The following is a 52779-nucleotide window of genomic DNA, read 5'->3' as shown; positions in this document are numbered from 1 at the left end:
AGCTCGTCAAGGTGCTGGGCTCCGGTGAGGTCTCCGTGGCGCTCCAGGTGACGGTCGACGCCGTCTCCGGCTCCGCCAAGGAGAAGATCACCGCTGCCGGCGGCACTGTCACCGAGCTCGTCTGAGCAACGTGCGAAACTGGCCGGGGATGCCCCAGATTCGGGGCATCCCCGGTTGGTCGTTCCTAGGGGGGCCAGGGCGCCGGTAAGGTGGCGTGCGTTGTTACCTTCCGCGCGGTACGTCTCCGTGCGGGTCCTGGCTGATAAGTATTCGTCGATCCTCAAGACCGTCACCTCTCGCGCAACGAACCGCGGGGGGCGCAGGAGGCACCGTGCTCACCGCGTTCGCCCGGGCGTTCAAGACGCCCGACCTGCGCAAGAAGCTGCTGTTCACGCTGGGCATCATTGTGCTGTTCCGGCTCGGGCAACATGTCCCGATCCCGGGCATCGACTACAAGAACGTCCAGACGTGCATGGACTTGGCCAAGGGCCAGCAGGGGCTGTTCGGCCTGGTCAACATGTTCAGTGGTGGCGCACTGCTCCAGATCACCATCTTCGCGCTCGGGATCATGCCGTACATCACGGCGAGCATCATCCTGCAGCTGCTGACCGTGGTGATTCCGCGTCTGGAGGCCCTCAAGAAAGAGGGCCAGACCGGGCAGGCGAAGATCACGCAGTACACCCGTTACCTGACCGTCGCGCTCGCGATCCTCCAGGGCACCGGCCTGGTCGCCACCGCGCGCAGCGGTTCGCTGTTCCAGAGCTGCCCGGTCGGCGGTCAGATCGTCCGGGACGATTCGATCTTCACCACCGCCGTGATGGTCATCACGATGACCGCCGGCACCGCGCTGATCATGTGGCTCGGTGAGCTGGTCACCGACCGCGGCATCGGCAACGGCATGTCGATCCTGATGTTCGTCTCGATCGCCGCCGGTTTCCCCAGCGCCATGTGGAGCATCAAGCAGCAGGGCAAGATCATGGACGGCTGGCTGGAGTTCGGCCTGGTGATCGTCTGTGGTCTGGCCATGGTCGGCCTGGTGGTCTTCGTCGAGCAGGCGCAGCGCCGCATCCCGGTGCAGTACGCCAAGCGGATGATCGGCCGTCGCAGCTACGGCGGCACGTCCACCTACATCCCGATGAAGGTGAACCAGGCGGGTGTGATCCCCGTGATCTTCGCCTCGTCCCTGCTCTACATTCCGGCGCTGATCGTTCAGTTCAGCCAGTCCAAGGCGGGCTGGGCGAACTGGATCTCGCAGAACCTGGTCAAGGGCGACCACCCGATCTACATCACCGCGTACTTCTTGCTGATCGTCTTCTTCGCGTTCTTCTACGTCGCCATCAGCTTCAACCCCGAAGAAGTTGCCGACAACATGAAGAAGTATGGTGGGTTCATCCCGGGTATTCGGGCTGGTCGTCCCACTGCTGAGTATCTGAGCTACGTGCTGAACCGCATCACGTGGCCGGGTGCGCTCTATCTGGGTCTGATCGCCCTGGTGCCCACGGTGGCGCTGGTGACGCTCAATGCCAATCAGAACTTCCCGTTCGGCGGCACGAGCATCCTGATCATCGTGGGTGTCGGCCTGGAGACCGTGAAGCAGATCGAGAGCCAGCTTCAGCAGCGACACTACGAAGGGTTCCTCCGCTGATGCGAATCGTCCTCGTCGGGCCTCCTGGAGCGGGCAAGGGTACGCAGGCCGCGTATCTGGCCAAAAACCTGTCGATCCCGCACATCTCCACGGGCGACCTGTTCCGCGCGAACATCAGCCAGGGCACACCGCTCGGCAAGCAGGCGCAGGAGTACATGCGGGCCGGCCAGCTGGTACCGGACGAGGTCACCGTCGGCATGGCCGAGGACCGGATGGGTCAGCCGGACGCGTCGGGCGGCTTCCTGCTCGACGGCTTCCCGCGCAACCTGGCCCAGGCCGAGGCGCTGGACGCCTTCCTGCGGGCCAACGAGCTGACGCTGGACGCGGTCCTGGACCTGGAGGTCCCGGAGGACGAGGTGGTCAAGCGCATCGCCGGCCGCCGTACCTGCCGCAACGACAGCGCGCACACCTTCCACGTGGAGTACAAGAAGCCCGAGACCGAGGGCGTGTGCGACGTGTGCGGCGGTGAGCTGTACCAGCGCGAGGACGACAGCGAGGAAACCGTCCGCAAGCGCCTCGAGGTCTACCACCGCGAGACCGAGCCGATCATCGACTACTACAGGGCCAAGGGCCAGGTCGTGACGATCCCGGCGCTCGGCGCGGTGCCCGAGGTCACGCAGCGCGCGATGGGCGCCCTGGCGGCCAAGGCGGCCTGACGGCCGCGAGGACCAGAACAGTACGGCCGCGGCGCCCGTTGGGCACCGCGGCCGTACTGTTGAGCAGATAAGCCAAGACGACGGAATCCCGGAAGGCACCCATGGTGGAGATCAAGACGGCCGAGCAGATCGCGAAGATGCGTGAGGCGGGGCTGGTCGTCGCCGCCATCCACGAGGCGACGCGTGCGGCCGCCGTGCCCGGCGCCTCCACCAAGGACCTGGACGACGTCGCCCGCAAGGTGATCGCCGACCACGGCGCCAAGTCGAACTTCCTGGGCTACGGCGGCTTCCCCGCGACCATCTGCACGTCGGTGAACGACGTCGTCGTGCACGGCATCCCGGACCGCGAGACCGTCCTCGCGGACGGCGACATCATCTCCATCGACGCGGGCGCGATCATCGACGGCTGGCACGGGGACGCCGCCTTCACCGTCTTCGTCGGCGAGGGCCACGCCCCGGAGCTGCACGAGCTGAGCCGGGTCACCGAGGAGTCGATGTGGGCCGGGATCGCCGCGGTCCGCAAGGGCAACCGGCTGCTCGACATCTCCAAGGCGATCGAGGGCTACATCCGGCGCCAGCCGCGTCCCGCCTCCGGCAAGTACGGGATCATCGAGGACTACGGCGGCCACGGCATCGGCAGCCAGATGCACATGGACCCGCATCTGCTGAACTACGTCTCCCGCAAGCGCGGCAAGGGCCCGAAGCTGGTGCCCGGCTTCTGCATCGCGATCGAGCCGATGGTGAGCCTCGGCACCGCGAAGACGCACGTCCTGGCCGACGACTGGACCGTCAAGACGGACGACGGCACCTGGTCCAGCCACTGGGAGCACTCGGTCGCGCTGACCGAGGAGGGCCCGCTGGTGCTGACCGCGGTGGACGGCGGCAAGGCGAAGCTGGCCGAGCTGGGCGTGGAGACCGCGCCGGACCCGCTGGCCTGAACCGTCCCGGCCCCGTCGCCCTGCGTGATCTTCTTTGGCATAAACACCGTGGAATCCGGGCATGCTGCCCCGGATTCGTGTTTCGGGATGCCCTGACGTAGACTGACACGTCGGCTCACGCATGCCCTCCCGCATGTGGCGAGCCGATCAAGGTAGCCGATCCCGAAAGCAGGACATGGCCAAGAAGCAAGGCGCCATCGAAATCGAGGGCACCGTGATCGAGTCTCTGCCGAACGCGATGTTCAAGGTGGAGCTTCAGAACGGTCACAAGGTCCTCGCGCACATCAGCGGCAAGATGCGTATGCACTACATCCGCATCCTGCCGGATGACCGGGTTGTCGTGGAGCTGTCTCCGTACGACCTCACGCGCGGACGGATCGTCTACCGCTACAAGTAGATCTCACGACCCGGAGAACCTCACACCATGAAGGTCAAGCCGAGCGTCAAGAAGATCTGCGACAAGTGCAAGGTGATCCGCCGCCACGGCCGGGTCATGGTCATCTGCGACAACCTGCGCCACAAGCAGCGCCAGGGCTGACGCACGCCGGCCGATAGACCTGCACTTCTCGCAGCAATCTTCGCGCGACGCATAACTGTACGTACATACGCAGTCACCCGTTCCCGTCACCGTTGTCATGACATCGGGGACGACACCCCCGGTCGGAGGCCGGGGACCCGGCCCGACCGGCTGGGAGTGGTGCTGTGGAAGACCTCCGACAACCACCTGGAGCCAGATTCATGGCACGCCTTGCAGGCGTTGATCTCCCGCGCGAAAAGCGCGTCGAGGTCGCCCTCACCTACGTCTTCGGCATCGGTCGCACCCTTGCCCAGCAGACGCTCGCCAACACCGGTGTGAACCCGGACACCCGCGTTCGCGACCTGGCCGAAGAGGACCTGGTCAAGATCCGCGAGTACGTGGACAGCAACATCAAGACCGAGGGTGACCTCCGTCGTGAGATTCAGGCCGACATCCGCCGCAAGGTGGAGATCGGCTGCTACCAGGGCCTGCGTCACCGCCGCGGCCTGCCGGTCCACGGCCAGCGCACCAGCACCAACGCCCGCACCCGCAAGGGCCCGCGTCGCGCGATCGCCGGTAAGAAGAAGCCGGGCAAGAAGTAGTCCGCACCGGACGCTGCCAAGCGGTCCGAGCTGTAGGACCGACCACCTCCACGGGAGAATTCAGGAATGCCTCCGAAGAGCAGGACGGCCGGCGCCAAGAAGGTGCGCCGCAAGGAGAAGAAGAACGTCGCCCACGGGCACGCTCACATCAAGAGCACGTTCAACAACACCATCGTTTCGATCACGGACCCGACCGGGAACGTGATTTCTTGGGCCTCGGCCGGCCACGTCGGCTTCAAGGGCTCGCGCAAGTCCACTCCGTTCGCCGCGCAGATGGCCGCCGAGTCGGCCGCCCGCCGCGCGCAGGAGCACGGCATGCGCAAGGTCGACGTGTTCGTCAAGGGTCCGGGCTCCGGCCGTGAGACCGCGATCCGCTCGCTCCAGGCCACCGGCCTGGAGGTGGGTTCGATCCAGGACGTCACTCCGACTCCGCACAACGGATGCCGCCCGCCCAAGCGCCGGCGCGTCTGACCGGCTGAAGTAGGAGACAACTAGAAAATGGCGCGTTACACCGGGGCCGACTGCAAGCGTTGCCGTCGGGAAAAGCAGAAGCTCTTCCTCAAGGGGAGCAAGTGCGAGAGCGCAAAGTGCCCGATCGAGATCCGTCCTTACCCCCCGGGTGAGCACGGTCGCGGGCGCACCAAGGACAGCGAGTACCTGCTGCAGCTCCGAGAGAAGCAGAAGGCGACCCGCATCTACGGGGTCCTTGAGAAGCAGTTCCGTGGCTACTACGCGGAGGCGAACAAGAAGTCCGGCAAGACCGGTGAGAACCTTCTTCGCATCCTCGAGACGCGGCTGGACAACGTGGTCTACCGGGCGGGCTTCGCCAAGTCCCGGGACCACGCCCGTCAGCTGGTGCGTCACGGCCACTTCACCGTGAACGGCGTCAAGACCGACATCCCGTCGGCCCGCGTCGCCGTGAACGACATCATCGAGGTGCGTGCGAAGTCCCGGACCATGACCCCCTTCCAGGTGGCCGTGGCCGAGGCGGGCGAGCGCACGGTGCCGGCGTGGCTGGAGGCCATTCCGTCGCAGCTGCGCATCCTCGTGCACTCGATGCCCGAGCGCCAGGTGATCGACACCCAGGTGCAGGAGCAGCTGATCGTCGAGCTCTACTCGAAGTAGTAGAGCGGGACGATACGGGCGGTACGGCGCCGTTTGGCACGTACCGCCCGTACCATTGAAGGGTTCGGCGTCAAATAGCGGGCGCCGGAGACTGGAGGAAACCCCATGCTGATCGCTCAGCGTCCCTCGTTGACCGAAGAGGTCGTCGACGAGTTCCGCTCCCGGTTCGTGATCGAGCCGCTGGAGCCGGGCTTCGGCTACACCCTCGGAAACTCCCTGCGTCGTACGCTCCTCTCCTCGATCCCCGGTGCGGCGGTCACGTCCATCCGGATCGACGGGGTCCTGCACGAGTTCACCACCGTGCCGGGCGTCAAGGAGGACGTCACCGACCTGATCCTCAACATCAAGCAGCTGGTCGTCTCCTCGGAGCACGACGAGCCGGTCGTGATGTACCTGCGCAAGCAGGGCCCGGGTCTGGTCACCGCCGCCGACATCGCACCGCCGGCCGGTGTCGAGGTGCACAACCCGGACCTGGTCCTGGCCACGCTGAACGGCAAGGGCAAGCTGGAGATGGAGCTGACCGTCGAGCGCGGTCGCGGCTATGTCTCCGCCGTCCAGAACAAGCAGGTCGGCCAGGAGATCGGCCGGATTCCGGTCGACTCGATCTACTCGCCGGTGCTCAAGGTCACCTACAAGGTCGAGGCGACCCGTGTCGAGCAGCGCACCGACTTCGACAAGCTGATCGTCGACGTCGAGACCAAGCAGGCCATGCGCCCGCGCGACGCCATGGCGTCGGCCGGTAAGACCCTGGTCGAGCTGTTCGGCCTGGCCCGCGAGCTGAACGTGGACGCCGAGGGCATCGACATGGGCCCGTCCCCGACGGACGCCGCCCTGGCCGCGGATCTGGCGCTGCCGATCGAGGAGCTGGAGCTCACGGTCCGGTCGTACAACTGCCTCAAGCGCGAGGGCATCCACTCCGTGGGTGAGCTGGTCGCGCGGTCCGAGGCGGACCTGCTCGACATCCGCAACTTCGGCGCCAAGTCGATCGACGAGGTCAAGGCGAAGCTGGCCGGTATGGGCCTCGCGCTCAAGGACAGCCCGCCCGGATTCGACCCGACCGCCGCCGCCGACGCCTTCGGCGCGGACGACGACGCGGACGCCGGGTTCGTCGAGACCGAGCAGTACTGATACTTCCGGCGGGCGTTCGCTCGTCGGTAACTGACACCGGTACCTGATACGGCCGGTGCAGACATCTAGGAGATACACAATGCCGAAGCCCACCAAGGGCGCCCGTCTGGGCGGCAGCGCTGCGCACGAGCGGCTTCTGCTGGCGAACCTCGCCACCGCGCTGTTCGAGCACGGCCGGATCACCACCACCGAGGCGAAGGCCCGCCGCCTGCGCCCGGTCGCGGAGAAGCTGGTCACCAAGGCGAAGAAGGGCGACCTTCACAACCGCCGTCTGGTGCTCCAGTCCATCCGTGACAAGAGCGTCGTGCACACTCTCTTCACCGAGATCGCGCCGCGCTACGAGAACCGGCCGGGTGGCTACACCCGCATCACCAAGATCGGCAACCGTCGTGGCGACAACGCCCCGATGGCGGTCATCGAGCTGGTCGAGGCCCTGACCGTGCAGCAGGAGGCGGTCGGCGAGGCCGAGGCCGCCACCAAGCGCACCGCGAAGGACGCCGCCGGCGACCAGGCCGTCGCGGACCTCAAGAAGGACGAGGCCCCCGAGGCCGAGGCCACCGAGGCTCCGGCGGAGGAGTCCAAGGACGCCTGACGTCCGAGGCTTGTCGTACGGGCGGGCCCGCTCCCAGATTCTGGGTGCGGGCCCGTTCCGCGTTGCGAGGTGTGGAGAGGAACGGTTGGGTGAGTGACGAGGCGGCACCCGGTTTCGTACGGATCCGGCTGGATCTGAGTTACGACGGCAAGGACTTCTCGGGCTGGGCCAAGCAGCGCGAGCGGCGCACCGTCCAGGGCGAGCTGGAGAGCGCCCTGCGCACGGTGACCCGGTCGTCGGACACCTACGAGCTGACGGTGGCGGGCCGCACCGACGCCGGGGTGCACGCCCGGGGGCAGGTCGCGCACGTCGATCTGCCGGAGCCGGTGTGGGCCGAGCACCGGGACAAGCTGCTGCGCCGCCTGGCGGGGCGGCTGCCGCACGACGTACGGGTGTGGCGGGTCGCCGAGGCGCCGCCCGGTTTCAACGCGCGCTTCTCGGCGGTCTGGCGGCGGTACGCCTACCGGGTGGTGGACCATCCGGGCGGGGTCGATCCGCTGCTGCGCGGCCATGTGCTGTGGCACGACTGGCCGCTGGACGTGGACGCCATGAACGCGGCCTCGGCGCCGCTGCTCGGCGAGCACGACTTCGCCGCGTACTGCAAGCGGCGGGACGGCGCCACCACCATCCGCACCCTCCAGCGGCTGAGCTGGGAGCGCGGCGAGGACGGTGTGATCACGGCGACGGTGCGGGCCGACGCCTTCTGCCACAACATGGTCCGCTCGCTGGTCGGCGCGCTGCTGTTCGTCGGCGACGGCCACCGCCCGGTGGACTGGCCGGGGAAGGTGCTGGCGGCGGGGGTGCGGGATTCGGCGGTCCATGTCGTACGCCCCCACGGCCTGACCCTCGAAGAGGTGGGCTACCCGGCCGACGAACTGCTCGCGGCCCGGAACAAAGAGGCGCGTAACAAGCGTTCGCTGCCGGCCGCGGGATGCTGCTGACCTGCGACGGGTGTGTGATCGTGACCGGCGGGTACACGATTTCGCGCATCTGTGTCTGGAGCCGGAGCACAGGAGATCGATAACATTTGCGCCGCAGAGTCCGGGTGGCCGACCGGGAAGGGACCGATCGCGTGAGTACCAGTGAGGCCGCCGTACGTGAACAGCTGACGAGGGCTCTGCAGGAGCGGGACGAGGAGATCGCCGACCGCTGGGTCGCGCTGCAGCTGGAGCAGGCACTGCTCGGCACCGACATCAGCGAGGCCGAACTCCGCGAGGAGGCCGACTCGTTGATCGACGCCCTGGTGCCGGGCCTGGAGAGCGACGTCCCGGTGGAACGGGTCGTCACCTCCCACCCGGGACTGCACCAGGCGGTCATCGGACTGTCCATGCGCCGGGCCCGGGCGGGGGCGACGCCGACCGCGACCTCGCTCGCGGTGCTGGCGCTCAAGGAGGCGCTGCTGAAGGCCGTGCAGCGGGAGACCCGGGACGCCGAGGAGCTGTTCGCCACGGCGGTCTTCATCAACCGGCTGCTCGATGTGGCCGGGGCGCTGTCCTTCGAGACGTATGTGGAGGGCCGCGAGGAGATCATCCGGCGGCAGAGCCAGCAGCTGATGGAGCTGTCCACGCCGGTGGTGCGGCTGTGGAAGCAGGTGCTGGCGGTGCCGCTGATCGGCACGCTGGACACCGCGCGGACCCAGATCGTCATGGAGAACCTGCTCCAGGCGATACAGGACCATGAGGCGCTGGTCGCGATCATCGACATCACGGGCGTCTCGACGGTGGACACCGCCGTCGCCCAGCACCTCATGCAGACCGTCAACGCGGTGCGGCTCATGGGCGCGGACTGTGTGATCAGCGGCATCCGGCCGTCCATCGCGCAGACCATCGCCCAGCTCGGCATCGACCTGTCCACCATCCTCACGCGGGCGACGCTGGCCGACGCGCTGGCCGCCGCGATCAAGCTGATCGACGGCCCCGGACCGGACGGGGAAGAGGGGGAGAGCCGGTGACCGAACACCGCCCGGCGGGCGTTCCGATTCTGCGGCTGGGCGATGTCCTGGTCACCGGACTGCTCAACGAGCTGGACGACCGGGCCGCCATCGCCTTCACCGAGGAGCTGACGGCCCGCATCTCCGCCGAGGGGGCGCGGGGGGTGCTCATCGACATCTCCCGGCTGGAGATCATCGACTCCTTCGTGGCCCGCACCCTGATGGAACTGACCACGGTGTCCCGGCTGCTGGGCGCCCGGGTGATCGTGGCGGGCATGCGGCCGCCGGTGGCGATCACCCTGGTGGAGCTGGGCATCGAACTGGTCGGTGTGGAGACCGCACTCAACCCGGAACAGGGCCTGGCCGCATTGGGGTGGCGCCAGGCCCAGGAACCCCTGGGAGGGTCCCGACGTGGCGCTGCCCGGTGAGTCCACCGTCGCTTCCCGGCCGACCCCGGCGCCCCGCGCGGGCGACGGCGAGGCGGGCGCGCCCGTGACCCATCAGGTCCGTACCGAGGAGGATCTGCTGGCGGTGCGGCACGCGGTGCGCGCGGCCACCGTCGAGGCCGGGTTCGGGATCGTCGACCAGACCCGGGTGGTCACGGCGGCGAGCGAGCTGGCCCGTAACGCCTTTGTGCACGGCGGAGGCGGCACCCTGACGATCGAACAGGTGCGCGGATCCGCCGGGCGCGGGCTGCGGCTGACCGTCAAGGACGACGGGCCGGGCATCGCGGACCTGGACACGGCGCTCACCGACGGCTTCACCACCGGCTCGGGGCTCGGCCACGGGCTGGGCGGCGCCCGCCGGCTGATGGACGAGTTCACGGTGCACACCGGCGCCGGACAGGGCACGGTCGTGGTCGCCACCCGGTGGACGGTCCGGTGACCCGTACGACGGTGCCCCCCACCGCCCAGGTACGGATCGACCACCACAGCGCGGTCCACCTGGCGGCCGAGACGGCACGGCGCGTGGCGCGGGCGTGCGGACTGCCCGGCGCGCTGCCCGACCAGGCGGCCGTCATCGCCTCGGAGCTGGCCACCAACCTCGACAAGCACGCCAGCGACGGCACCCTCTACATCCAGCCCGTGCCGCTCGGCGAGGGCGTGGAGATCCTGGCCGCCGACCGCGGCCCGGGCATGGCCGAGCTGGAGCGCTGCCTCGCGGACGGCTACACCACCGCCGGAACCCTCGGGGTGGGCCTCGGCGCCGTGAGCAGGCTCGCCACCCACTTCCTCATCCGCACCGGTACGTGGCGGGACACCGAGGTCGGGACCTGGGCCTGCGCCCGGCTCACCCCGCCCGGCGACCGGGCGGCCGCGTCGCAGGGCGTGGGTTCGGTGTGCCTGGCCGTCGAGGGGGAGGAGGACTGCGGCGACGCCTGTGCCGTCGCCGACACCGGCGACACCCGCACCGCCGTCGTCCTCGACGGGCTGGGCCACGGGACGCAGGCCGCCGAGGCGGCCGGTATCGCGCTGCGCACCTTCCACGCCGACCCCGGGCGGCCGCTGGGCGAGCTGCTGACCGGCATGCACCGCGCGCTGCGGCACACCCGCGGGGCCGCGGCCGGGCTGGTGCGGCTCCACGCGGACCACGCCGAGTACTGCGGCATCGGCAACGTCCGCGTGCTCGCCCTGTCCCACCAGGGCGTGCAGTCCCGGCTCACCGGACAGCCCGGCGTCGTCGGCTGGTCGATGCCCGCCCCGCACGTCCACCGCTTCCCGCTGCCGCAGGGCGCCACCGCGGTGCTCCACAGCGACGGCATCGACGCCGGATGGGCGCGCGATCCGTCACCGTTCCTGCTCCGACTCCCGCCACCCCTGTTGTCCGCCGCACTCGCCCATGGCCATCGCCGCAACCGCGACGATGCCTCGGTTCTCACGGCCAGGCCCCCACAGAGGCACCCATGACCACCCGGACCATCGGCTGCGACACGGCGGACGGACTCAGCCGGGCGGTGCGCCGCGTGGCCCGCGACCACGCCCTGGATCCGGGCTTGCGCGGACGGCTCGTACTGTCCGTCGCGGCCGTCGCGGAACCGGCCCTGCGTACGGCCGGACACACCTCGCTGAGCTGGACGTTCCAGTGCGAGGACGACGACCGGTCCGGGCTGCTCACCCTGGCGCTCGGTTTAGACGGCCCCACGGCCCTGCCGTCCGCCGAGACCGCCGCCGCGCTCCCGCTGCCCGCCGACGCGGTGACGGACCGGGAGGTGGTGTGGCGGCTGCAGGCCGCCCCGGCAGCGGACGCCCCGGACGACGGGACGGCACCGGACTCCTCGGCCGGCGACGCGGCGCTGGTGGAGGAGGAGCTGCGCGCCGTGGTGGCCCGCACCGACGAGCTCACCGCCGAACACCGCCGCCTCAAGGACGAACTCGCCGAGACCAACAGCGGTGTGCTCGCCCTCTACGTCCAGCTCGACGAGCGCGACGAGCGGCTGCGCAAGGCCCACGGCCAGACCCTGCGCGAGCTGGAGGACGCGCTGCGCCCGGCGCCCCTGGAGGTCGACGGCCTCGAACTCGCCGTCCACTACGCGCCCGCGGGCACCGACGCGCCCACCGGCGGCGACCTGTACGACTGGTTCGTGCTGCCCGACGGCACCGTGCACATCACGATCGTGGACGCGCTCGGGCACGGGGTGACCAGTACCCGTAGCGCCCTCAACGTCACCCACGCGGTGCGCACCCTCGCCCTGGAGGGCCATCACCTCCAGTCGATCGTCGCCCGCACCGACGAGATCCTGCTGCCGTTCGACCGCAACGTGATGGCCACCGTCCTGCTGGCCCGGATCAACCCGGCCACCGGTGAGCTGCGGGTGGCCAACGGCAGCCATCCGCCCGCGCTGCTGACCCGCGCCAACGGAACGGCGCGCTATCTGGAGGCCCGGGGGCGCGGGATCGGCTTCCCGATGCCCGGAAGCGACCGGCTGCTGACCGAGAAGATGGCGCCGGGGGATCTCCTGCTGCTCTACACCGACGGGCTCACCGAGAGCCGACGGGACCCCGTGGAGGGCGAGAAGCGGTTGATCGAGGCCGCGTACGAGCATCTGCACGCCCCGATCGAGGAGATCCCCGGCGCCATCGCGGACGATATGCACACCGTGATCCTTCACCCGGACGACACCCTCGCGCTGGCCGTCCGGGTCCGGTCCTGACGGTCCCTAGGAGGACCGCAGGCCGTGGGAGGAGCGCAGGACCGCGGGCCGGTGGCGCCGCTGCCGCCTTCGCCACAGCGCCCGGTCGTGCGGCTGCGCCCGGACCAGCTCCTCGAACAGCGGGTAGGCGCCGAGCAGCGCCTCCCGCAGCTGGTGGTCCGTACGGGCATGGCCCGCGCGGGCCCGCTCCGCCTCGGTGTGCAGCTGCCGGTAGCCGTCGACCGCCTGGGCGTGCCGGACGGACAGTGCCTCCAGCAGCTGCTCCGGGGACTCGGCCGGATACCCGCGCTCGGCCGCCAGCGCGCCGAGCAGCCGGTCGGCCTCCCGCACGGCGAGCGCGGGCGACTCGACGAACCGCTCCTGCAGGCCGGACCAGCGGGCCGCGTACTGCTCCCGGGACTCCGGCGTCAGCGCCCGTATCGACAGTTCGCCGTAGCGTCGCAGCCGCTCGCTCAGCTCCCACTGCGCCGCCTTCGCGTCGCCGTGGTGCCGCGCGACGGCCCGGTCGTATTCGGGGCCGAACCGGCTCATGAGGCCGTCGCGGCTGCTCTGCCGCACCGGCCGCGCGAACACCAGCGCCACCATGGCCACCAGTGCCGCTACCAGAATGATGAGCGTGACTGACATCGGATTGCCTTCCGCAGAGAATTCCTCGCTCGAGGCTTGTCATCACCGAGTGTTACCGCCGTGGCCAGGGCCAAACGCGGCGCACTCGTCGGCTCACGCACTCAATTTTCCTGCGGTGCACAGCTGATGGCGAGGTCCTCGGCCTTGCCCAGGTAGGGGCGTACACCGTGGGTGACCGGGTGGAGGTCCGTCGTGTGCCGGTCGAGGATGTCCCCGACGACCCGGCCTATGCGGATCGCGGTGGTGGCGTCGGAGGTCTTACGGAGGGTCAGGTCCCAGTGGGCGGTGCCCTTCCCGTCGCCGCGCGCCGCGTGGATCCGCTCGTACGGGATGGTGAAGCGGAACCGGGTCGCGTCCAGCGCGGTGACGCCCGTGGTGAACGGCAGGGCCGCGCCGCGCGGGGTGGCGACCGCGCTCGGGGTCGCGTCGGGGCCGAAGCGGGCGCCGTGCAGGGTGCCCTCGACGGTGAGCCCGTCGGCCTCGGCGCGGATCACCCGGGCCTCGGCGTGCGCCGGGCGGCGCCAGGCGCGCAGCGCGAGATAGCCGTCGACGGTGGAGTACGGGATCCACCAGGAGAACGGGGAGCCGGGCAGCGGCTCGAGCCCCACCAGCCCGCGCCCCTCGGCGAACCGGCACATCACCCGGCGGCGCACCCCGTCCGAGGAGCGCACCACATGCGCGTCCCAGCGGCCCTCGGCCAGGTCGATCGCGCCGCGGTCCAGCGTCGCGGTCCACGGCGCGCCCGCGGCGACCGGCGGCCGCAGCGGCACCCGCACCGGGGCGCCCCCGCCGCGGCGGTGGGTGAGGGTCAGCGCGAGGCCGGTGCCGTGGACGTCGGCGGGCTCGACCAGCACCGTCATGATGCCGTCGGCGTCGATCCGGCAGGAGGCGACCGGGCGCAGCGGCTTGCGGATCAACTGCTTGACAATGCTTTTGAAGGCCTTTCGGGGCGCTCGGTCGGCAGGTGGGCCGAAGGGGCGCGCCGGTACCGAAAGGGACAGCGCGCGCAGGGGACGGGGGACGAAGGACCGGGGACGGCCGGGCGCCGGCACGGGCTGCGGCGCCCCGGCGGCGACCCGGGCCGTGAACAGGGTGTCGAACAGCTTCTCGTACGCGGCGGCCATCCGCGGCGGTGCGTACCGCTGCGCCGCGACCCGCGCCGCCTCGCCCATGGAGCGGCGCAGCGGCTCGTCCTCGATCAGGGTGAGCAGCCCCTTGGCGATGGCGTCGGCGTCGCCGACGGGGACCAGCAGCCCGTCCCGGCCGGCTGTGATGATCTCGCCGGGCCCGTGCGGGCAGTCGGTGGCGACGACGGGCACGCCGCAGTGCATCGCCTCGACGATCGTCATGCCGAACGACTCCTCGCGGGAGGTGACGGCGGCGATCGAGCCCTTGGCCCATTCGGTCTCGATGGGGGAGTGGGCGCCCATCATCGTGATGTGCCCGGCGAGCCCGAGTTCGTCGATCTGGCGGCGCAGCGTGGGCGCCTGGGGGCCGCGGCCGTAGATCCGCAGATGCCAGTCGGGGTGTTTGGCGGCGACCGTGGCCCAGGCGGCGACCAGCAGGTCGTAGCGCTTGACCGGGATGAGCCGGCCGGCGGCCACGACCAGTTTGGCGTTGCCGTCGGAGGGCTCGATGCCGGTGGCGGGCACGCAGTTGGGCAGTCCGGTCAGCAGGGTGGGGATGCCGGGCAGCCGGTCGCGGTGGGTCCGCGCGTCCGCCTCGGAGACGGAGGTGTTGGCGTCGAGCCGGGCGAGGGCGGCGTCGCAGGCGGTGCGGATCTCGGCGCGGTGGGTCTCGTACAGCCGGTGCTCCTGGCCGATCCGCAGATAGCGGCCCTCCCGGCCGAGGGCGGCGAGGCAGATCACCAGACCGGGGCGGGTGGCGATGACGACATCGGCGTCGGTGTCGGCCAGATAGGCGGCGAGGCGCTGGTCGGTGAGCGCGTTGAAGTTGACGGTGCCTTTGGACTCCGCGGCCGGTACGTGGGCGCTGGGCTGCTTCAGCAGCGGGTTGCCGAGGTCGCTCGACTCGCGCGGGGCGCCCGGGCGTTGGTCGATCAGGGGGCTGAGCCGCACGGCCGCGGGGAGGGGCAGGCCCGGGGTGTCGATGGTGCGGATCAGGGAGACGATCTCCACCCGGTGGCGGGCGGCCAGCGCCCCGGCCAGATTGAAGGTCGACCGGATGGTGCCGCCGATCCCATAGGCGTTGTGCAGCAGAAAAGCGATCTTCATGGTGATGTACGCGCGGCGCCGTCGATCCGCCGCGACGCGCCCTCCCCTCCGGGTGTGCCGCCGGTGTGATGCCGATATGGAGTGAACTGAGGAACGATCGGTCGGTAAGACAGCGTGGAGACGGAAAAGTTGCTTATGCATGCGGTGATATGGGATGCACCACATTCAGTGTGAGCTGTACAACCTTCGGCCGCATGGTGAGTCCGCGCCCGGCCTGGAGGGGTAAGGGGCCGGCGACGTGACGGAGGGTGAGGTGGGCGGCGGCGAGGACGGCCCGCGGAAGGCGGTATCCGCCTGCCGGGGGCGCCCCGAACGCCGTCCGGGCCCGGACGGCGGCGTCCGGGCCCGGAGGTGGTGTGGGTGGTTGTGTCAGCCGGTGGTGCCGGCGGCGGCCGACGCCTGCGCGTTGCCGCGGGCCAGGATGCGCAGGAAGGTGTAGTCGGCCAGGTCGCGCCCGGCCTGCAGCGCCTGGGTGTCCGCCGTCGTGACCTTCTTCCCCGAGGTGTAGCCGGAGATCGTGAAGTACGCGTACCGCCCGATGGCGTTGGCCGAGGTGCGGCACGCGGTCTGGCGGCAGAACGACGGAACCCCGCCGCCCGGCAGGGACGCCACGTTCGGCTTGTACCCGTTCTTCGCCTTCTCCGCGCCCGCCCGGCCGTCGAAGACGGCGACGCCGACGGTGACCGCCACGCCGTCCCGGGCGAAGGTGGCGCGCAGCAGTTTGCGGCACCCGTTGCCGCTGAGCACCGACCCCAGGGCACCCTGGGTGCCCGCCGCGCAGCTGGAGGTGGAGGCGGTCGCCCCCTTCGTGTACGAGCGGCCCTCCTTCGCGGCCTCCTCGTCGGGGAAGAGCGTCCTGGCGCTCAGCGGCGCCTTGTCCCGCTTCACGTCGGAGATGATGTCCAGCGGCTTGGGCGGCGCCGGCGGCGCGACATCGGAGAACGACGGCTCGGGCGTCTCCGACTCGCGCGGCAGCGTCGGCTGCGAGGGCAGGTGGTTCGCCGAGTCGTCCGGGGAGTCGCCCTTGTCGTTGCTGCTGACCACCGCCGTGGCGACCATGGCCCCGACGGCCGCCGTCGCGAGCGCGGCGCCCCCGATGAAGAGCCATCGGCGGCGACGGCCGCGCGCGGCGGTGTGATCCGCCATCGCGGCCCAGTCCGGCGTCGACGACTGGGACGGCCGAGACGACTGAGGTGGCCGAGACCCCCCGGGCCCGTACGGCCCCCCTTGCCCAAAGCTCATGGCGCGCATCCTAATGGGGGCAGGTGACGCCGGGGACCCGTCAACCGCCAGGGAGGCGTTTTGACCCCCGTGGGGGCGGGCCGGTATTCTGCCAGTTCGTTATGCGTATTGGCTTGCTCGTTCTCACGTGAGTGGCCGTTACGCCGGTTCACCGGGCCGATGACCAGCGGCAGGCACTCGGAATGCGTCACCGAGGTGTGGCCAGGGCTGTCGTGATCGTCCGGGTGGCCTTGTCAGGACCACACTCACTGAAGAAGCGAAGGCTACGACCGTGCGTACGTACAGCCCCAAGCCCGGCGACGTGCAGCGTCAGTGGCACGTCATCGACGCCACCGACGTTGTTCTCGGCCGTCTGGCCAGCCAGGCCGCCACCCTCCTGCGGGGGAAGCACAAGCCGGTGTACGCGCCGCATGTCGACGCGGGTGACTTCGTTGTCATCATCAACGCCGACAAGGTGCACCTCTCCGGCAACAAGCGGACCCAGAAGATGGCCTACCGCCACTCGGGCTACCCCGGTGGTCTGCGCTCCGTCCGTTACGACGAGCTGCTGGAGAAGAACCCGGAGAAGGCCGTCGAGAAGGCCATCAAGGGCATGCTCCCGAAGAACACCCTGGGCCGTCAGATGCTCTCGAAGCTGAAGGTGTACTCGGGTGACCAGCACCCGCACGCCGCTCAGCAGCCGGTCCCGTTCGAGATCACCCAGGTCGCGCAGTAAGTCCGGCCACCCCCTAAGACGAAGAGAAGCTGAGGAGCATCGTGGCCGAGACCACCGCCGAGACCCCCCTCGATGTCGAGGAGTACACCACCGAGAGCGTGGAGACGATCGAGTCGGAGTACACCTCCGAGTCGATGGCCTCCCGTTTCGGCGACCCGCAGCCGGCCGCCGGCACCGGGCGCCGCAAGAACGCCGTGGCCCGTGTCCGCATCATCCCGGGCAGCGGCCAGTGGAAGATCAACGGTCGCACCCTTGAGGAGTACTTCCCCAACAAGGTGCACCAGCAGGAAGTCAACGAGCCCTTCAAGGTGCTCGAGCTGGACGACCGCTACGACGTCGTCGCCCGCATCGCGGGTGGTGGCGTCTCCGGCCAGGCCGGTGCGCTGCGCCTGGGCATCGCCCGCGCGCTGAACGAGGCGGACGTGGACAACAACCGCGGCCCGCTCAAGAAGGCCGGCTTCCTGACCCGTGACGACCGCGCCACCGAGCGTAAGAAGGCCGGTCTGAAGAAGGCCCGCAAGGCGCCGCAGTACAGCAAGCGTTAATCCGCTTCACCACGCGGTTCGGCGGTTTCCGCCGCTTGTCGACACGCCCCGGCGGCACCACCCGTGCCTCCGGGGCGTTCGGCTATCGCCACCAGGGGGCGTATACCTACAGGCAAGCGTCTATCAATCTCCACGCAAGCTTTAAGCCCCCTCAGCTCGTAATCTCGGAGGACACCAGTGGGACGACTCTTCGGTACGGATGGTGTGCGCGGCGTCGCGAACGCCGATCTGACGGCTGAGATGGCGCTCGGCCTGTCGGTCGCGGCGGCACACGTGCTCGCCGAGGTGGGAACCTTCGAGGGCCATCGGCCGGTGGCGGTGGTCGGGCGGGATCCACGCGCGTCCGGAGAGTTCCTGGAGGCCGCCGTGGTGGCGGGGCTGGCCAGCGCGGGTGTGGACGTGCTGCGGGTGGGCGTCCTGCCGACGCCGGCGGTCGCCCATCTGACCGGGGCGCTCGACGCCGACCTCGGCGTGATGCTCTCCGCCAGCCACAACCCGATGCCCGACAACGGCATCAAGTTCTTCGCCCGCGGCGGCCACAAGCTCGCCGACGAGCTGGAGGACCGCATCGAAACCACCTGCCGCGCGCACGCCTCCGGCGAGCCGTGGGACCGGCCCACCGGCGCCGGGGTGGGGCGGGTCCGCGACTACGCGGAGGGCTTCGACGCCTACGTCGCCCACCTCGTCGGCGCGCTCCCGGGCCGCCTCGACGGCCTCAAGGTCGTCATCGACGGCGCGCACGGCGCCGCCTCCCGGGTCTCCCCGGAGGCGTTCGCCCGCGCCGGGGCCGAGGTCGTGACGATCGGCGCCGAGCCGGACGGCCTCAACATCAACGCCGGATGCGGCTCCACCCACCTGGCCCAGCTCCAGGCCGCCGTCGTCGAGCACGGCGCCGACCTCGGCGTCGCCCACGACGGCGACGCCGACCGCTGCCTGGCCGTGGACTCCGTGGGCCGCGAGGTCGACGGCGACCAGATCCTCGCCGTCCTCGCCCTCGCCATGCGCGAGGCGGGCACGCTGCGCGGAAACACCGTGGTCGGCACCGTGATGTCGAACCTCGGCTTCAAGCTCGCCATGCAGCGGGAGGGCGTCGAGCTGGTCCAGACGGCGGTCGGCGACCGCTATGTGCTGGAGGAGATGAAGAGCCGCGGTTACGCCCTCGGCGGCGAGCAGTCCGGCCACGTCATCGTCCTCGACCACGCCACGACCGGTGACGGCACCCTCACCGGCCTCCTGCTGGCCGCCCGCGTCGCCGCGACCGGCCGCAGCCTGGCCGACCTCGCCGGGGTCATGGAGCGCCTGCCGCAGGTGCTGATCAACGTCCCCGACGTCGACAAATCCCGCGTCTCCAGCAGCGCCGACCTGGCCGCCGCCGTAGCCGAGGCCGAACACGAGCTGGGCGAGACCGGCCGCGTCCTGCTGCGCTCGTCGGGCACCGAGCCGCTGGTCCGCGTCATGGTGGAGGCCGCCGACATCGACCAGGCCCGCTCCGTGGCCGGCCGCCTGGCCGACGCCGTGAAGTCGGCCCTGGGCTAGGCCCTTATCAGACGCCGGAGGGGCTGGTTTTCCAGCCCCTTCACGCTTCCGCGATCACCACCGCCGACGCCACCCCCGCGTCGTGGCTCAGCGAGACGTGCCACGCCCGTACGCCCAGCTCATCGGCGCGCGCCGCGACCGTGCCGCGCACGGACAGGCGCGGGCGGCCGCCCGGCTCGGTCCAGACCTCGGCGTCGGTCCAGCGCAGGCCGCTCGGCGCGCCCAGGGCCTTGGCCAGGGCCTCCTTGGCGGCGAAGCGGGCGGCGAGCGAGGCCACGCCACGGCGCTCCCCGCTCGGCAGCGACAGCTCGGCCTCGACGAACAGGCGTGCCGCCAGCCCCGGCGTACGGTCCAGCGACGCCGCGAAGCGGTCGATCTCCGCGACGTCGATGCCCACCCCGACGATCACGCGGTCACTCGACGGTCACCGACTTGGCCAGGTTGCGCGGCTGGTCGACCTCGTTGCCGCGGGCCGTGGCCAGCTCGCAGGCGAAGACCTGGAGCGGCACGGTGGCCACCAGCGGCTGGAGCAGCGTGGGGGTGACGGGGATCTCGATGAGGTGGTCGGCGTACGGGGCGACCGCCTCGTCGCCCCGCTCGGCGATCACGATGGTGCGGGCGCCGCGGGCCCGGATCTCCTGGATGTTGGAGACGATCTTGTCGTGGAGGACGGACCGCCCGCGCGGCGACGGCACGACCACGACGACCGGCACGTCCTGCTCGATCAGCGCGATCGGCCCGTGCTTCAGCTCGCCCGCCGCGAAGCCCTCGGCGTGCATGTACGCCAGTTCCTTGAGCTTGAGCGCGCCCTCCAGGGCGACGGGGAAGCCGACGTGGCGGCCGAGGAAGAGGACGGTGTTCTTCCCTGCCAGGCTGCGGGCCAGCTCCCGTACGGGCTCCATGGTCTCCAGGACCTCGTCCACCTGGGTGGCGATCTCGGACAGCTCGCGGATCACGGAGAGGATCTCGTCGCCCCACTTGGTGCCGCGTACCTGCCCCAGGTACAGCGCCACCAGGTAGCAGGCGACGAGCTGGGTGAGGAACGCCTTGGTGGAGGCCACGGCGACCTCGGGCCCGGCGTGGGTGTACAGGACGGCGTCGGACTCGCGCGGGATGGTGGAGCCGTTGGTGTTGCAGATGGCGAGCACCTTGGCGCCCTGCTCGCGGGCGTGCCGCAGCGCCATGAGGGTGTCCATGGTCTCGCCGGACTGCGAGATGGCGATGACGAGGGTGCGCTGGTCGAGGATGGGGTCCCGGTAGCGGAACTCGCTGGCCAGCTCCGTTTCGCAGGGGATGCGGGTCCAGTGCTCGATGGCGTACTTGGCGATCATCCCGGCGTGGTACGCCGTACCGCACGCCACGATGACGACCTTGCTGACCTCGCGCAGGACGGTGGCGGGGATGCGGACCTCGTCCAGGCAGAGGTTCCCGGCCAGGTCGATGCGGCCGAGGAGGGTGTCGGCGACCGCCTTCGGCTGCTCGGCGATCTCCTTGAGCATGAAGTAGTCGTAGCCGCCCTTCTCGGCGGCGGAGGCGTCCCAGTCCACGTGGTACGGGCGGACCTCGGCGGGGGCCCCGTCGAAGTCGGTGACGACGACGCCGTCGCGGCGGGCCTCGACGACCTGGTCCTGGCCCAGCTCGATGGCCTCGCGGGTGTGCGCGATGAACGCGGCCACGTCGGAGGCGAGGAACGCCTCGTCCTCGCCGACGCCGACGACCAGCGGCGAGTTGCGGCGGGCGCCCACCACCACGTCGGGCGCGTCGGCGTGCACGGCGACGAGGGTGAAGGCGCCCTCCAGCCGGCGGCACACCTGGCGCATGGCCTCGGCGAGGTCGCCGCAGGACGAGAACGACTCGGCGAGCAGATGCGCGACGACCTCGGTGTCCGTCTCGGAGGCCAGCTCATGGCCGCGGTCGGCCAGCTCGGCGCGCAGGGCGGCGAAGTTCTCGATGATGCCGTTGTGGACGACGGACACCCGGCCCGCGTTGTCCAGGTGCGGATGGGCGTTGGCGTCGGTCGGCCCGCCGTGGGTGGCCCACCGGGTGTGGCCGATGCCGGTGGCGCCGCTGGGCAGCGGCCGGTCGGACAGCTCCTTCTCCAGGTTGGCGAGCTTGCCCGCCTTCTTGGCGGCGGCGAGCCCGCCGTCGGCCAGAACGGCGACCCCGGCCGAGTCATAGCCGCGGTACTCCAGCCGCTTGAGCCCGGCGAGGACGACATCGAGGGCGGACTGCCCTCCCACGTAACCAACGATTCCGCACATGCAGTGCAGCGTACGACCCACCGGTCCGGGGGCCGACCACCGCCCGCGCGTCGACCCTCGCATGTGGCCGCATAACGGACGCTTGCCGCAAGGCCGTGCCTGGCACGGGGTGACAGACTCCACGCCCCCCGGCCCGCGCCTCCGGCGGGCCCAGCCATGACAATGAAGGGATGATCACGTCTTCCGCGCGCGAGGCGCGCACCGGCCCTGTGCGCTCCTCGCAGCGGCGGGGCGGCGAGGCGACCCCGTATGTGGACCTCTCCCGCGACGAGTGGAGCGCGCTGCGGGAGAAGACTCCGCTGCCGCTGACCGCCGAGGAGGTCGAGCGGCTGCGCGGTCTCGGCGACGTCATCGACCTGGACGAGGTACGCGACGTCTACCTGCCGCTGTCCCGGCTGCTCAACCTGTACGTGGCCGCCACCGGCAGCCTGCGCGGCGCGCTGAACACCTTCCTCGGCGACGCCAAGAACGGCCAGGGCCCCCAGACCGGCACCCCGTTCGTCATCGGCGTGGCGGGCAGCGTCGCGGTCGGCAAGTCGACCACGGCCCGGCTGCTGCAGGCGCTGCTGGCCCGCTGGCCGGAGCATCCGCGGGTGGAGCTGATCACCACCGACGGCTTCCTCCACCCCAACGCCGAGCTGCACCGGCGCGGGCTGATGTCCCGCAAGGGGTTCCCCGAGTCGTACGACCGGCGCGCCCTGACCCGGTTCGTCGCCGATGTGAAGGCGGGCCGGGCGGAGGTCTCGGCCCCGGTCTACTCGCACCTGATCTACGACATCGTGCCGGGCGAGCGGCAGACCGTGCACCGGCCCGACATCCTCATCGTCGAGGGGCTGAACGTGCTCCAGCCCGCCCTGCCCGGCAAGGACGGGCTGACCCGGGTCGGGCTCGCGGACTTCTTCGACTTCAGCGTGTACGTGGACGCCCGTACCGCCGACATCGAGCGCTGGTACCTCGACCGCTTCCGGAAGCTGCGCCAGACCGCCTTCCAGGACCCCTCCTCGTACTTCCGCAAGTACACCCAGGTCTCCGAGGAGGAGGCGCTGGACTACGGCCGCATGATCTGGCGCACCATCAACAGGCCGAACCTCCAGCAGAATGTGCAGCCCACGCGGGGGCGCGCGACGCTCGTGCTCCGCAAGGGCCCGGACCACAAGGTGCAGCGGCTCTCCCTGCGCAAGCTGTAAGGAGTTTCCCTGTGCTGCATCTGCGGCTGATCGTCCCGGCCGACCGGACGGACGCGGTGGTACGTCTCCTGGAGGGCACCGTGGGCACCGCCCACCTGATCGTCCTGCCCGGCGCCGCCCGCGATCCCGCCGGGGACGTGGTGCTGTGCGACGTGGCGCGCGAGGCCGGTGACGGGCTGCTGGGCGAGCTGCGGGCGCTCGGGCTCGACGAGCACGGTTCGATCGCCGTCGACGACATCGGCCTGTCGCTGTCGAAGCGGGCCGACCGGGCGGAGGCGGACGCTCCGGGGGAGGGCGCGGACGCGGTGCTGTGGGAGCACCTGGCGGACGCCACCCACGAGGAGTCCACGCTGTCGGTGACCTTCCTCGCCTTCCTCGCCATCGCGACGATGATCGCGGCGTGCGGTGTGGTGCTGGACAACGCGGTCCTGATCGTCGGCGCGATGGCCGTCGGCCCGGAGTTCGGCCCGCTCGCCGGGCTGTGCACCGCCCTGGTCCGGCGCGCCCCACGGCTGGCCGCCCGCTCGGCCCTCGCGCTGGTCGTGGGGTTCGCGGTGGCGATGGTGCTGACGACGGGCTTCAGCGTGCTGATGGACGCCTTCGGGCTGTTCAGCAAGGCCCAGCTGGACGCGGACCGCCCGAACACGGACTTCATCTGGAAGCCGGACATGTTCTCGTTCGTGGTCGCCGTGCTGGCGGGCATCGCCGGAACGCTGTCCCTGACCTCGGCGAAGTCGGGCGCCCTGGTGGGCGTGGCGATCTCGGTGACGACGGTCCCGGCGGCGGCCAACGCGGCGGTGGCGCTCGGGTACGGGGACGTCGACCAGATGGTGGGGTCGATCGAGCAGCTGCTGCTGAACCTGGCGGGGATCGTGGTGGCGGGGACGCTGACGCTGCTGGCGCAGCGGTGGCTGTGGTCGCGCCGGCCGGCTGATACGTCGACATGAACGGTCGGATGCCGAGTGGGAGGTCGGACCGTACTCAGGGAGTGCCGGGGAGTCCGGCGGAGCCACTTGCCGGTCGCGGCGATGCGAACGGTTCCGCGGTGACGGCGCCCAGCAGGCGCAGGCCGTCGTGGGAGGGAGTGCCGGGGGCCGCGGTCAGGGTGATGAGGTGCTGGTCCGGGTCGGCCGTGTCGGTCAGTGTGGACCAGTCGAGGGCGAGTTCGCCGACCATCGGGTGGCGCAGGGCCTTGGTGCCCGCGGTCCGCACGGCCACGCGGTGGTCGCCCCACCACGCCCGGAAGTCCCGGTCCCGCACCGACAGCTCTCCCACCAGCATCGTCAGGCGCGGATTCGCCGGGTCCCGGGCCGCCTCCATCCGCAGCTGCGCCACGCAGGCCCGCGCCATGTAGTCCCAGTCGGTGTACAGGGCCCGTACCGCCGGGTCGCAGAACACCAGGCGTACGAAATTGCGCCGGTCCTCCGGGAGGAGCGCGAAGTCGGTGAACAGCGCGGCGGCCAACGGATTCCACGCCAGGACGTCGGTGCACCGGCCGAGGACGAGGGCCGGGGTGTTGGTGAGATCGTCGAGCAGGCGCCGCAACTGCGGCTGGACCCGTTGGGCGGGCCGCCGGCGCGGTCGGCCGGCATCCTTGCCCGAGAGCTCGAAGAGGTAGGCACGCTCGTCCTCGCTGAGTCGCAGCGCGCGTGCCAGGGCGTCCAGCACCGGCTCGGAGGCCTGGCGACGCCCCTGTTCCAGGCGGGTGTAGTAGTCGGGGCTGATCGACGCCAGCAGGGCGACCTCCTCCCGGCGCAAGCCCGGGACCCGCCGCCGCCCGTCGTCGGGGAGCCCTGCCGTCGTGGGGCTCAGCTCCCCGCGCCGGGCCTTGAGGAAGTCACCCAGTTCGCTGCTCATGCGATCGAGTCTCGCACCGCGGGCCGGCCCGGAAGGGGGGCCAGTTCTGTCCCCTTATCCCGGCGTGTGATGCCTGCCAGGGTCGGGAGCATGAAGACGGACGTCACCTTCCTCAGCAACAACCTCACGCTCGCGGGCATCCTCTTCCTGCCCGACGCGCCCACCGCCGACCGGCTCCCGGCCGTCGTCGTCGGCCACCCGGGCGGCGGCGTGAAGGAGCAGACCGCGAGCGTCTACGCCGAGCGCCTGGCCCGCGAGGGCTTCGCCGCGCTGGTCTTCGACGCCGCGTGCCAGGGCGAGAGCGAGGGCGAGCCGCGCGGACTGGAGGACCCGTTCCAGCGCGCCGAGGACATCAAGTCCGCCGTCAGTTTCCTGGCCACCCGCGACGAGATCGATCCGGACCGGATCGGCGCCCTGGGCATCTGCGCCTCCGGCGGCTACGTCCCCTATGCCGCCCAGACCGACCTGCGCATCAAGGCCGTCGCCACGGTCAGCGCGGCAGACCTGGGATCGGTGATGCGCGAGGGCCTCGGCCGCACCCAGGACCCACAGACCCTGCGCTCGATCCTGGAGCTCGCGAATGCCGCACGCACCGCGGAGGCCCGCGGCGAGGCCGTCCCCCGGCAGGAGTGGATCACCGAGGCCGTGGACGCCGAGACCTACGAGTACTACCGCACCCCACGCGGTCACCACCCCCGCGCGGTCCGGCCCTGGCCCGTCCGCAGCCTCGACCAGATCATCCAGTACGACTCCTACGCCCTGATCCGCCTCATCTCGCCCCGCCCCCTTTTGATGATCATCGGGTCCGACGCGAACACGGCGTACTTCAGCCGTGAAGCCATCGAGAAGGCGGCCGAGCCCAAGGAGCTCTTCGTCATCGACGGCGGCACCCACATCTCCCTCTACGACAAGGACGAGCACGTCACCCCGGCCGTCGCCAGGCTCACCGCCTTCTTCGCCACCCACCTGCCGTCATCCAGGGGCTGAGGATCACGGGACGCGCGTCAGCCGGCGCCCTTCTCGATCGCCTCGAAGATGTCCGCTTTCCGTCTCCCGCTGCCAGCCGGGAAGGTCCGGCCAGTCGGCGACGTACCCCGGCTTCGGGTCGTCGAAGTGCCGGTACATCTGCGCGGTCCAGCACGTCGCGACGAAGCGCCCCTTCTGCTCCCGCGTGAGCCGCCCCGCGTGCCCCTCGCTCACCTCGAGGAACTGCCGCACCTGCGCGTACACCGCCCCGGCAGCCGCCCGTTCCCACTCCGGGGTGTCCTCCCAGGGGGTCACATAGCCCGGCTTGGGCTCCCCGGGAAAGTGCCGCCGTACCCCCGCGATCCATGCCTCCCGGAACAGCCGGGCACCCTCGGTTTGTGACATGCCTGCTCCTTTCGTCACCGTGTCAGGCGCACCATGGCCATCAGAACCGGCGAGTCCGGCGACGGCCGGCTCTCCCCGATGTCCTCGTATCCCCACGACTCGTACAGCCGATGGACCTTTCCCTCACCCGCCAGCGGGTCGACCATGAGGTCACCTGCTCCTCGGTCCGCCGGGCGAGCAACTCGTCATGGATGCCCCGAGAGGCTCCGGTCTTCCGCCAGGGCACACGGACCATCATCTCCTTCGGCGCCAGCGTCGGGGCCTCCGTAAGCGCCGACGCCGGGGGTGGCGTGACCCGCTTCCCATAGCGGTCACCGTGCTCGATGGTGTTGCCGTACGCGTACCCGGCGGCCTCGCCCCCGTCGTAGCCGACCACCGCCTCCCAGCCGGGCTCGGAGGCATGACGGGCCAGACGTTCGCCGTACCGCTCGACCGAGTAGTGCGGATCGTGCAGCCGGTCGGCCCGCACTTCGGCGTAGACCGAGATCAGCGTGTCCCAGACGGGTGCCACGTCACGGAAGTGCCGGAGTTCGATGGCCGCGGAGGTCACGAGGCGTCCCTTCGGAGTCATGAGGTACGTGGCCGCATAGGGTGCGGTCCTTACGGAGGATCCTCGCCCTCATCGGAGGCGGGAAGCCGTATGCCTCTGCTCTCCGCCACCCGCAGGACGTCGCGAAGTGCCTCGCACAACCGCTCCGCGAGGAAGCGGAGTTCGCGCACGTCCGCCTTGGGGGCTCCCAATAGCGCGTGGGCGTGATCGAGCAGATCGGTGCCCATGGCCATCTGCAAGGCCTCGACCTCGTCCGCCCACCGGTTCAAGCGGCTGTTGCCGTGCTCCGAGTCCAGGTAGCACGGTCGGCCGTCCGGGTTGGACCAGGGGAGCAGGCGCAGGCCGGTCACTCTCACTTCATCGGCTCCTTGGGTGCTGGTGGCCATGCGTGCATCGTCTCGGTGGAAGCCGTAACTGTGAGGGGGCACATGATGTCGGCGTGCTGGCCGGGCTGCGCAAAGCGGCGGGGTACACGCAGGCGAGCTTCGTTGCCGCCTTCGTCCGCGAGGCGGCCCGGCTGTGTATCGACGCCTCGGTGAGCATCCGGCAGTACCGGAGATGGGAGAGCGAGGCCCCTCCTCCGTTACCGCACCCCGGTCAACAGGCTGTGCTGGAGGCCATGTTCGGCCTTCCGCTCGCGGAGATGGGGTTCGTTGTTCCCTCGCACCGGCGTACGTTTCCCGGAGGGATCGGCGACGATGAAGAGGCGGGACGTCGAGCATTCGTCACGGGGTCCGGGGCGATCGCCGCAGGGGCGATCCTCGCGAACGGGCATGGCCCCCGCATCGGCGCCAGCGACGTGGCGGCCTTCCGGGTGGGGCTTACGGACCTCTACGCGGTCGACCACCGGTCCGGTGGAATCCCCGCGAACGCGCGGGCCCAGCAGCTTGAGCAGGGCATTACGCGCGCCCTGAGCGGCGGTGTCTACACGAGCGGTGTCGGTCGCGACCTCCAAACGATGGTCTGCGAAATCGCCTGTCACCGCGCATGGTTCGGATACGACGGCGGGCCGCCCGGAGAAGCCCGCGCTGCCTGCATGGAAGCGATGACGGCGGCGCAGCTCATCGACGACCCCTTGTTGCAGGTGCGCGCGCTCAACACGCTTTCCTTGCTCTCTGTCGACGCAGGCCGCATGTGGGAGGCGGCCTCGGCCATCGAGAGCGCCTACCGCCTTGCCCACCGGGCGGGCGCGGGACCCACAGTGCATTTGGTGATCTCGCTGCGGGAGGCGAGCGCGGCGGGGCAAGCGGGGGATCTATCCGGTGCGCGTCGTGCGCTGAGTCGTGCCGTGTCCTACCAGGGGCGCACGGACGCCGACGTGGACGTGCCGAGGTGGGCGCGATTCGCCGGTCCCGTCGAGGTGGACTACGCGACGGCGGCCTACTACGCCGCTGAGGGGCAGCCCGCGCGAGCCGTGCCCTTCCTGCGCTCCGCGGTCGCCGGGCTCGGCGGCGGTTACACCCGCAACACCGCTTGGTACCGGACCCGTCTTGCACAGACGCTGCTCCACACCAGCGAGGTCGAGGAGGCGTGCCACGAGATGACGGGCGTGCTCGATGCCTGCGGTGGTGTGTCTTCGGCAAGGCTGCGGCGCCGGTTACCGGCCTTCGAGCGATCTGCCGTAAGCGTTGGTGCTCCCGCTGCACGTGACGTGATCGAGCGCATCCGCGAGGCGACACGAGAGGGAGGACGGTGACGATGATCGCTGTTGAGCGTATGGATGGCGCGGCGGCGGGGCGGGCCGAGGAGGCCTTCACCCTTGTCTACGCCGAGGCGTTCGCGGAGCCTCCGTATGACAAGGAGCCGGACTCGGTCGAGGCGAATTTCCGGCGGTTCCGCTCGCAGGTCCGCAAGAAGACCTTCCGGGGAGCCCTCGCCCGCACGGGCGACGGTGAGCCCGTCGGCATCGCGTACGGCTATCCGCTCAGCCCGAGCACCGGCTGGTGGGACCGGCTCATCACGCCGGTCGGTGACGAGCTGCGGCGCGAGGACGGGCGCCGGACGTTCGGGCTGATGGAGCTGGCCGTACGCGCCCCGTGGCGCCGTCTGGGCGTGGCCCGTCGGCTGCATGAGGCGGTCCTTGCCGACGGCACCGAGGAACGCGTGCTGCTCAACGCCCGGCCGGATGTCGCGGCCGCGCAGGCCGCCTACCGGTCGTGGGGGTACCGCAAGGTGGGCGAGGCGCACCCGTGGGACGGGGCCGATCTGCATGACGTGCTGGTCCTCGATCGGGGCGGGGCGGGCCGCCCTGGGCAGTGACCCGCGTCGCTCGTCCGGTGGCCCTGCGCCGTCACGCGGCTCAGGAACTGGCCGAGGAGGCATACTGTAACTATACTGGTTACAGTTAAGTCGATGCCACGCGGCCAGGAGGGCGAGATGGCGGGCCTCAGCAGCAGGAGTGCGGTCGCGATTCACGCGCTCACCATGCTGGCGTACCGGGGCGGAGGCACACTGACCTCTGCGGAGATCGCGGAGAGTCTGGCGAGCAATCCGGTTCTCGTGCGGCGCGTCCTCGGCCGCCTGCGGGACTCCTGCCTGGTGTGGTCCACCGAGGGCCGCAGTGGCGGCTGGTCCCTGGCCCGCGCGCCACGGGACATCACGCTCTACGACGCCTATGCCGCCGTCGAGGAGGGGCGCATCCTGTCGCGGCACGCACATCCACCCAGTGACGCGTGCGAGGTCGGGCGCAATATCTGCGACCTGCTCGAGGTGGAGTTCCGGGACGCGGAACGGGCCATGGAGGAACGGCTTCGCCGCACGACGATCGACAACATGCTCCGGCAGGTGCTGGATACCGAGCGAACGCTCGCCGGCGAATCGCTGATTGAGTGAGAGAGCAATGACCCATGAACCCGAGGTGCTTCGCGATCCCGCGATGTACGACCTCGTCATTCGGCGTGCACACGTCTTCGACGGACACAGGGCGCGCACCGGGCTGTACGACGTCGCCATCAACGGCGGAGAGGTCGCCGCCGTCTCGGCGGAGCCGCTGAGGGGTGTCACGGAGGTGGACGCGGCCGAGGGATGGGTGATGCCGGGCCTGATCGACACACACATCCACTTCTACGACGTTTTCGCGGTGTCCGATCCGGAATCGATGCAGACGTTCGAGGAGAACGAGATTCCCGGACGGCTTGGCTTGTTTCTCCAGCACGGGATCACCACCATCAAGTCGGTGGGCGATCCGACCGGGGGAATCCTGGAGACGCGGTCCAAGATCGCTGCGGGCACGCTACGAGGCCCACGGCTCCTGGCGACCGGCTGCGGCATCACCGGACGGGACGGGCATCCCGCCGCCACTGTCTTCAGCGGCAATCCCTGGGCACGCGCACGGTTCACGGGCGAGATCGACAGCGTGCAGCAGATGCGTGATCTGGTGCATGATCTGGCCGACCGCAAGGTGGACGCGATCAAACTCCTGTCGGAAGGTGCGTGCTCGCACTCCGGCTCACCCACGTACGTCTGGCACATTCCCGCGTTTCCGGAGGCTGTCGAGCTTGTGCGGCTCCCTCTCGACGTGCTTCGCGCGGGTGTCGAAACCGGGCACGAGCGCGGTCTCAGGGTGACCGTCCACACGACCCAGCAGGTCGCGGCGCGCGAAGCGATCGAGGCCGGCGCGGACGGCCTGGAGCACGGTGTGACGGTCGAGCCCATCACCGATGACCCGCTGATCGATCTGATGCTTGAGCGCGACGTCACCTACACGCCGACGCTCTGGGCCCACGACGCGAGCCATCCCGACGTTCGGGGGAACGTCAAGAAGGTCGCCGACGCCGGCGTGAGCATCGCCCTGGGCAGCGACACCTTCAGTGGCCGGGGCCTGTTCGGGGCGAACACGCTGGAAGAGGCCGAACTGATGGTGGCGGCGGGGATGACGCCCGTCCAGTCGCTTGTCGCAGGCACCAGCGGCGCGGCGCGGCAGTGCGTCCGCCCCGATCTCGGCGCGGTGGCGCCCGGCAAGCGTGCCGACCTGATCGTGCTGACCGCCGATCCCACCCAGGACATCAGTAACCTTCGCGAACTCAGCATGACGATCCTGAACGGCGAGATCGTCTACAAGTCCAAGGGCGGGTTGGGAAGTGTCAGCGGTGGCTCAGAACGTTGACCACGCGGCCGTTGGGGTCGCGGACGAAGAACCGCCGTACTCCCCATTCCTCGTCCTGCAGGGGGTGAACGATCTCCGCGCCGCTGTTCCGCATGACCGCGTAAGCCGCCTCCACGTCGTCGACTTCGACGCTCATATCGGGGGTGACCGGCGCGGTTTTGTCGCTGGTCATGACGCTGACCTGCGCTGCCGGAGTGGACGGCGAGGCAAGCGTCATGATCCAGCCGAGATCCATGACTTCCTCGAAGCCCAGCAGGCCATAGAACTCCCGGCTCTCCTGCGTGGCCTCTGACTGGATGATGGGCATGACACGGCGAACGGCCATCGACGACTCCGGATGAGAACAGACACGGATCCAGGACTGTCCAGGGAGACTACGGCCCGTCCGCCGCCGCACGCCGCACCGACCACGGGAAGAGGTCATTGCAACCAGAACCCCGCCCGCTTCAGCCACAGGTCGAGCAGCGCCGTATCGCCCGTGACCCGCACGCCGGGGGCGGGCCGCCGGTAGACCAGCAGGAGCAGATCCGTCAGGGTGCCCCGGGCCTCGACGGTGGCCTGCCCACGGGTGTCTCGCAGAACGGGAGCGTCGCCGGTGAGGTCGACCAGCCACTGGGCGTCCGCGTCGGTGGCCTGAAGACGCAGGGTGCGGCCGGGGCCGAGCAGGGCGGGGTCGCCCTCGTACGCCTCGGGCAGCGTGCTGTACGTCAGCCACTCGTCGAGGGCGTCGAGGGCGACGTCGTGGTTCAGGTGGAACGCGGCGCCGACCGCCAGGGCGGCGTCCGCCCGGTGCACGACCGTCTCGTGTGTCATCCGCCGCGCCCACCACATCGCGGTTTCGCCGGGGCCCGGGCTCCACACCGGCGTATCGGGTCCGGCGTCGCGCAGCGCGTCGGCCAGTCGCCCGGCGCCGTCGCCGAGTTGGGCGCTCAGGGCGGCGGGGTCCTCGCCGGTGCGGTGGGGGACGTCGTTGACCGGATCGTCCGGGACGGGCTCGGCCGCCCGGGTCCGTACGACCGTCTCGGCCCACCCATGGGCGCCGCCGAGGTGGCGCACGAGCTGCCCGAGGTCCCAGCCCGGGCAGGACGGAACCGGGGCCGCCGGATCGGCCCCCGCCAGATACGCCCTCAACAGGCCGGTCTGCTCGACGATTTCGGCGCGGTAGCGGTCGAAGCCCAGACGAGTCACCCGGCCACGTTAGGACCGCGTCCCCTCGGCGTCATCCGGATTTCGGGCCGGGCCCCCACCGGCGGGTGGCCGCCGACGATGCGGGAGGGGGCGGGGTCGCAGGGGTGGGGTCCTGGACGCTGACGTGTATTTGTGGCGCCGATTGGCCGGCGTTCACGACACGTTCTCCGTCAGCGGCGCCGTAAATATACGGTCCAGGGCCCTGCCCCGGAGGCCTCGCACCCGGCACCCACCACCCCAGCGACCGCGCACCCGCCCCGCACCCGCAGGGCACCGTCAGCCCAGCACGTCCCGCCACGCCTCCGGGACGGCCGTCGCGACGTCGTACGCCGCAATGGGGGCGCCCGCCGGGGCGGTGGTGCGGCGGGCGGCCAGGCCGTGGAGGTAGGCGCCGGTGGAGGCGGCGTCGCGGGCGGGGAGGCCGGTGGCGAGGAGGGAGCCGGTGAGGCCGGAGAGGACGTCGCCGCTGCCCGCGGTGGCGAGCCAGCCGGTGCCGGTGGGGTTGACGCGCACGGGGTGACCGGGGGAGGCGATGAGGGTGGTGGAGCCCTTGAGCAGCACGGTGGCGCCGTACTTGTCGGCCAGGGCCCGTACGGCGGCGAGCCGGCCGGACTCGACCTCCTCGCGGCTCGTCCCGAGCAGCGCGGCGGCCTCGCCCGCGTGCGGGGTGAGGACGGTGGCCGCGGTGCGGCCGTGGAGGCCGCCGGAGGGGAGGAGGTGGAGGCCGTCGGCGTCGACGAGGACGGGGACGTCGGAGCCGAGGACGTCGTCCAGGGAGTGCCGGGCGGCGGCGCCGTCGCCGAGGCCGGGGCCGACGACCCAGGACTGGACGCGGCCCGCCTTGGCCGGGGGCCCGGTGTGGACGAGGGTTTCGGGGAAGCGCGCGATGACGGTGTCGGCGCCGGGGCCGACGTACCGTACGGCACCCGCCCCGCCGCGCAGGGCGCCCGCGACGGCGAGGACGGCGGCGCCCGGGTAGCGGGCCGAGCCCGCGACGACGCCGACGACGCCGCGCCGGTACTTGTCGCTCTCGGCGGTGGGGTGGGGGAGGAGGGCGGCTACGTCCTCGTGCTGGAGGGCTTCGGCGTCGGGGACGGAGGGCAGATGGGCCCCCAGGCCGATGTCGACGAGGCGGAGGGCGCCCGCGTGCTCGTGCGCGGGGTCGATGAGCAGTCCGGGCTTGTACGTACCGAACGTGACGGTGGCGTCGGCGCGCACCGCCGTGCCCCGCACCTCGCCGGTGTCGGCGTCGACACCGCTGGGGAGGTCGACGGCGACGACGGTGCCGCGCACCAGCCGGATCAGCCGCTCGGCTTCCTCCCGCAGGCCGCCCTTGCCGCCGATGCCGACGATGCCGTCGAGGACGAGGTCGGCCTGGGCGAGGGTGCGCTCGGCGAGAGCGCCGGAGTCGGCGGTCACCACGCGGCCGCCCGCCGCGCGCAGGGCGCGCAGGCCCCCGGGGTGGGCGCGGTCGGGGGCGAGCAGGACGGCGGTGACGCCGGCGCCGCGCCGGGCGAGCCGGGCACCGGCGTAGAGCGCGTCGCCGCCGTTGTCGCCGCTGCCGGTCAGCAGGGCGACGCGGGCCCCGTAGACCCGGTCCAGCAGGCCGGCGCAGGCGGCGGCGAGTCCGGCTGCCGCGCGCTGCATGAGTGTTCCTTCGGGCAGCCGCGCCATCAGGTCCTGTTCAGCGGCTCGTACGGTCTCGACGCTGTAGGCGATCCTCATGGCCATAGTCTCCCGAACACAGGGCACTCCTCGCTTGGAAGCGCGCACTCCGGTCCGCTTCGGAAGCGCACATTCCGGTACATCCTCCGGCGCACCGATCGGCCTGAGACACTGACGGAGATGGACGAGACACCGATGCGCGCCCGTGCCGTGGTCGATCTGACCGCCCTGCGGGACAACGTTCGGGCGCTGCGTGAAGCGGCACCCACCGCCGAGCTGATGGCCGTGGTCAAGTCGGACGGCTATGGCCACGGCGCGGTCCCGTGCGCGCGCGCCGCCCGCGCGGCGGGCGCGGGCTGGCTGGGCACGGCCACGCCCGAGGAGGCGCTCGCGCTGCGCGCGGCGGGCGACCAGGGCCGGTTGATGTGCTGGCTGTGGACGCCCGGCGGCCCGTGGCGGCAGGCGATCGAGGCGGACATCGACGTGTCGGCCAGCGGGGCGTGGGCGCTGCGCGAGGCCGTCGCGGCGGCCCGCGCGTGCGGGCGCACCGCGCGCGTCCAGCTCAAGGCCGACACCGGGCTCGGCCGCAACGGCTGTCCGCCGGCCGACTGGCCGGAGCTGATCGCCGAGGCCCGGGCCGCGGAGGCGGAGGGCACGATCCGGGTGACCGGGCTGTGGTCGCACTTCGCGTGCGCGGACGAGCCGGGCCACCCGTCGATCGACGCCCAGCTGACCGTCTTCCGCGAGATGCTGGACCAGGCGGAGCGCGCGGGGCTGCGGCCGGAGGTGCGGCACCTGGCGAACTCCCCGGCGACCCTGACCGTGCCCGAGTCGCACTTCGACCTGGTACGTACCGGAATCGCCCTGTACGGGATCTCGCCCAGCCCGGAGCTGGGTGTGCCCGCCGACTTCGGGCTGCGCCCGGTGATGACGCTGAAGGCCTCGCTGGCCGCGGTGAAGCGGGTGCCGGGCGGCCACGGGGTCTCGTACGGGCACCGTTACGTCACCCCGGGGGAGACCACCCTCGCGCTGGTGCCGCTCGGCTACGGCGACGGCATTCCGCGGCACGCCTCGGGCACCGGCCCGGTGCTGGTCGCGGGCAAGTGGCGGACCATCGCGGGCACCGTGGCCATGGACCAGTTCGTGGTCGACCTCGGTGGCGACAGCGCGGAGCCGGGGGACGAGGCGGTGCTGTTCGGCCCCGGCGACCACGGGGAGCCGACCGCGGAGGACTGGGCGCGGGCCGTGGGGTCGATCGCGTATGAGATCGTCACCCGCATCAGCGCGCGGGTCCCGCGCGTTTATGTGGGTGACCTCGGGGGCACAGGGATCTGACCATGGGCGACGAGAGCACGGTGGAGATGGCGACGAAGGTCGCGGCGGGGGCCACAGCCGTGGGCTGGCGCCGGGGCGCCGGGTTCGCGGGAGCCGCGATCGGCGTGGTCGCGGCGGGCGCGGCGATGGGCGTCGCCCTGGAGCGGCTGACGGTCGGCCGCGGCGTACGGCGCAAGGCGCGGCTGGCGCTGGACGCGGAGGGCCCGTACGGCACGCTGCGCGGCGTCCCCGGCCGGGCGGTCGCCGACGACGGCACGGAGCTGTACTACGAGGTCGAGGAGATACGCGAACCGGCCGCGCCCGCCCGCCGCAAGCGCCGGTTCGCGCGCCGGGCGGCCACCGCGCCGGTGACCGTGATCTTCAGCCATGGCTACTGCCTCGGCCAGGACTCCTGGCACTTCCAGCGGGCCGCGCTGCGCGATGTGGTCCGCACCGTCTACTGGGACCAGCGCTGCCACGGCCGGTCCCAGCGCGGCTGCTCCCAGACGAACGGCACCCAGGTCACGATCGACCAGCTGGGCCGCGATCTGAAGGCCGTGATCGACGCGGCGGCGCCCGAGGGGCCGCTGGTGCTGGTCGGCCATTCCATGGGCGGCATGACGATGATGGCGCTGGCCGCCCAGTACCCGGAGCTGATCCGCGAGCGGGTGGTCGGCGCGGCCTTCGTCGGTACGTCGTCGGGGCGGCTCGGCGAGGTCAGCTTCGGCCTCCCGGTGGTCGGCATGAACGCGGTGCGGCGGGTGCTGCCCGGGCTGCTCAAGGCGCTCGGCTGGCAGGTGGAGCTGGTGGAGCGGGGCCGCCGGGCGACCGCGGACCTCTTCGCGGGGCTGATCAAGCGCTATTCGTTCGGGACGAAGGACGTGGACCCGGGGGTGGCCCGGTTCGCGGAGCGGCTGATCGAGGCGACGCCGATCGATGTGGTCGCCGAGTTCTATCCGGCGTTCATCGCCCACGACAAGGCGGCGGCGCTGCCGTCCTTCGACGGGGTGCCGGTGCTGGTGCTGGCCGGGGACAAGGACCTGATCACGCCGATGGAGCACAGCGAGGCCATCGCGGAGCTGCTGCCCGGCGCGGAGCTGGTGGTCGTGGAGGACGGCGGCCATCTGGTGATCCTGGAGCACCCCGAGGTGGTCAACGGGCATCTGGCCGAGCTGCTGACCCAGGTGGTGAGCGGCGCCGGGAGCGTCCCCGGGGGCGGCGCGAGCCGCCGCTCGGCCCGGGGGTAGCCGCCGCGGCGGCGGCTGTTCGGCCGGGGCCGAGGCGGCACGTACCGCGTTCCCGGGGCCCGTACCATCGCCGGTATGGACGTAGGCACGCGCATGACCGTCACCTCGCCCGAGCAGATGCGGGACCTGGGCCGCCGGCTCGCCAAGCTGCTGCGCCCCGGCGACCTGGTGCTCCTCACCGGGGAGCTGGGCGCGGGCAAGACCACGCTGACCCGCGGCCTGGGCGAGGGCCTGGGCGTACGGGGCGCGGTCACCTCGCCCACCTTCGTGATCGCCCGCGTCCACCCCTCCCTCTCCGACGGCCCGCCGCTGGTCCACGTCGACGCCTACCGGCTGGGCGGGGGCCTGGAGGAGATGGAGGACCTGGACCTGGACGTCTCGCTGCCGGATTCGGTGATCGCGGTGGAGTGGGGCGAGGGCAAGGTCGAGGAGCTGTCCGAGGACCGGCTGCACGTGGTGATCGAGCGGACGGCCGGGACGGACGCGGAGGAGAGCGACGTCCGCGGCGTCGCCGTGACCGGTGTGGGGCCGCGCTGGGCGGACGAGGACCTGGCGTCGCTGGCGGGCTGAGCCCCGGGGAGATTCGGGAAGAGTTTCCGACAGGCCGTCGGCATGATGTTGCACTCCGGGCATCGGACGTGGTCACATGGAAAGGGAAGCGTGGTTAGGCGTGCCTAACCGCCTGCCCCCAGGACCCTCAGGAGGCATCCATGTCGGCCCACGAACCCACCGCCCTGGACGACCCCCGGCGTGATGACCGGTCACCGTCGATGAGGGACCTGCTGGCGGCCTGTGCGGCGGCGAACGCCGTCTCCACCCCACCGGCGGAGGCTCCCGCCGACGCCCCCTCCACCGTGGAGACACGGCAGGACGGGCCGGAGCGCGACGCGGCGTAGCGGCCCCGCGAGGGGTTACTTGATCACGACGACCTTCGTGCCCGGCTGCGCGAACTCCCACAGCGCCGTGCCGTCCGCCCGGGACTCCCGCACCGCGCCGGTCTTCTTCTGCGCCTGCGGATCCGGCATCGCCCCGTCCATGGCCGCACTGAAACCGAACGTGACTCCCCCGTCCTGGTGAAACACCACGATGTGCTCCACCTGCACCCCGTCCGACCCGACACCGCTCGGGTTACGGGAGGTGACCTGGTACGTGCCCGGCTCGGGGCTCGCCGAGCTGGCACCCACCGGGAAGGTGCGGGTGGCCTTGCCGTCGGCGCCGACCAGCCAGACCCGGCTGTCGCCCAGGGCGTAGACGACGCGCACACCGGTGCCGGAGCCCCCGGGCAGCGCGGTGGAGTTCTTCTCCGCCTTGTCCTTCGTCCTGCCCTTGGCGTCGTTGGCGTGCGAGCTGCGCCGCTCCTGGGTGCGGTGGTCGGGTGCGGTGGCCTTGGCCTGGTAACCGAGAAAGCCGACGACCCCCAGCGCGGCCGCGGTCAGAACGGCCACGGCGGGCCCGGTGCTGCTCCTTGGCACGGTGGCCACCCTCTCCTGCGGTCAGTACGTGCTTACCGCCCGTACGCACTTCCTGACGACGGTAGCACCGGTGGACGGCCGCAACCGGTCCACCGCGACCGCCGCCCGGGGCGCCGTAGGCTGTCCTCGTGCTGTTGCTCGCGCTTGATACCGCCACCCCCGCCGTCACCGTCGCTCTCCACGACGGCGCCGAAGTCCTCGCCGAGACCGCCGAGGTCGACGCCCGGCGCCACGGCGAGCTGCTGCTGCCCGCCGTCCACCGGACCCTGGAGACGGCGGGCGTGGAGCTGGGCGCCGTCACGGAGATCGTCGTCGGCGTCGGCCCGGGCCCGTACACCGGGCTGCGCGTCGGGCTGGTCACGGCCGGCACCTTCGGGGCCGCGCTGAACGTACCCGTGCACGGGCTGTGCACGCTGGACGGGATCGCGTACGCCGCCGGGCGGGCCGGGCTCACCGGCCCCTTCGTGGTGGCCACCGACGCCCGCCGCAAGGAGGTGTACTGGGCGCGGTACGACGACCCGCTGACCCGCGTCACCGACCCCGCCGTCGACCACCCCGCCGACCTCACCGAGCGGCCCGGCGTCGCCGGGCTCCCGGCCGTCGGCGCGGGCGCCCTGCTCTACCCGGACGCCTTCGCGCACGTCCCGCCGGGCATGCCCGAGCACCAGTCGGCGGGCGCGCTGGCCTCCGTCGCCGCCGGGAAGCTGGCGCGCGGCGAGGAGCTGCTGCCCGACCGGCCGCTCTATCTGCGCCGCCCCGACGCCCAGGTGCCCGCCAACTACAAGGTGGTCACCCCCAAGTGACGGACACGACCCCCGTGCTGCGCGAGATGCGCTGGTGGGACATCGACCGGGTGCTGGCGCTGGAAGAGGATCTGTTCCCCGAGGACGCCTGGTCGCCCGGCATGTTCTGGTCCGAGCTGGCACACGCCCGCGGCGGCGGCGCGACCCGCCACTACACGGTCGCCGAGGACGGTGAGGCCATAGTCGGCTACGCCGGGCTGGCCGTCTTCGACCGCACCGGCGACGTCCAGACCATCGCCACCGCCCGCGACCACTGGGGCACCGGCCTCGGCGCCCGCCTCCTCACCGACCTGCTCACCGCCGCGACCGCCTTCGAATGCCGCGAAGTGCTCCTCGAAGTGCGCGTCGACAACACCCGCGCCCAGCGCCTCTACGAGCGCTTCGGCTTCGAGCCCATCGGCATTCGCAAGGGCTACTACCAGCCCGGCAACGTCGACGCGCTGGTCATGCGCCTGACCGGCCCGGCGGCGACCCTCGCGACCCCCTCATCCGTACAAGGAACGAAGACCCATGGCTGACGAACCGCTCGTTCTCGGCATCGAGACCTCCTGCGACGAGACCGGCGTCGGGATCGTCCGCGGCCACACCCTGCTCGCCGACGCGATCGCCTCCAGCGTCGACGAACACGCCCGCTTCGGCGGCGTCGTCCCCGAGGTCGCCAGCCGCGCCCACCTGGAGGCGATGGTCCCGACCATCCAGCGCGCCCTGAAGGACGCCGGAGTCGCCGCCTCCGACCTCGACGGCATCGCCGTCACCGCCGGTCCCGGCCTCGCGGGCGCCCTGCTCGTCGGCGTCTCGGCCGCCAAGGCGTACGCGTACGCCCTCGGCAAGCCGCTGTACGGCGTCAACCACCTCGCCTCCCACATCTGCGTCGACCAGCTCGAACACGGCGCGCTGCCCGAGCCGACCATGGCGCTGCTGGTCAGCGGCGGCCACTCCTCGCTGCTCCTCGCCCCCGACATCACCGCCGACGTACGGCCGCTGGGCTCGACCATCGACGACGCGGCGGGCGAGGCGTTCGACAAGATCGCCCGGGTGCTGAACCTCGGCTTCCCCGGCGGCCCCGTCATCGACCGCATCGCCCGCGACGGCGACCCCGACGCGATCGCCTTCCCGCGCGGGCTCACCGGCCCGCGCGACGCCGCGTACGACTTCTCCTTCTCCGGCCTCAAGACGGCCGTCGCCCGCTGGATCGAGGCCAAGCGGGCGGCGGGCGAAGAGGTTCCGGTCGCCGACGTCTCGGCCTCCTTCCAGGAGGCGGTGGCCGACGTCCTGACCCGCAAGGCCGTCCGCGCCTGCAAGGACGAGGGCGTCGGCCACCTGATGATCGGCGGCGGCGTCGCCGCCAACTCCCGGCTGCGGGCCATGGCCGAGCGCCGCTGCGAGGACGCGGGCATCACGCTGCGCGTGCCGCGCCCCAAGCTGTGCACGGACAACGGCGCGATGGTCGCCGCCCTCGGCGCGGAGATGGTCGCGCGCGGCCGGTCCGCGTCGGCCTGGGACCTGTCGGCCGACTCCTCCCTCCCGGTGACGGACCCCCACGTCCCGGCGCCCGCGTCCCCCTCCCACGACCATGACCACGTGCACGAGCTGAGCCGGAAGAACCTGTACGCATGACCGTCGCCCTGATGTGGGAAGCCCGCGCCGTCGAGGGCCGGGGCGAGGACCTGCTCGCCTGGGCCGCGGGCCAGCCCCTGAACCCCGCGCCGCTGCGCCGCGAGACCTTCCGCGCGCCCGAGGACCGGGTGCTCGTGATCACGTGGTGGGACGGCACGTACGACACCCCGGGCCTTCCCGAACTCCCCGAGCCGGGACCGGACCTGGCGCGCCGGGCGGTCCACCGGTGGCGCTTCGAGTCGGTCGGGTAGCGGAACCAGCACGCCGTTCCACTGCGAGACACCATGACACTCACCTTCGCCCGCGACCTCGACTCCAAGCGCTACCTCCTGCGCCCTCGAGGCTCCGACCCCCTCCACGTGCGCCGTGGCGCCCCCGACGGCCGCCCCCTCCCCGAGGGGTGCAAGCCACGTTTCGTCATCGCCGCCGATGCGGGCGGGGCCTCGCCGCTCGCCGTGGTCGTCCGGAAGGGCGATCGTCGCCTCGCCGTGCTCACCCCCGACCACGAGCTTGTGGCCGAACTGGGCCTGCCGCCGCGGAAGAAGCGGTGGCGGCGTCTGTACGAGATCCACTTGCCCGACGGGACGGTGCTGCACGGGCGGGAGGGGACGGTGCCGTCGCTGCTCCTGTGCCTGCTGCTGCTGCCGTTGGCTCTTCTGTACCTGGTTGGCCTGGCGATGTCCGACATGCCCGCCGCCGACTTCAGCGCCCCGCTGCGGACGGCCTGGAAGCGGCAGGGTGCGGTTTTCGGCAGGGTGGCCATGACCGAGTCCGTGCGCGGCCGGTTCCGGGTCCGGGGCGACGGGCTGGACCACCGGGTGGCGTACGCGCAGGCGGTGGCGAAGTACTGGAAGGGGTGACCGGCCGACAGGACCGCCGGTTCCTGTGAGCCGCGGAGGAATGAAGTTCATGCCTCCGGGAGAACTGAGAGACTGCGTTCCATGACCCCGCCCGACGCCCTGCCACCGCCACCACCCGCCCCGGACATGCGTCCGTGGCCCGACCGTGCCGGCCTGCTCGCCGACCGGGCGCGGGCGATGGGGACGCTGGCGCGGTGGTACATGGCGCCGCACCGGGCGCTGCTGCTGTGGCTGCTGACGCTGGTGTTCGCGCTGGGGTGGACGCTGGCGGTGTCGGGGTTCCAGTTCCTGGTGACCGGCCAGATCGTCGAGCACATCCTCGGCGTGATCTTCCTCGGGCTGGCGCTGGGCGCCACCGTCCCGTCCAGCCTGGGCCTGGCGTCGGGCATCCGGCGGGACGTGTTCGTCGGCGCGCGGCTGCGGGACTGGGCGGAGCTGGGGCGGGATCCGCAGACGCTGCCGCACTGGAGGGTGTCGGGCAGCGCGCTGCTGTGGCTGCTGCCGTCGCTGCTGCTGTGCTGCCTCGGGCTGGTGCTGGGCGCGTCCACGGCGATGTCGGACCTCGGCGCGGAGACGTTCCGGGTGGCGATGGGGATCGCCGTCGTCTTCGCGGTGGCGGGCGGTCTGGGCCTGGTCAAGGCGATCGGCTACTACCGTCTGGTCAACCGCGAACTCAGCCCCGACGACGCCGAGGGAACCGACTGACGTAAGGCCGGCTCAGTCGGACGACCGCTGCATCGACTGGAAGCGGTGCAGCAGGTCCAGATACCGCTCGCCCAGGCTCTCGCCGCGCCGCTTCGTCGCGTCCTCGACGTGCAGCAGCATCTGCCGGATGCGGGCCGCGTCCCGGTAGGCGTCCCGCTGGAGCTTCTTGTGCGCGGTCGCCGCGGGGCCCTTCCAGTCGTCGCCGACCGTCTTCGCCAACTGGTCGAGGCCCGCGACCGTCTCCTCCAGGTAACGCAGCATCTCCTCCAGGTCCTGAAGGAGATCGGACAGTTCCTGGTCCGATACCGGTCGCTTCTCGTCACTCATGTTCCATGCCCCTGCCACCTCCGGTCCGGCCCCTCAGCGGGATGATCGTGCCATGACCGGGGCCGGTCCGGAGGGCTACCTCGCAAGGTGGTCGAACTCGCCCGCCTTGATGGCATGCAGAAGGGGCCGCAGCTTCGCGGGGGTGGTGGTCATCACGGTGCCGGGATCGTCGCTTTCGCGCAGCGCTATGGCGTCGGGTCCTATGGAGGCGAGCTCTATGCAGGAGTTGCCGTCCCCTTGCGTGGAGTACGAGGACTTCTGCCAGTTGATCTCAGACATGTCTTTGCCTTCAGGGGTGTCTTGCCTTCAGAGATGTCGGGCGATGCCGTGGATCATGTCACGTGACTCCTTCTGGGAGAGGGTCACTTTCATCGTCCGGGCCAGCACCGCCCGGTGATTGGTCAGCTGGGTCTGGGCGTCCAGGAACATGGGGCCGTGCGCGGCGTCGAGCTGCACGGTGTCCAGCTGCGGCACCGGGCCCGAGGCATAGGTGACCGATACTCCGGAGACCGGGAACCCGCCCGCCTCGAACGGGATGACCCGCACGGTGACATTCTTCCGCATCGAGGCCTCCAGCAGGCTGTCCAGCTGTCTGCGCATGAGCTGCGGTCCGCCGAGCCGCATGCGCAGACAGGCCTCGTGGATGATGAAGGTGCACGGCGGAGGGTCGTCCCGGTCGAGGATGTCCCGGCGCTTCATCCGGTGGGACAGCCTGCGCCTCATCTCGGCCGGCGACCACGCCGGAACGGCCTCGGCGAGCACGGCCCGTGCGTACTCCTCGGTCTGCAACAGCCCCGGCAGGAACATCAGCTCGACCACGCGCAGGCTCGTGGCGTAGTACTCCAGCTCGGCGAGGTCGAGCCCGCCGGTGGCGATATGGCCCCGGTACTCCTCCCACCAACCGCCCTTACGCTCGCGGGTCATGGCGACGAGCGCGTCGACGTACGCGTGGTCGGGACAGGTGTAGATGGCGGCGAGGGCCCGCACCCGCTCCTCGCTCACGCCGAACCGGGCCAGCTCCAGGTTGGTGATGTGGGTGCGGTTGATGCCCAGCCGGTCGGCGGCCTCCTGGATGCTGAGTCCGGCGCCCTCGCGCATCCTCCTCAGTTCTGTTCCGAGGCGGACTTGACGCGCGGTCGGGACGCTTCTGGGTGGCATGGCACTCCGTAACCCTTAAGGAGTAATTGTCGGGGAAATTCAACGGGGCCGTAGCAGTTGTTTGCATCACTGCCCTACCTTGGGTGCCGTCGCCGCTACTGCGCGTTGATCGCTGTAACGGTACGCGCGATATCGGCCCTTTCGCAGGGAGTTGACCCATGGAGTCCGACTACGAGTCCGACGACCGTCCACCGCGCCGCCCGCCCGTTCCCTCCAAGGACCCGTACGTCTACACGCTCCAGAGCAACCGGCATGCCACCTCCGCCAAGGTCTGCCGGGACTTCGTCGCCGTCGTGCTGGGCTCCGTGGGGCAGGAGGACCTGGTCGAGGTGGCCACCCTGTGCACCTCCGAGCTGGCCACCAACGCCTTTCTGCACGCCGAGGGCGACTCCCTGACGCTGCGCGTGGTGATCGAGCCTCCCCGCTTCCGCGTCCTCGTCTACGACGCCTCCGCCCAACTCCCCGGCGCCGCCCGCCTCCCCGCGGGCGACCGTCTCCGCGGCCGCGGCCTCGGCCTGGTCGCGGCCCTCGCCGACGCCTGGGGCACGGCGGACGCGGACCCCGCGGGGATGTACGCGAAGGCGGTCTGGTTCGAACTCCGGGCGGAACCGAAAAGCTAAGAGGCAGGGTGCCCCAGGAGCATCGTGGGGGCGCCCGCCGAGCGGGTGAGGAGGATCGTGCAGGCGTTCCCCCCTTCGAGCCGCAGCTTCTTGCGCAGATGCTCCGGCTCGACGGCCGAGCCGCGCTTCTTGATGGTCGCGATGCCGACCTCGCGCTCCCGCAGCAGCGCCCTGAGCCTCTTCAGGTTGAACGGCAGCACATCGGTGATCTCGTACGCGGTGGCGTACGGCGTCGGGCGCAGCTCGTCCGCGGTGATGTAGGCGATCGTCGGATCGATGAGGCGGCCGCCGATCCGGGCCGCGACGTCCGCCACGAGGTGGGCGCGGATGACGGCGCCGTCCGGTTCGTACAGCCAGCGGCCGACCGGGCCGGGCTCGGGGTCCGGGAGCTGGGTGCCGAGCAGCGAGTGGCCGGAGGGCAGCAGCGTGGCGCGGCGCATGCCGGGGCGGGCGGTGCCGAACCACAGGACGGCCTCCTTCACGTTCCCCTGGTCCGAGATCCACTCGGCCTCCGCGTCCTCCGGCACCGCCTCGTGCGGAACCCCGGGCGCGATCTTGAGGGCGGCGCGCGGGGCGGTACGGGCGGCCTCGATCGCCCAGGACAGCGGCGGGGAGTACGCCTCGGGGTCGAACACCCGGCCCCGGCCGCCGCGCCGGGCGGGGTCCACGAAGACCGCGTCGTGACGCGAGGTGTCGACCTCGGTGACATCGGCGCAGCGCACCTCGATCAGCTGCGACAGGCCCAGCGCGTCGGCGTTGGCCCGGGCGACCGCACAGGTCAGCGGATCGCGGTCGACGGCCAGGACGGTGAGCCCGGCCCGCGCCATCGCGATCGCGTCACCGCCGATGCCGCAGCACAGATCGGCCACGGTGCGCACCCCGAACCCGGTCAGCCGGTCGGCGCGGTAGGCAGCGACGGAGGTACGGGTGGACTGCTCGACGCCGTTCGGCGTGAAGTACATCCGATGGGCGTCCTCGGCCCCGAACTTGGGCACGGCCCGCTGCCGCAGCCGCGCCTGGGTCAGGGCCGCCGATACCAGGGCGGCCGGATGGTCGCGGCGCAGCCGGGTCGCGGTGGCCAGCTCCCGCGCCGGGTCGTAGTCCCGTAGCGCGGAGAGCAGCGCCTGCCCCTCGTCGCCGAGCAGTGAGTCGAAGGCGTCAACGTCCACATGGCCCATTCTCCCCGCTCCGGGGAGGGCATTCGCACCCCTACGGCGCGCGGGCGCGCACCGTGGAACCGAAGATCACTTTTGTGATGATGCTCAAGACTGGTGTTTCCAGGTGTCTGGTTCTCGCCGCCGCGGCAGCCCTGCTCACCGGGTGCGGGGGCACGGGCCCCGAGCCGCGCCCCGGGACGGGGAAGGCGGCCGGTCTCACGCGGTCGGCCTCGGCCTCCCCGTCCTCCGCGTCCCGGGCCTCCGGCGCACCACCGCCCGGGAGCGGGCGTGAGGACCGTCCGCACCCGCCGCCGGACGGGTACCGGCGCTGGGGGCTCGACCGCCCGCTGGACCCGCCGCCCCCGCCCGCCGTCAAACCCGCGCTCGCGCCGGTGTGGCCGCCGGTGCCGGGGCTGGCGACGGTCATCCGTCAGGTGGAGACGACCGATCGGGTGGTTTTCCTGACGCTCGACGACGGGATCGAGAAGGACCCGGCCTTCATCGACCAGGCCCGGGACCTCGGTCTGCCGTTCACCCAGTTCCTGGAGGACGAGGTGATCGGCGACCACTACGACTACTTCCGCGCGCTGCGCGAACTCGGCAACCAGATCGGCAACCACACGCTCACCCACCCCAGCCTGGCGGGCAAGGACTACCAGACCCAGCGTCACGAGATCTGCGGCCAGCAGGAGGCCCTCGGCGAACGCCTCGGGCTTCAGCCCCACCTCTTCCGTCCGCCGTACGGGGACTACGACCGGAACACGCTGCGGGCGGCGGCGGAGTGCGGGCTGAACAAGGCGGTGCTGTGGCGCGCCGAGATGGAGCCGCAGGGGCTGGTCTACCGCTCCGGGAGCGGGCTGCGGCCGGGGGACATCGTGCTCGCGCACTTCCGCGGCCCCGAGCAGCTGCACGGGCACAGCATGACCGACATGATCACCGAGCTGGTACGGGAGGTCCAGGCGCAGGGATTCACCGTGGCGCGGCTGGAGGACTACATCTGACCGCGTCCGAGGACCGCTCGTGGGGGCGGCCGCGTCCGGACGTCCGTGCGGTCCGTCGCCGCCTCGCTTGGCACTCTGGTTGACGGAGTGCTAACCGCGTCATAATGTCAGGGCTGGCACTCGGCACTGCGGAGTGCCAGCCACACAGCGACGGGCAGGTCCGGCACCCGCGACGACGGATCCACCTGGTCGCCACCTCAGACAGTTAACCCCGTGAGATCTCCGAAGGGGGAGGTCGGATCGTGACGACCGCCAGCTCCAAGGTTGCCATCAAGCCGCTTGAGGACCGCATCGTGGTCCAGGCCGTCGAGGCCGAGCAGACCACGGCCTCTGGCCTGGTCATCCCGGACACCGCCAAGGAGAAGCCCCAGGAGGGCGTCGTCCTGGCCGTCGGCCCGGGCCGTTTCGAGGACGGCAAGCGGCTTCCGCTCGACGTTTCCGTCGGCGACGTCGTGCTCTACAGCAAGTACGGCGGCACCGAGGTGAAGTACAGCGGCGAGGAGTACCTCGTCCTCTCGGCTCGCGACGTCCTCGCGATCGTCGAGAAGTAATCACCGAAGTCTTGCCTTGAGCCGCGCCCCGGTGCCCGTGTCACAGATACCCGGGGTCGGGGCGCGGTTCGTTTTTTTGACGCGACGGCGGCTGCCTCGTTACGGCGGCCGAGGATCGCAATGAGAGGACATACGCAACCATGGCGAAGATCCTGAAGTTCGACGAGGACGCCCGTCGCGCCCTTGAGCGCGGCGTGAACAAGCTTGCGGACACCGTCAAGGTGACGATCGGCCCCCGCGGCCGCAACGTCGTCATCGACAAGAAGTTCGGTGCTCCGACCATCACCAACGACGGTGTCACGATCGCCCGCGAGGTCGAGGTCGAGGACCCGTACGAGAACCTGGGCGCCCAGCTCGTCAAGGAGGTGGCGACCAAGACCAACGACATCGCGGGTGACGGCACCACCACCGCCACCGTGCTGGCCCAGGCGCTGGTCCGCGAGGGCCTGCGCAACGTGGCCGCCGGCGCCTCCCCGGCCGCCCTGAAGAAGGGCATCGACGCCGCCGTCAAGGCCGTCTCCGACGACCTGCTGGCCACCGCCAGCCCGATCGACTCCAAGTCCGACATCGCCGCCGTGGCCGCGCTGTCCGCCCAGGACAAGCAGGTCGGCGAGCTGATCGCCGAGGCGATGGACAAGGTCGGCAAGGACGGTGTCATCACCGTCGAGGAGTCCAACACCTTCGGCCTGGAGCTGGACTTCACCGAGGGCATGGCCTTCGACAAGGGCTACCTCTCGCCGTACATGGTGACCGACCAGGAGCGTATGGAGGCCGTCCTCGACGACCCGTACATCCTGATCCACCAGGGCAAGATCTCCTCCATCCAGGACCTGCTGCCGCTGCTGGAGAAGGTCATCCAGGCCGGCGCCAGCAAGCCGCTGCTGATCATCGCCGAGGACGTGGAGGGCGAGGCCCTGTCCACCCTCGTCGTCAACAAGATCCGCGGCACCTTCAACGCCGTCGCCGTGAAGGCCCCCGGCTTCGGTGACCGCCGCAAGGCGATGCTCGGCGACATGGCCACCCTCACCGGTGCCACCGTCATCGCCGAGGAGGTCGGCCTCAAGCTCGACCAGGCCGGTCTGGACGTGCTGGGCACCGCCCGCCGCGTGACCGTCACCAAGGACGACACCACCATCGTCGACGGCGGCGGCAACGCCGACGACGTGGCCGGCCGCATCGCCCAGATCAAGGCCGAGATCGAGGCCACGGACTCCGACTGGGACCGCGAGAAGCTGCAGGAGCGGCTCGCGAAGCTGGCCGGCGGCGTGTGCGTGATCCGCGTGGGCGCGGCCACCGAGGTCGAGCTCAAGGAGAAGAAGCACCGTCTGGAGGACGCCATCTCCGCGACCCGCGCCGCGGTCGAGGAGGGCATCGTCTCCGGTGGTGGCTCCGCGCTGGTCCACGCCGCCAAGGTGCTCGAGGGCAGCCTGGGCAAGGAGGGCGACGAGGCCACCGGTGTCGCCGTCGTCCGCCGCGCCGTCGTCGAGCCGCTGCGCTGGATCGCGGAGAACGCGGGCCTCGAGGGCTACGTCATCACCTCGAAGGTCGCCGAGCTGGAGAAGGGCCACGGCTACAACGCCGCGACCGAGGAGTACGGCGACCTGGTGAAGGCCGGCGTCATCGACCCGGTCAAGGTCACCCGCTCCGCGCTGGAGAACGCCGCGTCCATCGCCTCGCTGCTGCTCACCACCGAGACCCTGGTGGTCGAGAAGCCGGCCGAGGAAGAGGCCGAGGCCGCCGGTCACGGTCACGGCCACGCGCACTGACGCGAGCCGAGCGCCACGCGAAGGCGCGGCCGCCCCGCACGGGGTGGCCGCGCCTTCGCGCGTTGACGCGCCCGGCGGCGGGGCGCGCGTCCGGTACCGGCCCGCTCACCCCTTGACCGGGGCCCGGCCCACCTTCGAGGAGACGCCCGCCACCGCCGCCCGCGGCACCAGCTTCGCCAGCCCGGTCAACGCCTTGTACCGGGGGTCCGGAATCGACAGCGACTTCCCCCGCGCGAAGTCCTTCAGGGCCGCCGCGACCAGCCGGTCCGCGTCCAGCCACATCCAGTCCGGCGCCTTCTCCGGCTTGATCCCCGCCCGGGCGTGGAACTCCGTCCGCACCAGCCCCGGGCACAACGCCATCAGCCGCACCCCCGACTGCGCCAGGTCCTTCGCCGCGCCCTGCGTGAACTGCACGACCCACGCCTTGCTCGCCCCGTACGTCCCGCGCGGGAAGAAGGCGGCCACCGAGGCCACGTTGATCACCCCGCCGCGCCCCCGCGCCCGCATCGTCCCGGCGGCGGCGCTGGTCAGCCGCAGCACCGCCTCGCAGTGCAGCTTCAGCATCCGCAGCTCATCGGCGAGCGGCGCCTCCAGATAGCGGCCCTTGTTGCCGAACCCGGCATTGTTTACGAGCAGATCGACCGGATGTGTACGGTCCCCCAAGCGCTCCTCGACCGCGGCGATACCGGCGTCCTCGGACAGGTCGGCCCGCAGGACCTCCGCCTCGACCCCGTGCCGGTCGTGGAGGTCGGCGGCCTGGTCCCGCAGCCGCTTCTCGTCGCGGGAGACCAGCACCAGGTTGTGCCCGTCCGCCGCGAGCCGGCTCGCGAAGGCGGAGCCGATGCCCGCCGTGGTTCCGGTAATCAATGCAGTCGTCATACGCGCACGTTATCGGCCGGACGATCACCGTGCGCCCGGGCGCCGCGGCCCCGGGCGGCCCGCCCCGGCCCGGAGGGGGTGTCTTGCCGATCATGCCGGGCTCCCGACGCCGCTGTGACATCAGCCGCTGCCGCGGCGGGCGGCACATCGCGGCCCCGCGCTCGTCGCTCCCCCAGATACCGTTGGGAGGTGCCCCCTGCGCTCTCCTCACGCGGGTTGCGATGCTCCCCCAGCTACCGCTGGGAGGTGCCCCCTGCACCAGACGCCGCTCGCTGATCCGGCCCGATCGACAAGACACCCCCTACGCCGTCAAAGCACCGGCGCGATATTCCGGTCCGCACCCAAGTGCCCCTTATGCTCGGGGGCATGATCGAGGCCCGTCATCTGAAAGTGCTGCGCGCGGTGGCCACCACCGGTTCCTTCTCCGCCGCCGCCCGCGAGCTGGGCTGCACCCAGCCCGCCGTCAGCCAGCAGATGAAGGCCCTGGAGCAGTCCACGGGGACGCCGCTGCTGATCCGTACCGGGCGGGAGATGCGGCTGACCGAGGCGGGCGAGGCGCTGGTCCGGCACGCGGCGGGCATCCTGGCCGGGCTGACCGCCGCGGAGGAGGAGGTAGCGGCGCTCGCCGGGCTGCGGGCCGGGCGGGTGCGGCTGGTGTCGTTCCCCAGCGGCAGCTCCACGCTGGTGCCGACCGCGCTCGCCGGGATGCGCGCCGCCCACCCGGGAACGCGGGTCTCCCTGGTGGAGGCCGAGCCGCCGCGGTCGGTGGAGATGCTGCGCGGCGGCGACTGCGAGATCGCGCTCGCCTTCCGGTACCCCCACGCGGGGCCCGCGGCGGGTACGGACGCGGACCCGGCGGCGGGATGGGACGACCTGGTGGTGCGGCCGCTGCTGCGGGACCGGCTGGTGGTCATGGTCCCGCACGATCACCGGCTGGCCGGGGCCGGGACGGTGGGCATCGGGGAGCTGGCCGAGGAGCCGTGGATCGCGGGCTGCCCGCGGTGCCGTCGCCATCTGGTGGAGGTGTGCGAGGCCGAGGGCTTCACCCCGCGGATCGACTTCGCGACGGACGACTACCCGGCGGTGGTCGGGCTGGTGGGGGCCGGGCTCGGGGTCGCGGTGCTGCCGGAGCTGGCGGTGGAGTGCGTGACGGCCAAGGGGACGGCGACGCTGGAGGTCACGCCCGAGGTGCGGCGCGAGGTGGTGGCGCTGACGCTGCCGGACCTGGCGCGGGTGCCCGCGGTGGCGGCGACCCTGGACCGGCTGGAGCTGGCGGCACGCCGCTGACGTACGAAAACCCCGCCGCCGACATGCGAAAACCCTGCCGCTGACGTGCGAAAACCCGCCGATCGTCGGTGGGAACGGTCGGCGGTGATGGGGCGATGGTTGCTGATGGAACGTTTCTTCAGGGCGGAGAAGGGCCGGGATCCCGGTCAGGACCCCGGGGCTCCCGAGGAGGCCACCGTGCGATGGCGGGCCCGCCCCATCAGCTCCTCGCGCTCGTCCTCGGTCAGTCCTCCCCAAACCCCGTACGGCTCGCGTACCGCCAGGGCGTGAGCCGCGCACTGCGCCCGTACCGGGCAGCGCATGCACACCTCTTTCGCCGACATCTCGCGCGCGCTGCGGGCGGCGCCGCGCTCCCCTTCGGGGTGGAAGAAGAGCGAGCTGTCGACACCACGGCACGCGGCCAGGAGCTGCCAGTCCCACAGATCGGCGTTCGGACCGGGAAGACGGGAGAAATCTGCCATTGCCTTGTCTCCTCGAAGCGATCGGCTGCGGACGCTGTGTCCCGGGTCGTACACCTACTGTGTAAGTAGATGTAAATATGACTCATTGCGAATCTAGCCACACAGACCGGCAAATTGGAAGCAAGGTCGCCAAATGCCACCGAAGGGGATGACCTTTGGGGGAGACGTGACAGGGCGCGACCTGCGCGGGGAAGCGCCTCCGTGTCCGAGGGCTCACGTAGAGTGTCGAAGGTGGCCGCCGAACCCCGTAACTCTTTCGGGTGACCGTCGTTGAGAGTGCGGAGGCGGTTGATGGGTAAAGCTCTCGGACACATATCCGGGGCTGTCAATCGCTCAGGTGACGATATGTACCAGCCTGGAGGCTCAAGGTGACGCGCATCATCTGCGGAGGGCGGCCATGACATCCGTCCTCGTCTGCGACGACTCCCCGCTCGCCCGAGAAGCGCTGCGCCGCGCGGTGGCGACGGTGCCCGGCGTCGAGCGGGTGACGACGGCGGCCAACGGCGAGGAAGTCCTCCGCCGATGGGGCGCCGACCGCTCGGATCTGATTCTGATGGACGTGCGCATGCCCGGCCTCGGCGGAGTCGAGACCGTGCGCCGGCTGCTCTCCGCCGACCCCGGCGCCCGGATCATCATGCTCACGGTCGCCGAGGACCTCGACGGGGTCGCGCTGGCCGTGGCCGCCGGCGCCCGGGGCTATCTGCACAAGGACGCCTCGCGCGCCGAGCTGCGTGCGACCGTGACGCAGGCCCTCGCCGACCCGACCTGGCGGCTGGCCCCGCGCCGGCTGCGCTCCGCCGAGATGGGCGCCGCGCCCACGCTCACGGCGCGGGAGATCCAGGTGCTGGAGGGCATGAGCCACGGCCGGTCCAACGCGGAGATCGGCCGTGAGCTGTTCCTCTCCGAGGACACGGTCAAGACGCACGCCCGCCGGCTGTTCAAGAAGCTCGGCGCGTCCGACCGGGCCCATGCGGTGGCCCTCGGATTCCGCTGGGGCCTGGTCCGCTAGGCGGTCCGGGTCCGTATCGACGGTCTATCGACGAGATGCTGCGCAGCGGGGGCGCTACGGTCCCCGCCCGCCTCGGGTGGCGGGCGGGGCGAGAGCGTGCGCGGCGCCGGCCGGTGACGGCGGCTTGTACCGGTTCCCCGCGCGATGCCGCATCCTTGAAGGTGTGGAGTTCCTCGGGGACGAGTCGGTCGGGCGTGAGGGGAGAGCGCAGGACGTGACGACTACCGGCGCACCTGCTCATAACGCTTCAGCGCACAACTATGGACGTGATGCCACGGAGCCGCCGGGCCCAAGGCACCATGGACGGATGCGCGACGACGAGAGTCCAGGGCCCCCCAAGGCGGGCAGCCCGGGGACGCAAGGGGCGATCGGTGCCCTCGTCGGGCGCGCGGTCGAAGGGGACGAGCAGGCCACTCACGATCTGCTGGCCCATGTCCATCCGCTCGCCCTGCGCTACTGCCGCACCCGGCTGTCCCGACTGCCGGGTGACGCTCGTCATTTCGTGGACGACCTGGCGCAAGAGGTCTGCCTCGCGGTGCTGTGCGCGCTGCCGCGCTACCGCGACACCGGCAAACCCTTCGAGGCGTTCGTGGTGGCCATCGCCTCCCACAAGGTCGCCGATCTGCAGCGGGCGGCCATGCGCCACCCCGGTTCCACGGCGGTGCCCTCGGACGAGATGCCGGAGCAGCCGGACGATTCGCTGGGCCCCGAGGAGCGGGCGCTGCTGAGCAGCGACGCGGAATGGGCCAAGAAGCTGCTCGCGAACCTTCCGGAGAACCAGCGCGAACTGGTGCTGCTGCGCGTCGCGGTCGGGCTTACGGCGGAGGAGACCGGGCAGATGCTCGGCATGTCGCCGGGCGCGGTGCGGGTCGCTCAGCACCGGGCGCTGAGCCGGCTGCGCGCGCTGGCCGAACAGTAGCGCGAGTGGTCGCTCCAGGCGGCGTCACCAGCGGTATTCGTCGGTTGTCCACAGGGCGGAATGTGACACCGGGGATGGCCGTTAGCATGGGAGTCCGCGCTGGGGCAAGACCATTTGGAAGGGTGTCATGACTGACAACGTCGACGGAGTGCCTGAGAAGTTCGCGATGCTCGGGCTGACGTACGACGACGTGCTGCTGCTGCCGGGCGCCTCCGAGGTGCTGCCGAACGCGGTCGACACCTCGTCCAGGGTCTCCCGG

General features: G+C 71.2%; 63 protein-coding genes and 1 pseudogene (2 of these 64 running past the window's edge). 45 read left to right on the top strand and 19 right to left on the bottom strand.

Annotated features, from left to right (window positions below; genetic code table 11):
• From rplO to ACFZCY_RS12720, 17 genes are all read left to right on the top strand, one after another.
• Positions 1-125: the end of a 50S ribosomal protein L15 gene (gene rplO / locus ACFZCY_RS12800; RefSeq protein WP_059148967.1), read on the top strand. 331 nt of this gene lie to the left of the window's left edge; only the last 125 of its 456 coding nucleotides appear in the window; its start codon lies beyond the left edge, outside the window; its stop codon occupies positions 123-125.
• 206 nt (positions 126-331) lie between these two features.
• Positions 332-1645: a preprotein translocase subunit SecY gene (gene secY, locus ACFZCY_RS12795; RefSeq protein ID WP_391171817.1), complete on the top strand. Its 1314-nt coding sequence runs from the start codon at positions 332-334 to the stop codon at positions 1643-1645.
• Entirely contained in the window at positions 1645-2301 is a 657-nt protein-coding gene (locus tag ACFZCY_RS12790; RefSeq protein WP_391171815.1) for an adenylate kinase, read from the top strand. The genes secY and ACFZCY_RS12790 overlap by 1 nt, the downstream gene beginning before the upstream one ends.
• Positions 2302-2402: 101 nt before the next feature.
• Positions 2403-3239 (top strand): type I methionyl aminopeptidase, encoded by an 837-nt coding sequence (map, locus tag ACFZCY_RS12785; RefSeq protein ID WP_391171813.1) that lies wholly within the window; start codon positions 2403-2405, stop codon positions 3237-3239.
• 175 nt (positions 3240-3414) lie between these two features.
• Positions 3415-3636 (top strand): translation initiation factor IF-1, encoded by a 222-nt coding sequence (infA, locus tag ACFZCY_RS12780; protein WP_003956442.1) that lies wholly within the window; start codon positions 3415-3417, stop codon positions 3634-3636.
• Between the two features lie 27 nt (positions 3637-3663).
• Positions 3664-3777: a 50S ribosomal protein L36 gene (gene rpmJ / locus ACFZCY_RS12775; protein WP_003956441.1), complete on the top strand. Its 114-nt coding sequence runs from the start codon at positions 3664-3666 to the stop codon at positions 3775-3777.
• Between the two features lie 200 nt (positions 3778-3977).
• Positions 3978-4358 carry a 30S ribosomal protein S13 gene (gene rpsM, locus ACFZCY_RS12770; protein ID WP_391171811.1) on the top strand — a complete coding sequence of 127 codons (381 nt, stop codon included), beginning with the start codon at positions 3978-3980 and terminating at the stop codon, positions 4356-4358.
• Between the two features lie 66 nt (positions 4359-4424).
• Complete coding sequence (rpsK, locus tag ACFZCY_RS12765) at positions 4425-4829, top strand: 30S ribosomal protein S11 (protein WP_009715860.1); 405 nt, start codon at positions 4425-4427, stop codon at positions 4827-4829.
• A gap of 27 nt (positions 4830-4856) precedes the next feature.
• Positions 4857-5483 carry a 30S ribosomal protein S4 gene (rpsD, locus tag ACFZCY_RS12760; RefSeq protein ID WP_055556112.1) on the top strand — a complete coding sequence of 209 codons (627 nt, stop codon included), beginning with the start codon at positions 4857-4859 and terminating at the stop codon, positions 5481-5483.
• 105 nt (positions 5484-5588) lie between these two features.
• Complete coding sequence (locus tag ACFZCY_RS12755; RefSeq protein WP_009715858.1) at positions 5589-6611, top strand: DNA-directed RNA polymerase subunit alpha; 1023 nt, start codon at positions 5589-5591, stop codon at positions 6609-6611.
• A gap of 79 nt (positions 6612-6690) precedes the next feature.
• Positions 6691-7203 (top strand): 50S ribosomal protein L17, encoded by a 513-nt coding sequence (gene rplQ, locus ACFZCY_RS12750; protein ID WP_391171807.1) that lies wholly within the window; start codon positions 6691-6693, stop codon positions 7201-7203.
• A gap of 89 nt (positions 7204-7292) precedes the next feature.
• Positions 7293-8144, top strand: coding sequence for a tRNA pseudouridine(38-40) synthase TruA (gene truA, locus ACFZCY_RS12745; RefSeq protein ID WP_391171805.1), 852 nt, complete (start codon positions 7293-7295; stop codon positions 8142-8144).
• A gap of 131 nt (positions 8145-8275) precedes the next feature.
• Positions 8276-9154, top strand: a complete 879-nt coding sequence (locus ACFZCY_RS12740; RefSeq protein WP_391171802.1) for an STAS domain-containing protein — start codon at positions 8276-8278, stop codon at positions 9152-9154.
• Positions 9151-9561 carry an STAS domain-containing protein gene (locus tag ACFZCY_RS12735; RefSeq protein WP_391171800.1) on the top strand — a complete coding sequence of 137 codons (411 nt, stop codon included), beginning with the start codon at positions 9151-9153 and terminating at the stop codon, positions 9559-9561. The genes ACFZCY_RS12740 and ACFZCY_RS12735 overlap by 4 nt, the downstream gene beginning before the upstream one ends.
• Positions 9545-10018: an ATP-binding protein gene (locus ACFZCY_RS12730; RefSeq protein ID WP_391171798.1), complete on the top strand. Its 474-nt coding sequence runs from the start codon at positions 9545-9547 to the stop codon at positions 10016-10018. The genes ACFZCY_RS12735 and ACFZCY_RS12730 overlap by 17 nt, the downstream gene beginning before the upstream one ends.
• Positions 10015-11040 (top strand): SpoIIE family protein phosphatase, encoded by a 1026-nt coding sequence (locus ACFZCY_RS12725; RefSeq protein ID WP_391171796.1) that lies wholly within the window; start codon positions 10015-10017, stop codon positions 11038-11040. Before ACFZCY_RS12730 ends, ACFZCY_RS12725 begins: the two co-directional genes overlap by 4 nt.
• Positions 11037-12284 carry a SpoIIE family protein phosphatase gene (locus ACFZCY_RS12720; RefSeq protein WP_391171794.1) on the top strand — a complete coding sequence of 416 codons (1248 nt, stop codon included), beginning with the start codon at positions 11037-11039 and terminating at the stop codon, positions 12282-12284. Before ACFZCY_RS12725 ends, ACFZCY_RS12720 begins: the two co-directional genes overlap by 4 nt.
• A 6-nt stretch (positions 12285-12290) precedes the next feature.
• On the opposite strand, the gene ACFZCY_RS12715 is transcribed toward ACFZCY_RS12720, so the two are convergent.
• The 3 genes from ACFZCY_RS12715 to ACFZCY_RS12705 form a co-directional block, all read right to left on the bottom strand.
• Positions 12291-12911 carry a hypothetical protein gene (locus ACFZCY_RS12715; protein ID WP_391171792.1) on the bottom strand — a complete coding sequence of 207 codons (621 nt, stop codon included), beginning with the start codon at positions 12909-12911 and terminating at the stop codon, positions 12291-12293.
• Positions 12912-13012: 101 nt separating this feature from the next.
• On the bottom strand, positions 13013-15145 hold the full coding sequence (locus ACFZCY_RS12710; protein ID WP_391171790.1) for a glycosyltransferase: 2133 nt from the start codon (positions 15143-15145) through the stop codon (positions 13013-13015).
• 369 nt (positions 15146-15514) lie between these two features.
• On the bottom strand, positions 15515-16387 hold the full coding sequence (locus ACFZCY_RS12705; RefSeq protein WP_391171788.1) for a hypothetical protein: 873 nt from the start codon (positions 16385-16387) through the stop codon (positions 15515-15517).
• Positions 16388-16658: 271 nt separating this feature from the next.
• On the opposite strand from ACFZCY_RS12705, the gene rplM reads away from it, so the two are divergent.
• The 3 genes from rplM to glmM all read left to right on the top strand — a co-directional run bounded on the left by rplM (position 16659) and on the right by glmM (position 19183).
• Entirely contained in the window at positions 16659-17102 is a 444-nt protein-coding gene (gene rplM / locus ACFZCY_RS12700) for a 50S ribosomal protein L13 (RefSeq protein ID WP_391171786.1), read from the top strand.
• A gap of 41 nt (positions 17103-17143) precedes the next feature.
• Entirely contained in the window at positions 17144-17647 is a 504-nt protein-coding gene (gene rpsI, locus ACFZCY_RS12695) for a 30S ribosomal protein S9 (protein WP_055556135.1), read from the top strand.
• A 177-nt stretch (positions 17648-17824) separates the two neighbouring features.
• On the top strand, positions 17825-19183 hold the full coding sequence (glmM, locus tag ACFZCY_RS12690) for a phosphoglucosamine mutase (RefSeq protein ID WP_391171783.1): 1359 nt from the start codon (positions 17825-17827) through the stop codon (positions 19181-19183).
• 40 nt (positions 19184-19223) lie between these two features.
• Here glmM and ACFZCY_RS12685 read toward each other — a convergent pair whose 3' ends face one another.
• Together ACFZCY_RS12685 and glmS are read right to left on the bottom strand one after the other, a co-directional pair.
• A complete protein-coding gene (locus tag ACFZCY_RS12685) occupies positions 19224-19592 on the bottom strand; it encodes a holo-ACP synthase (RefSeq protein WP_391171781.1) in 369 nt (122 codons plus the stop codon).
• A gap of 4 nt (positions 19593-19596) precedes the next feature.
• Positions 19597-21444, bottom strand: a complete 1848-nt coding sequence (glmS, locus tag ACFZCY_RS12680) for a glutamine--fructose-6-phosphate transaminase (isomerizing) (RefSeq protein WP_391171778.1) — start codon at positions 21442-21444, stop codon at positions 19597-19599.
• Between the two features lie 170 nt (positions 21445-21614).
• On the opposite strand from glmS, the gene coaA reads away from it, so the two are divergent.
• Together coaA and ACFZCY_RS12670 are read left to right on the top strand one after the other, a co-directional pair.
• Positions 21615-22631, top strand: a complete 1017-nt coding sequence (coaA, locus tag ACFZCY_RS12675) for a type I pantothenate kinase (protein WP_391171776.1) — start codon at positions 21615-21617, stop codon at positions 22629-22631.
• An 11-nt stretch (positions 22632-22642) separates the two neighbouring features.
• Positions 22643-23578 (top strand): DUF389 domain-containing protein, encoded by a 936-nt coding sequence (locus ACFZCY_RS12670; RefSeq protein WP_391171774.1) that lies wholly within the window; start codon positions 22643-22645, stop codon positions 23576-23578.
• A 34-nt stretch (positions 23579-23612) separates the two neighbouring features.
• On the opposite strand, the gene ACFZCY_RS12665 is transcribed toward ACFZCY_RS12670, so the two are convergent.
• On the bottom strand, positions 23613-24488 hold the full coding sequence (locus ACFZCY_RS12665) for a helix-turn-helix domain-containing protein (protein WP_391171772.1): 876 nt from the start codon (positions 24486-24488) through the stop codon (positions 23613-23615).
• A gap of 90 nt (positions 24489-24578) precedes the next feature.
• Here ACFZCY_RS12665 and ACFZCY_RS12660 point away from each other — a divergent pair, with 90 nt between their 5' ends.
• Positions 24579-25475, top strand: a complete 897-nt coding sequence (locus ACFZCY_RS12660) for an alpha/beta fold hydrolase (RefSeq protein WP_391171770.1) — start codon at positions 24579-24581, stop codon at positions 25473-25475.
• Positions 25476-25492: 17 nt separating this feature from the next.
• On the opposite strand, the pseudogene ACFZCY_RS12655 reads toward ACFZCY_RS12660, so the two are convergent.
• From ACFZCY_RS12655 to ACFZCY_RS12645, 3 genes and pseudogenes are all read right to left on the bottom strand, one after another.
• Positions 25493-25859 (bottom strand): annotated as a pseudogene (locus ACFZCY_RS12655) (hypothetical protein).
• A gap of 40 nt (positions 25860-25899) precedes the next feature.
• Positions 25900-26409, bottom strand: a complete 510-nt coding sequence (locus tag ACFZCY_RS12650; RefSeq protein ID WP_391171768.1) for a GNAT family N-acetyltransferase — start codon at positions 26407-26409, stop codon at positions 25900-25902.
• A 50-nt stretch (positions 26410-26459) separates the two neighbouring features.
• Positions 26460-26765, bottom strand: coding sequence for a hypothetical protein (locus ACFZCY_RS12645; protein ID WP_391171766.1), 306 nt, complete (start codon positions 26763-26765; stop codon positions 26460-26462).
• An 83-nt stretch (positions 26766-26848) separates the two neighbouring features.
• Here ACFZCY_RS12645 and ACFZCY_RS12640 point away from each other — a divergent pair, with 83 nt between their 5' ends.
• From ACFZCY_RS12640 to ACFZCY_RS12625, 4 genes are all read left to right on the top strand, one after another.
• Positions 26849-28105 (top strand): hypothetical protein, encoded by a 1257-nt coding sequence (locus ACFZCY_RS12640; RefSeq protein WP_391171764.1) that lies wholly within the window; start codon positions 26849-26851, stop codon positions 28103-28105.
• 2 nt (positions 28106-28107) lie between these two features.
• Positions 28108-28668, top strand: coding sequence for a GNAT family N-acetyltransferase (locus tag ACFZCY_RS12635; protein ID WP_391171762.1), 561 nt, complete (start codon positions 28108-28110; stop codon positions 28666-28668).
• Between the two features lie 93 nt (positions 28669-28761).
• Positions 28762-29241 carry an Rrf2 family transcriptional regulator gene (locus ACFZCY_RS12630; protein WP_391171760.1) on the top strand — a complete coding sequence of 160 codons (480 nt, stop codon included), beginning with the start codon at positions 28762-28764 and terminating at the stop codon, positions 29239-29241.
• A gap of 7 nt (positions 29242-29248) precedes the next feature.
• On the top strand, positions 29249-30514 hold the full coding sequence (locus ACFZCY_RS12625) for an amidohydrolase family protein (RefSeq protein WP_391171758.1): 1266 nt from the start codon (positions 29249-29251) through the stop codon (positions 30512-30514).
• On the opposite strand, the gene ACFZCY_RS12620 is transcribed toward ACFZCY_RS12625, so the two are convergent.
• From ACFZCY_RS12620 to ACFZCY_RS12610, 3 genes are all read right to left on the bottom strand, one after another.
• Positions 30492-30839 (bottom strand): VOC family protein, encoded by a 348-nt coding sequence (locus ACFZCY_RS12620; RefSeq protein ID WP_391171756.1) that lies wholly within the window; start codon positions 30837-30839, stop codon positions 30492-30494. The genes ACFZCY_RS12625 and ACFZCY_RS12620 overlap by 23 nt on opposite strands.
• A gap of 95 nt (positions 30840-30934) precedes the next feature.
• A complete protein-coding gene (locus ACFZCY_RS12615; protein ID WP_391171754.1) occupies positions 30935-31702 on the bottom strand; it encodes a maleylpyruvate isomerase N-terminal domain-containing protein in 768 nt (255 codons plus the stop codon).
• 276 nt (positions 31703-31978) lie between these two features.
• On the bottom strand, positions 31979-33427 hold the full coding sequence (locus ACFZCY_RS12610) for an NAD(P)H-hydrate dehydratase (RefSeq protein ID WP_391171752.1): 1449 nt from the start codon (positions 33425-33427) through the stop codon (positions 31979-31981).
• Positions 33428-33547: 120 nt separating this feature from the next.
• Here ACFZCY_RS12610 and alr point away from each other — a divergent pair, with 120 nt between their 5' ends.
• The 4 genes from alr to ACFZCY_RS12590 all read left to right on the top strand — a co-directional run bounded on the left by alr (position 33548) and on the right by ACFZCY_RS12590 (position 36824).
• Positions 33548-34702 carry an alanine racemase gene (gene alr / locus ACFZCY_RS12605; protein WP_391171750.1) on the top strand — a complete coding sequence of 385 codons (1155 nt, stop codon included), beginning with the start codon at positions 33548-33550 and terminating at the stop codon, positions 34700-34702.
• A gap of 2 nt (positions 34703-34704) precedes the next feature.
• On the top strand, positions 34705-35928 hold the full coding sequence (locus ACFZCY_RS12600; protein WP_391171748.1) for an alpha/beta fold hydrolase: 1224 nt from the start codon (positions 34705-34707) through the stop codon (positions 35926-35928).
• A gap of 75 nt (positions 35929-36003) precedes the next feature.
• Positions 36004-36498 carry a tRNA (adenosine(37)-N6)-threonylcarbamoyltransferase complex ATPase subunit type 1 TsaE gene (gene tsaE, locus ACFZCY_RS12595; RefSeq protein WP_391171746.1) on the top strand — a complete coding sequence of 165 codons (495 nt, stop codon included), beginning with the start codon at positions 36004-36006 and terminating at the stop codon, positions 36496-36498.
• A gap of 140 nt (positions 36499-36638) precedes the next feature.
• The gene (locus ACFZCY_RS12590; protein WP_391171744.1) at positions 36639-36824 is read left to right on the top strand and encodes a hypothetical protein; all 186 of its coding nucleotides are present in this window, start codon (positions 36639-36641) and stop codon (positions 36822-36824) included.
• A 15-nt stretch (positions 36825-36839) separates the two neighbouring features.
• On the opposite strand, the gene ACFZCY_RS12585 is transcribed toward ACFZCY_RS12590, so the two are convergent.
• Positions 36840-37400, bottom strand: coding sequence for a hypothetical protein (locus tag ACFZCY_RS12585; protein ID WP_391171742.1), 561 nt, complete (start codon positions 37398-37400; stop codon positions 36840-36842).
• Between the two features lie 128 nt (positions 37401-37528).
• Here ACFZCY_RS12585 and tsaB point away from each other — a divergent pair, with 128 nt between their 5' ends.
• The 6 genes from tsaB (at position 37529) to ACFZCY_RS12555 (ending at position 41385) form a co-directional block, all read left to right on the top strand.
• A complete protein-coding gene (gene tsaB / locus ACFZCY_RS12580) occupies positions 37529-38203 on the top strand; it encodes a tRNA (adenosine(37)-N6)-threonylcarbamoyltransferase complex dimerization subunit type 1 TsaB (RefSeq protein ID WP_391171740.1) in 675 nt (224 codons plus the stop codon).
• A 26-nt stretch (positions 38204-38229) separates the two neighbouring features.
• Positions 38230-38721 carry a ribosomal protein S18-alanine N-acetyltransferase gene (rimI, locus tag ACFZCY_RS12575; RefSeq protein WP_391172136.1) on the top strand — a complete coding sequence of 164 codons (492 nt, stop codon included), beginning with the start codon at positions 38230-38232 and terminating at the stop codon, positions 38719-38721.
• Complete coding sequence (gene tsaD / locus ACFZCY_RS12570) at positions 38714-39820, top strand: tRNA (adenosine(37)-N6)-threonylcarbamoyltransferase complex transferase subunit TsaD (RefSeq protein WP_391171738.1); 1107 nt, start codon at positions 38714-38716, stop codon at positions 39818-39820. The genes rimI and tsaD overlap by 8 nt, the downstream gene beginning before the upstream one ends.
• On the top strand, positions 39817-40071 hold the full coding sequence (locus ACFZCY_RS12565) for a hypothetical protein (RefSeq protein WP_391171736.1): 255 nt from the start codon (positions 39817-39819) through the stop codon (positions 40069-40071). Before tsaD ends, ACFZCY_RS12565 begins: the two co-directional genes overlap by 4 nt.
• Before the next feature lie 33 nt (positions 40072-40104).
• A complete protein-coding gene (locus ACFZCY_RS12560; protein ID WP_391171734.1) occupies positions 40105-40680 on the top strand; it encodes a hypothetical protein in 576 nt (191 codons plus the stop codon).
• An 81-nt stretch (positions 40681-40761) separates the two neighbouring features.
• Entirely contained in the window at positions 40762-41385 is a 624-nt protein-coding gene (locus ACFZCY_RS12555; RefSeq protein ID WP_391171732.1) for a hypothetical protein, read from the top strand.
• Positions 41386-41397: 12 nt separating this feature from the next.
• Here the strand turns inward: ACFZCY_RS12555 and ACFZCY_RS12550 are convergent, their stop codons facing one another.
• From ACFZCY_RS12550 to ACFZCY_RS12540, 3 genes are all read right to left on the bottom strand, one after another.
• Positions 41398-41712 (bottom strand): WXG100 family type VII secretion target, encoded by a 315-nt coding sequence (locus ACFZCY_RS12550; protein ID WP_391171730.1) that lies wholly within the window; start codon positions 41710-41712, stop codon positions 41398-41400.
• Between the two features lie 75 nt (positions 41713-41787).
• Positions 41788-41991: a DUF397 domain-containing protein gene (locus ACFZCY_RS12545; protein ID WP_391171728.1), complete on the bottom strand. Its 204-nt coding sequence runs from the start codon at positions 41989-41991 to the stop codon at positions 41788-41790.
• 27 nt (positions 41992-42018) lie between these two features.
• Positions 42019-42870 carry a Scr1 family TA system antitoxin-like transcriptional regulator gene (locus ACFZCY_RS12540; protein ID WP_391171726.1) on the bottom strand — a complete coding sequence of 284 codons (852 nt, stop codon included), beginning with the start codon at positions 42868-42870 and terminating at the stop codon, positions 42019-42021.
• Positions 42871-43028: 158 nt separating this feature from the next.
• Between ACFZCY_RS12540 and ACFZCY_RS12535 the strand changes: the two genes are divergently transcribed.
• The gene (locus ACFZCY_RS12535; RefSeq protein WP_391171724.1) at positions 43029-43490 is read left to right on the top strand and encodes an ATP-binding protein; all 462 of its coding nucleotides are present in this window, start codon (positions 43029-43031) and stop codon (positions 43488-43490) included.
• On the opposite strand, the gene ACFZCY_RS12530 is transcribed toward ACFZCY_RS12535, so the two are convergent.
• The gene (locus ACFZCY_RS12530) at positions 43487-44668 is read right to left on the bottom strand and encodes a methyltransferase domain-containing protein (RefSeq protein ID WP_391171722.1); all 1182 of its coding nucleotides are present in this window, start codon (positions 44666-44668) and stop codon (positions 43487-43489) included. The genes ACFZCY_RS12535 and ACFZCY_RS12530 overlap by 4 nt on opposite strands.
• Before the next feature lie 77 nt (positions 44669-44745).
• Between ACFZCY_RS12530 and ACFZCY_RS12525 the strand changes: the two genes are divergently transcribed.
• From ACFZCY_RS12525 to groL, 3 genes are all read left to right on the top strand, one after another.
• A complete protein-coding gene (locus ACFZCY_RS12525; RefSeq protein WP_391171720.1) occupies positions 44746-45648 on the top strand; it encodes a polysaccharide deacetylase family protein in 903 nt (300 codons plus the stop codon).
• 242 nt (positions 45649-45890) lie between these two features.
• Positions 45891-46199 carry a co-chaperone GroES gene (groES, locus tag ACFZCY_RS12520; RefSeq protein ID WP_009715799.1) on the top strand — a complete coding sequence of 103 codons (309 nt, stop codon included), beginning with the start codon at positions 45891-45893 and terminating at the stop codon, positions 46197-46199.
• Between the two features lie 140 nt (positions 46200-46339).
• Positions 46340-47965: a chaperonin GroEL gene (groL, locus tag ACFZCY_RS12515; protein WP_391171717.1), complete on the top strand. Its 1626-nt coding sequence runs from the start codon at positions 46340-46342 to the stop codon at positions 47963-47965.
• Positions 47966-48070: 105 nt separating this feature from the next.
• Here groL and ACFZCY_RS12510 read toward each other — a convergent pair whose 3' ends face one another.
• The gene (locus ACFZCY_RS12510; RefSeq protein ID WP_391171715.1) at positions 48071-48844 is read right to left on the bottom strand and encodes an SDR family NAD(P)-dependent oxidoreductase; all 774 of its coding nucleotides are present in this window, start codon (positions 48842-48844) and stop codon (positions 48071-48073) included.
• A gap of 366 nt (positions 48845-49210) precedes the next feature.
• Between ACFZCY_RS12510 and ACFZCY_RS12505 the strand changes: the two genes are divergently transcribed.
• Complete coding sequence (locus tag ACFZCY_RS12505; RefSeq protein ID WP_391171713.1) at positions 49211-50131, top strand: LysR substrate-binding domain-containing protein; 921 nt, start codon at positions 49211-49213, stop codon at positions 50129-50131.
• A 146-nt stretch (positions 50132-50277) separates the two neighbouring features.
• Here ACFZCY_RS12505 and ACFZCY_RS12500 read toward each other — a convergent pair whose 3' ends face one another.
• Entirely contained in the window at positions 50278-50592 is a 315-nt protein-coding gene (locus tag ACFZCY_RS12500; RefSeq protein WP_055557379.1) for a WhiB family transcriptional regulator, read from the bottom strand.
• Between the two features lie 397 nt (positions 50593-50989).
• On the opposite strand from ACFZCY_RS12500, the gene ACFZCY_RS12495 reads away from it, so the two are divergent.
• From ACFZCY_RS12495 to guaB, 3 genes are all read left to right on the top strand, one after another.
• Positions 50990-51601 (top strand): response regulator transcription factor, encoded by a 612-nt coding sequence (locus ACFZCY_RS12495; RefSeq protein ID WP_003948568.1) that lies wholly within the window; start codon positions 50990-50992, stop codon positions 51599-51601.
• Between the two features lie 307 nt (positions 51602-51908).
• Entirely contained in the window at positions 51909-52520 is a 612-nt protein-coding gene (locus ACFZCY_RS12490) for an RNA polymerase sigma factor ShbA (RefSeq protein WP_391171710.1), read from the top strand.
• 127 nt (positions 52521-52647) lie between these two features.
• Positions 52648-52779: the beginning of an IMP dehydrogenase gene (guaB, locus tag ACFZCY_RS12485; RefSeq protein WP_055557377.1), read on the top strand. Its footprint extends 1371 nt past the window's final position; 132 of the gene's 1503 nt are visible here — the first part of the coding sequence; the start codon lies at positions 52648-52650; its stop codon lies beyond the right edge, outside the window.

Source organism: Streptomyces sp. NPDC007983 (assembly GCF_042958345.1).
In the GTDB taxonomy this organism is placed as follows: domain Bacteria; phylum Actinomycetota; class Actinomycetes; order Streptomycetales; family Streptomycetaceae; genus Streptomyces.
Note: the sequence above shows the minus strand (reverse complement) of the source record. Positions and strands in the feature narration are given on the sequence as shown.

What these genes read in the sequence shown, in the direction of transcription:
- ACFZCY_RS12540 (WP_391171726.1), bottom strand. Translation starts at nt 42,870, where the DNA reads ATGCCACCCAGAAGCGTCCCGACCGCGCGTCAAGTCCGCCTCGGAACA.
- map (WP_391171813.1), top strand. Translation starts at nt 2,403, where the DNA reads ATGGTGGAGATCAAGACGGCCGAGCAGATCGCGAAGATGCGTGAGGCG.
- ACFZCY_RS12545 (WP_391171728.1), bottom strand. Translation starts at nt 41,991, where the DNA reads ATGTCTGAGATCAACTGGCAGAAGTCCTCGTACTCCACGCAAGGGGAC.
- glmS (WP_391171778.1), bottom strand. Translation starts at nt 21,444, where the DNA reads ATGTGCGGAATCGTTGGTTACGTGGGAGGGCAGTCCGCCCTCGATGTC.
- ACFZCY_RS12705 (WP_391171788.1), bottom strand. Translation starts at nt 16,387, where the DNA reads ATGAGCTTTGGGCAAGGGGGGCCGTACGGGCCCGGGGGGTCTCGGCCA.
- ACFZCY_RS12790 (WP_391171815.1), top strand. Translation starts at nt 1,645, where the DNA reads ATGCGAATCGTCCTCGTCGGGCCTCCTGGAGCGGGCAAGGGTACGCAG.
- ACFZCY_RS12510 (WP_391171715.1), bottom strand. Translation starts at nt 48,844, where the DNA reads ATGACGACTGCATTGATTACCGGAACCACGGCGGGCATCGGCTCCGCC.
- ACFZCY_RS12635 (WP_391171762.1), top strand. Translation starts at nt 28,108, where the DNA reads ATGATCGCTGTTGAGCGTATGGATGGCGCGGCGGCGGGGCGGGCCGAG.
- ACFZCY_RS12490 (WP_391171710.1), top strand. Translation starts at nt 51,909, where the DNA reads ATGCGCGACGACGAGAGTCCAGGGCCCCCCAAGGCGGGCAGCCCGGGG.
- rpsM (WP_391171811.1), top strand. Translation starts at nt 3,978, where the DNA reads ATGGCACGCCTTGCAGGCGTTGATCTCCCGCGCGAAAAGCGCGTCGAG.
- ACFZCY_RS12600 (WP_391171748.1), top strand. Translation starts at nt 34,705, where the DNA reads ATGGGCGACGAGAGCACGGTGGAGATGGCGACGAAGGTCGCGGCGGGG.
- ACFZCY_RS12495 (WP_003948568.1), top strand. Translation starts at nt 50,990, where the DNA reads ATGACATCCGTCCTCGTCTGCGACGACTCCCCGCTCGCCCGAGAAGCG.
- rpmJ (WP_003956441.1), top strand. Translation starts at nt 3,664, where the DNA reads ATGAAGGTCAAGCCGAGCGTCAAGAAGATCTGCGACAAGTGCAAGGTG.
- rplQ (WP_391171807.1), top strand. Translation starts at nt 6,691, where the DNA reads ATGCCGAAGCCCACCAAGGGCGCCCGTCTGGGCGGCAGCGCTGCGCAC.
- ACFZCY_RS12610 (WP_391171752.1), bottom strand. Translation starts at nt 33,427, where the DNA reads ATGAGGATCGCCTACAGCGTCGAGACCGTACGAGCCGCTGAACAGGAC.
- ACFZCY_RS12535 (WP_391171724.1), top strand. Translation starts at nt 43,029, where the DNA reads ATGGAGTCCGACTACGAGTCCGACGACCGTCCACCGCGCCGCCCGCCC.
- ACFZCY_RS12530 (WP_391171722.1), bottom strand. Translation starts at nt 44,668, where the DNA reads ATGGGCCATGTGGACGTTGACGCCTTCGACTCACTGCTCGGCGACGAG.
- ACFZCY_RS12500 (WP_055557379.1), bottom strand. Translation starts at nt 50,592, where the DNA reads ATGGCAGATTTCTCCCGTCTTCCCGGTCCGAACGCCGATCTGTGGGAC.
- rpsK (WP_009715860.1), top strand. Translation starts at nt 4,425, where the DNA reads ATGCCTCCGAAGAGCAGGACGGCCGGCGCCAAGAAGGTGCGCCGCAAG.
- ACFZCY_RS12625 (WP_391171758.1), top strand. Translation starts at nt 29,249, where the DNA reads ATGACCCATGAACCCGAGGTGCTTCGCGATCCCGCGATGTACGACCTC.
- tsaE (WP_391171746.1), top strand. Translation starts at nt 36,004, where the DNA reads ATGGACGTAGGCACGCGCATGACCGTCACCTCGCCCGAGCAGATGCGG.
- ACFZCY_RS12550 (WP_391171730.1), bottom strand. Translation starts at nt 41,712, where the DNA reads ATGAGTGACGAGAAGCGACCGGTATCGGACCAGGAACTGTCCGATCTC.
- ACFZCY_RS12660 (WP_391171770.1), top strand. Translation starts at nt 24,579, where the DNA reads ATGAAGACGGACGTCACCTTCCTCAGCAACAACCTCACGCTCGCGGGC.
- ACFZCY_RS12665 (WP_391171772.1), bottom strand. Translation starts at nt 24,488, where the DNA reads ATGAGCAGCGAACTGGGTGACTTCCTCAAGGCCCGGCGCGGGGAGCTG.
- ACFZCY_RS12555 (WP_391171732.1), top strand. Translation starts at nt 40,762, where the DNA reads ATGACCCCGCCCGACGCCCTGCCACCGCCACCACCCGCCCCGGACATG.
- tsaD (WP_391171738.1), top strand. Translation starts at nt 38,714, where the DNA reads ATGGCTGACGAACCGCTCGTTCTCGGCATCGAGACCTCCTGCGACGAG.
- infA (WP_003956442.1), top strand. Translation starts at nt 3,415, where the DNA reads ATGGCCAAGAAGCAAGGCGCCATCGAAATCGAGGGCACCGTGATCGAG.
- alr (WP_391171750.1), top strand. Translation starts at nt 33,548, where the DNA reads ATGGACGAGACACCGATGCGCGCCCGTGCCGTGGTCGATCTGACCGCC.
- rimI (WP_391172136.1), top strand. Translation starts at nt 38,230, where the DNA reads ATGCGCTGGTGGGACATCGACCGGGTGCTGGCGCTGGAAGAGGATCTG.
- ACFZCY_RS12720 (WP_391171794.1), top strand. Translation starts at nt 11,037, where the DNA reads ATGACCACCCGGACCATCGGCTGCGACACGGCGGACGGACTCAGCCGG.
- ACFZCY_RS12565 (WP_391171736.1), top strand. Translation starts at nt 39,817, where the DNA reads ATGACCGTCGCCCTGATGTGGGAAGCCCGCGCCGTCGAGGGCCGGGGC.
- ACFZCY_RS12590 (WP_391171744.1), top strand. Translation starts at nt 36,639, where the DNA reads ATGTCGGCCCACGAACCCACCGCCCTGGACGACCCCCGGCGTGATGAC.
- ACFZCY_RS12710 (WP_391171790.1), bottom strand. Translation starts at nt 15,145, where the DNA reads ATGAAGATCGCTTTTCTGCTGCACAACGCCTATGGGATCGGCGGCACC.
- groL (WP_391171717.1), top strand. Translation starts at nt 46,340, where the DNA reads ATGGCGAAGATCCTGAAGTTCGACGAGGACGCCCGTCGCGCCCTTGAG.
- ACFZCY_RS12560 (WP_391171734.1), top strand. Translation starts at nt 40,105, where the DNA reads ATGACACTCACCTTCGCCCGCGACCTCGACTCCAAGCGCTACCTCCTG.
- ACFZCY_RS12715 (WP_391171792.1), bottom strand. Translation starts at nt 12,911, where the DNA reads ATGTCAGTCACGCTCATCATTCTGGTAGCGGCACTGGTGGCCATGGTG.
- ACFZCY_RS12630 (WP_391171760.1), top strand. Translation starts at nt 28,762, where the DNA reads ATGCCACGCGGCCAGGAGGGCGAGATGGCGGGCCTCAGCAGCAGGAGT.
- ACFZCY_RS12525 (WP_391171720.1), top strand. Translation starts at nt 44,746, where the DNA reads ATGATGCTCAAGACTGGTGTTTCCAGGTGTCTGGTTCTCGCCGCCGCG.
- rpsD (WP_055556112.1), top strand. Translation starts at nt 4,857, where the DNA reads ATGGCGCGTTACACCGGGGCCGACTGCAAGCGTTGCCGTCGGGAAAAG.
- ACFZCY_RS12505 (WP_391171713.1), top strand. Translation starts at nt 49,211, where the DNA reads ATGATCGAGGCCCGTCATCTGAAAGTGCTGCGCGCGGTGGCCACCACC.
- coaA (WP_391171776.1), top strand. Translation starts at nt 21,615, where the DNA reads ATGATCACGTCTTCCGCGCGCGAGGCGCGCACCGGCCCTGTGCGCTCC.
- ACFZCY_RS12755 (WP_009715858.1), top strand. Translation starts at nt 5,589, where the DNA reads ATGCTGATCGCTCAGCGTCCCTCGTTGACCGAAGAGGTCGTCGACGAG.
- ACFZCY_RS12620 (WP_391171756.1), bottom strand. Translation starts at nt 30,839, where the DNA reads ATGGCCGTTCGCCGTGTCATGCCCATCATCCAGTCAGAGGCCACGCAG.